Origin of the sequence: Sorangium sp. So ce381 (assembly GCF_051473845.1) — a bacterium.
Classification (GTDB): Bacteria; Myxococcota_A; Polyangia; order Polyangiales; family Polyangiaceae; genus Sorangium; species Sorangium atrum.
Map to the genome: position 1 here is coordinate 11,530,588 of NZ_CP150336.1, position 57,671 is coordinate 11,588,258.

At 70.1% G+C, this 57,671-nt stretch carries 40 protein-coding genes, 1 tRNA gene and 1 pseudogene (1 of these 42 running past the window's edge); 22 read left to right on the top strand and 20 right to left on the bottom strand.

Annotation, left to right across the window (positions count from 1 at the left end):
• The first annotated feature begins 28 nt into the window (after positions 1–28).
• Positions 29–1,195 (top strand): aminotransferase class I/II-fold pyridoxal phosphate-dependent enzyme, encoded by a 1,167-nt coding sequence (locus tag WMF29_RS43300; protein WP_437325897.1) that lies wholly within the window; start codon positions 29–31, stop codon positions 1,193–1,195.
• Entirely contained in the window at positions 1,192–1,890 is a 699-nt protein-coding gene (bioD, locus tag WMF29_RS43305) for a dethiobiotin synthase (RefSeq protein WP_437325898.1), read from the top strand. Before WMF29_RS43300 ends, bioD begins: the two co-directional genes overlap by 4 nt.
• 152 nt (positions 1,891–2,042) lie before the next feature.
• Here the strand turns inward: bioD and WMF29_RS43310 are convergent, their stop codons facing one another.
• Both WMF29_RS43310 and WMF29_RS43315 read right to left on the bottom strand, forming a co-directional pair.
• Positions 2,043–2,699: an ABC transporter ATP-binding protein gene (locus WMF29_RS43310; protein ID WP_437325899.1), complete on the bottom strand. Its 657-nt coding sequence runs from the start codon at positions 2,697–2,699 to the stop codon at positions 2,043–2,045.
• A 24-nt stretch (positions 2,700–2,723) separates the two neighbouring features.
• On the bottom strand, positions 2,724–4,076 hold the full coding sequence (locus tag WMF29_RS43315) for a serine/threonine-protein kinase (RefSeq protein WP_437325900.1): 1,353 nt from the start codon (positions 4,074–4,076) through the stop codon (positions 2,724–2,726).
• Positions 4,077–4,829: 753 nt separating this feature from the next.
• Between WMF29_RS43315 and dnaN the strand changes: the two genes are divergently transcribed.
• The 4 genes from dnaN to clpB all read left to right on the top strand — a co-directional run bounded on the left by dnaN (position 4,830) and on the right by clpB (position 12,961).
• The gene (dnaN, locus tag WMF29_RS43320) at positions 4,830–5,960 is read left to right on the top strand and encodes a DNA polymerase III subunit beta (protein ID WP_272101925.1); all 1,131 of its coding nucleotides are present in this window, start codon (positions 4,830–4,832) and stop codon (positions 5,958–5,960) included.
• Entirely contained in the window at positions 5,957–7,108 is a 1,152-nt protein-coding gene (gene recF, locus WMF29_RS43325) for a DNA replication/repair protein RecF (RefSeq protein WP_437325901.1), read from the top strand. The genes dnaN and recF overlap by 4 nt, the downstream gene beginning before the upstream one ends.
• A gap of 455 nt (positions 7,109–7,563) precedes the next feature.
• On the top strand, positions 7,564–10,062 hold the full coding sequence (gene gyrB, locus WMF29_RS43330; RefSeq protein ID WP_437325902.1) for a DNA topoisomerase (ATP-hydrolyzing) subunit B: 2,499 nt from the start codon (positions 7,564–7,566) through the stop codon (positions 10,060–10,062).
• A 289-nt stretch (positions 10,063–10,351) separates the two neighbouring features.
• On the top strand, positions 10,352–12,961 hold the full coding sequence (gene clpB, locus WMF29_RS43335; protein ID WP_437325903.1) for an ATP-dependent chaperone ClpB: 2,610 nt from the start codon (positions 10,352–10,354) through the stop codon (positions 12,959–12,961).
• A gap of 56 nt (positions 12,962–13,017) precedes the next feature.
• Here the strand turns inward: clpB and WMF29_RS43340 are convergent, their stop codons facing one another.
• The 6 genes from WMF29_RS43340 to WMF29_RS43365 all read right to left on the bottom strand — a co-directional run bounded on the left by WMF29_RS43340 (position 13,018) and on the right by WMF29_RS43365 (position 20,499).
• Complete coding sequence (locus WMF29_RS43340; protein ID WP_272101921.1) at positions 13,018–14,259, bottom strand: CinA family nicotinamide mononucleotide deamidase-related protein; 1,242 nt, start codon at positions 14,257–14,259, stop codon at positions 13,018–13,020.
• Between the two features lie 150 nt (positions 14,260–14,409).
• Positions 14,410–15,285 carry a formylglycine-generating enzyme family protein gene (locus WMF29_RS43345; RefSeq protein WP_437325904.1) on the bottom strand — a complete coding sequence of 292 codons (876 nt, stop codon included), beginning with the start codon at positions 15,283–15,285 and terminating at the stop codon, positions 14,410–14,412.
• A 30-nt stretch (positions 15,286–15,315) separates the two neighbouring features.
• Positions 15,316–16,770, bottom strand: coding sequence for a carboxypeptidase-like regulatory domain-containing protein (locus WMF29_RS43350; RefSeq protein WP_437325905.1), 1,455 nt, complete (start codon positions 16,768–16,770; stop codon positions 15,316–15,318).
• Positions 16,767–17,639 carry a hypothetical protein gene (locus tag WMF29_RS43355; protein ID WP_437325906.1) on the bottom strand — a complete coding sequence of 291 codons (873 nt, stop codon included), beginning with the start codon at positions 17,637–17,639 and terminating at the stop codon, positions 16,767–16,769. Before WMF29_RS43355 ends, WMF29_RS43350 begins: the two co-directional genes overlap by 4 nt.
• Positions 17,636–18,208, bottom strand: coding sequence for a cytochrome c-type biogenesis protein (locus WMF29_RS43360; RefSeq protein ID WP_437325907.1), 573 nt, complete (start codon positions 18,206–18,208; stop codon positions 17,636–17,638). The genes WMF29_RS43355 and WMF29_RS43360 overlap by 4 nt, the downstream gene beginning before the upstream one ends.
• A complete protein-coding gene (locus WMF29_RS43365) occupies positions 18,205–20,499 on the bottom strand; it encodes a heme lyase CcmF/NrfE family subunit (RefSeq protein ID WP_437325908.1) in 2,295 nt (764 codons plus the stop codon). Before WMF29_RS43365 ends, WMF29_RS43360 begins: the two co-directional genes overlap by 4 nt.
• A gap of 193 nt (positions 20,500–20,692) precedes the next feature.
• Here WMF29_RS43365 and WMF29_RS43370 point away from each other — a divergent pair, with 193 nt between their 5' ends.
• The gene (locus tag WMF29_RS43370) at positions 20,693–21,955 is read left to right on the top strand and encodes a LeuA family protein (protein WP_437325909.1); all 1,263 of its coding nucleotides are present in this window, start codon (positions 20,693–20,695) and stop codon (positions 21,953–21,955) included.
• A 100-nt stretch (positions 21,956–22,055) separates the two neighbouring features.
• Positions 22,056–25,031 (top strand): carboxypeptidase regulatory-like domain-containing protein, encoded by a 2,976-nt coding sequence (locus WMF29_RS43375; protein WP_437325910.1) that lies wholly within the window; start codon positions 22,056–22,058, stop codon positions 25,029–25,031.
• A gap of 30 nt (positions 25,032–25,061) precedes the next feature.
• Here the strand turns inward: WMF29_RS43375 and WMF29_RS43380 are convergent, their stop codons facing one another.
• Entirely contained in the window at positions 25,062–25,454 is a 393-nt protein-coding gene (locus tag WMF29_RS43380) for a hypothetical protein (protein ID WP_437325911.1), read from the bottom strand.
• A 217-nt stretch (positions 25,455–25,671) separates the two neighbouring features.
• On the opposite strand from WMF29_RS43380, the gene WMF29_RS43385 reads away from it, so the two are divergent.
• Both WMF29_RS43385 and WMF29_RS43390 read left to right on the top strand, forming a co-directional pair.
• Positions 25,672–26,427 carry an HAD family hydrolase gene (locus tag WMF29_RS43385; protein WP_437325912.1) on the top strand — a complete coding sequence of 252 codons (756 nt, stop codon included), beginning with the start codon at positions 25,672–25,674 and terminating at the stop codon, positions 26,425–26,427.
• Positions 26,424–27,722, top strand: a complete 1,299-nt coding sequence (locus WMF29_RS43390) for a hypothetical protein (RefSeq protein ID WP_437325913.1) — start codon at positions 26,424–26,426, stop codon at positions 27,720–27,722. Before WMF29_RS43385 ends, WMF29_RS43390 begins: the two co-directional genes overlap by 4 nt.
• Positions 27,723–27,743: 21 nt before the next feature.
• Here WMF29_RS43390 and WMF29_RS43395 read toward each other — a convergent pair whose 3' ends face one another.
• Complete coding sequence (locus tag WMF29_RS43395) at positions 27,744–28,190, bottom strand: acyl-CoA thioesterase (RefSeq protein WP_437325914.1); 447 nt, start codon at positions 28,188–28,190, stop codon at positions 27,744–27,746.
• 162 nt (positions 28,191–28,352) lie between these two features.
• On the opposite strand from WMF29_RS43395, the gene hpt reads away from it, so the two are divergent.
• Positions 28,353–28,874 carry a hypoxanthine phosphoribosyltransferase gene (gene hpt, locus WMF29_RS43400; protein ID WP_437325915.1) on the top strand — a complete coding sequence of 174 codons (522 nt, stop codon included), beginning with the start codon at positions 28,353–28,355 and terminating at the stop codon, positions 28,872–28,874.
• Positions 28,871–29,203, top strand: a complete 333-nt coding sequence (locus tag WMF29_RS43405) for a tetratricopeptide repeat protein (RefSeq protein ID WP_437325916.1) — start codon at positions 28,871–28,873, stop codon at positions 29,201–29,203. Before hpt ends, WMF29_RS43405 begins: the two co-directional genes overlap by 4 nt.
• 29 nt (positions 29,204–29,232) lie before the next feature.
• Here the strand turns inward: WMF29_RS43405 and WMF29_RS43410 are convergent, their stop codons facing one another.
• From WMF29_RS43410 to WMF29_RS43420, 3 genes are read right to left on the bottom strand one after another with little or no spacing between them, the layout of a single operon-like run.
• Positions 29,233–30,621, bottom strand: a complete 1,389-nt coding sequence (locus tag WMF29_RS43410; RefSeq protein WP_437325917.1) for a replication-associated recombination protein A — start codon at positions 30,619–30,621, stop codon at positions 29,233–29,235.
• Positions 30,618–31,190 (bottom strand): redoxin domain-containing protein, encoded by a 573-nt coding sequence (locus tag WMF29_RS43415; protein WP_437325918.1) that lies wholly within the window; start codon positions 31,188–31,190, stop codon positions 30,618–30,620. Before WMF29_RS43415 ends, WMF29_RS43410 begins: the two co-directional genes overlap by 4 nt.
• Complete coding sequence (locus WMF29_RS43420; protein WP_437325919.1) at positions 31,187–31,885, bottom strand: YggS family pyridoxal phosphate-dependent enzyme; 699 nt, start codon at positions 31,883–31,885, stop codon at positions 31,187–31,189. The genes WMF29_RS43415 and WMF29_RS43420 overlap by 4 nt, the downstream gene beginning before the upstream one ends.
• 216 nt (positions 31,886–32,101) lie before the next feature.
• Here WMF29_RS43420 and WMF29_RS43425 point away from each other — a divergent pair, with 216 nt between their 5' ends.
• A complete protein-coding gene (locus WMF29_RS43425; protein ID WP_437325920.1) occupies positions 32,102–32,500 on the top strand; it encodes a hypothetical protein in 399 nt (132 codons plus the stop codon).
• A 694-nt stretch (positions 32,501–33,194) separates the two neighbouring features.
• Here WMF29_RS43425 and WMF29_RS43430 read toward each other — a convergent pair.
• Both WMF29_RS43430 and WMF29_RS43435 read right to left on the bottom strand, forming a co-directional pair.
• Entirely contained in the window at positions 33,195–33,698 is a 504-nt protein-coding gene (locus tag WMF29_RS43430) for a cyclic nucleotide-binding domain-containing protein (RefSeq protein ID WP_437325921.1), read from the bottom strand.
• 184 nt (positions 33,699–33,882) lie between these two features.
• Positions 33,883–34,317, bottom strand: coding sequence for a GNAT family N-acetyltransferase (locus WMF29_RS43435; protein WP_012240797.1), 435 nt, complete (start codon positions 34,315–34,317; stop codon positions 33,883–33,885).
• Between the two features lie 176 nt (positions 34,318–34,493).
• On the opposite strand from WMF29_RS43435, the gene rpe reads away from it, so the two are divergent.
• From rpe to WMF29_RS43450, 3 genes are all read left to right on the top strand, one after another.
• The gene (rpe, locus tag WMF29_RS43440) at positions 34,494–35,207 is read left to right on the top strand and encodes a ribulose-phosphate 3-epimerase (RefSeq protein WP_437325922.1); all 714 of its coding nucleotides are present in this window, start codon (positions 34,494–34,496) and stop codon (positions 35,205–35,207) included.
• A complete protein-coding gene (locus WMF29_RS43445) occupies positions 35,204–36,796 on the top strand; it encodes a hypothetical protein (protein WP_437325923.1) in 1,593 nt (530 codons plus the stop codon). Before rpe ends, WMF29_RS43445 begins: the two co-directional genes overlap by 4 nt.
• A 172-nt stretch (positions 36,797–36,968) precedes the next feature.
• Positions 36,969–37,055, top strand: a tRNA-Ser gene (locus WMF29_RS43450).
• Between the two features lie 764 nt (positions 37,056–37,819).
• Here WMF29_RS43450 and WMF29_RS43455 read toward each other — a convergent pair.
• Entirely contained in the window at positions 37,820–38,713 is an 894-nt protein-coding gene (locus WMF29_RS43455) for a hypothetical protein (RefSeq protein ID WP_437325924.1), read from the bottom strand.
• 300 nt (positions 38,714–39,013) lie between these two features.
• Here WMF29_RS43455 and WMF29_RS43460 point away from each other — a divergent pair, with 300 nt between their 5' ends.
• From WMF29_RS43460 to WMF29_RS43470, 3 genes are read left to right on the top strand one after another with little or no spacing between them, the layout of a single operon-like run.
• Positions 39,014–39,319: a hypothetical protein gene (locus WMF29_RS43460; protein WP_437325925.1), complete on the top strand. Its 306-nt coding sequence runs from the start codon at positions 39,014–39,016 to the stop codon at positions 39,317–39,319.
• Positions 39,316–40,557 carry a metallophosphoesterase family protein gene (locus tag WMF29_RS43465; RefSeq protein WP_437325926.1) on the top strand — a complete coding sequence of 414 codons (1,242 nt, stop codon included), beginning with the start codon at positions 39,316–39,318 and terminating at the stop codon, positions 40,555–40,557. The genes WMF29_RS43460 and WMF29_RS43465 overlap by 4 nt, the downstream gene beginning before the upstream one ends.
• Positions 40,554–44,099 (top strand): AAA family ATPase, encoded by a 3,546-nt coding sequence (locus tag WMF29_RS43470; RefSeq protein WP_437325927.1) that lies wholly within the window; start codon positions 40,554–40,556, stop codon positions 44,097–44,099. The genes WMF29_RS43465 and WMF29_RS43470 overlap by 4 nt, the downstream gene beginning before the upstream one ends.
• A gap of 90 nt (positions 44,100–44,189) precedes the next feature.
• Here the strand turns inward: WMF29_RS43470 and WMF29_RS43475 are convergent, their stop codons facing one another.
• The 3 genes from WMF29_RS43475 to WMF29_RS43485 are packed head-to-tail and all read right to left on the bottom strand — an operon-like array spanning position 44,190 to position 49,997.
• Positions 44,190–46,352 (bottom strand): DEAD/DEAH box helicase, encoded by a 2,163-nt coding sequence (locus tag WMF29_RS43475; protein ID WP_437325928.1) that lies wholly within the window; start codon positions 46,350–46,352, stop codon positions 44,190–44,192.
• 37 nt (positions 46,353–46,389) lie between these two features.
• The gene (locus WMF29_RS43480; protein ID WP_437325929.1) at positions 46,390–47,742 is read right to left on the bottom strand and encodes an ATP-binding protein; all 1,353 of its coding nucleotides are present in this window, start codon (positions 47,740–47,742) and stop codon (positions 46,390–46,392) included.
• Positions 47,739–49,997, bottom strand: coding sequence for a TerB N-terminal domain-containing protein (locus WMF29_RS43485; RefSeq protein ID WP_437331229.1), 2,259 nt, complete (start codon positions 49,995–49,997; stop codon positions 47,739–47,741). Before WMF29_RS43485 ends, WMF29_RS43480 begins: the two co-directional genes overlap by 4 nt.
• A 38-nt stretch (positions 49,998–50,035) precedes the next feature.
• On the opposite strand from WMF29_RS43485, the gene WMF29_RS43490 reads away from it, so the two are divergent.
• The gene (locus tag WMF29_RS43490; protein WP_437331261.1) at positions 50,036–50,173 is read left to right on the top strand and encodes a hypothetical protein; all 138 of its coding nucleotides are present in this window, start codon (positions 50,036–50,038) and stop codon (positions 50,171–50,173) included.
• Positions 50,174–51,224: 1,051 nt separating this feature from the next.
• Here the strand turns inward: WMF29_RS43490 and WMF29_RS43495 are convergent.
• A pseudogene (locus tag WMF29_RS43495) lies at positions 51,225–51,368 on the bottom strand (DUF4236 domain-containing protein); the annotation flags it as partial.
• Positions 51,369–52,210: 842 nt separating this feature from the next.
• Here WMF29_RS43495 and WMF29_RS43500 point away from each other — a divergent pair.
• Positions 52,211–56,467: a DEAD/DEAH box helicase family protein gene (locus WMF29_RS43500; RefSeq protein ID WP_437325930.1), complete on the top strand. Its 4,257-nt coding sequence runs from the start codon at positions 52,211–52,213 to the stop codon at positions 56,465–56,467.
• A gap of 433 nt (positions 56,468–56,900) precedes the next feature.
• Positions 56,901–57,671, top strand: the 5' end (the start) of a protein-coding gene (locus tag WMF29_RS43505) for a GH25 family lysozyme (RefSeq protein WP_437325931.1). Its footprint extends 1,734 nt past the window's final position; only the first 771 of its 2,505 coding nucleotides appear in the window; it begins with the start codon at positions 56,901–56,903; its stop codon lies off the right edge, out of view.

Sequence of the window (57,671 nt, forward strand, 5' to 3'; positions counted from 1 at the left end):
TCGGCCCCTGCCGCTGACTGGAGATGGCATGCCCGCACTCATCGATGAAGCTTTCCAGGCCCTCAACCCGATGCCTGGGGGCGTGAACGCCCTTCGCCATCTCCAGGACGAGCTCTCCGAGATGGAGCGTGCCGGCCTGCTGCGCACGCCTCCAGCGGCCCCGGCTCCGGCGCGGATGCTGGTCCTGTGCTCCAACGACTACCTCGGCTACGCCGGGCTCGCCTTGCCTTCCGAGGTCGGAACCGCGAGCGGTGCGGGGGCGTCCCGCCTGGTGAGCGGGACCCACGAGGCCCATCTGATGGCCGAGAGGGAGATCGCCGCCTGGTTGAGCGTGGAGGCGGCGCTGCTGTTCTCCTCCGGGTACGCGGCCAACGTCGGCACCGTCGCCGCGCTGGCCCGGCCGGGAGATGTCGTCGTGTCGGACGCGCTGAACCACGCGTCGCTCATCGACGGATGCCGTCTCTCGGGAGCGACGATCGAGGTCGTGGGCCATGTCGACGTGGAGGCGGTCGAGGGCGCTCTCGTGCGGGCCAGGGGCGCCCGCCGCCGGTGGGTGGTGACCGAATCGCTCTTCAGCATGGATGGCGACACCCCCGACCTCCGCCGCCTCCGTGAGCTCTGCGATCGCCACGATGCCGCGTTGATCGTGGACGAGGCGCACGCCCTGGGTGTCTTCGGACCGCGCGGCGCTGGCCTCTGTGCCGAGGTCGGGGTTCGCCCCGACGTGCTCATCGGCACGCTCGGCAAGTCGCTCGGGCTCCACGGCGCTTTTGTCGCGGGCTCCTCGACGTTGCGAACTTACCTGTGGAACCGCGCCAGGAGCTTCGTTTACTCGACAGGCATCAGCCCCGTGGTGGCGCTCGCTGCGGTGGATCGGGTCCGCCGCGCCGCCGCGGACGACCCGGCTCGGGCGCGCCTGGCGGTGCTCACCCGCCGGCTTCGCTCCGGTCTGCAGGCGCTGGGAGCTGAGCTGCTTCCTGGCTCCGCGGGCCCGATCCTCCCCTGGATTCTGAAGTCGACGGGGGCCGCGGTGGAGATGTCTCGGCGCCTCGCGAGCGAGGGCGTCCTCGTCCAGGCGATCCGGCCACCGACGGTGCCGGCGGGCACGTCGCGGCTCCGTATCGTGGCGAACGCGTCGCTCTCCGAGTCCGACGTCGAGCGTGCCCTCGCAGGGTTCCGGGAGGCGATGCGATGAGGGGGCATCCTGTTTCACGTGAAACAGGACGGATCCGGGTCGCGGTGGTCGGAACCGGAACTGGGGTGGGCAAGACGCACGTGTCGGTCGCGCTGGTCGCAGCGCTGGCAGCTCGCGGTGACAAGGTCTGCGGCTTGAAGCCCATCGAGTCGGGCATCGACGGCACCTCGACGACCGACGCCGAGCAGCTGGCGCTCGTCAGCTCGGTCCAACCCGAGCCAGCACCCTACCGCTTCGCTGAGCCGATCTCCCCTCACCTGGCAGCGCGCCGTTGCGGACGCGCCATCTCGCTGGAGGTCGCCGGCGCGTGGGTCGACAGGCAGCCAGCTCCCCTTGCCATCGTGGAGAGCGCCGGCGCGCTCCTCTCCCCGCTCGGGCCAGGACTGACGAACGCAGACCTCGTGCGCGCACTCTCTCCCGATGCCGTCGTGCTGGTCGGCCTCGACCGGCTGGGCATCCTTCACGAGGTCGCTTGCTGCACGCTCGCCCTCCGTGCGCTCGCACCTGGTCTTCCACCAGCCGTGATCGTGCTGAACCCGCCGGCAGCGCCCGACGCATCGACTGGCACAAACGCCGGGGAGCTCGCCGCGCTCGGCGTTGCTTCCGACGTGGTTGTGATGCCGCGCTCGGCTCCAACCGCACCGGCCTCACTCGCCGCGGCGCAGGTCGCCCTGGCGCGCCTCGCACTGTCCTGACGATACGTCGTCACGTTCGAGGGGTGGCCAGCCCCGAGGTCGTGAGAAATCAAGCCGAGGTACCGGACCCGAGTACATGGTCCTGACTCCGCCGGTCCGACGCGAACCCGCTCGGCGGGTTCGCGGGACTTCCGAAAGATCGGTGCGCGTCGTCAGGAAGCGTCGGTGACGACGCGACCCCGCTCCAGCACCAGACGGGCAGCCGCCCGCTCCCGGAAGACCTCCGGCTCGTGGGACACCACGACCACCGCGGCGCCTCGCTCGACCTCCGCCTCCACGACCGTGAGGAGTCGCGCGACGCCGCCGCGGTCAAGGCCCGTGGTCGGCTCATCCAGCAGCACCAGCGACGGGTGGTGCACCAGCGCTCGCGCGAGCGCGATCCTCTGCCGCTGGCCGCGCGAACACGTGCGGAGCGGCCTTAGCGCAAAGCTCCCGAGCTCGAAGCGCTCCTCGGCATGACGCCACGCCTCGTGCGCGTCGAGCCCATGGAAGCCGGCCGCCAGCTCGACATTCTGCCGACCGGAGAGGTCCGGGTACGCCAGCGACTCGTGAGACAGCCAGCCGATGGTGCCGCGCGCCATCCCGACATCGTCGCCGAGCGGCTCGTAGCTCACAGCGCCCGACGTGGGACGGATCACGGTCCCGAGGATCCCGAGCAGCGTCGACTTGCCCGACCCGTTCGCCCCCTCGATGAGCGTCAATCGCCCTGCCTCGATCGTCGCGTTCACTCCGCGCAACGCCGCCGTCGCTCCGTAGGTCTTCACGACGCCACGGGCCACCACGCGCTCGATCGTACTCACAGCGCTCACCTCGCTCCTGCGCTCGCGTTCCCGTCAGCTCTTGTCGCCGCCTCGAGCGCGACCTTCGCCCTGAACGACCGTGGTGATGTCCTCCGGGAACGCTGGCGGATCAACGACAGTCGCCTCGGAATCGTCGGAGAGCTCCGCTTCCGCTTCGAGCGGGCTCAACGACGGAATCGTCGGTCGATCTTCCGACTCATCGTCTCGAGACTGCCCGTCACCCGTCTCCGCGACCGGCTCGCTCGGTCTGCGCACGGCGCCGCCGTCGGACGACCGCAGCGACCGCGCTCCGTGGAGGACCTGCAGCTCATTGCTGCAATCCGCCGCCTGCGGTTCCCTGCTCGCCGCTGCCGCCGTGCCACGAGCGCCCGCCACGACGACCCTGCCAGGGTCACGCCTCTCCTCGCCCTCTCCAAGCCGAGCGAACATCATCGTGCCGTCGTCGGACTGTTCGTCGACGACATTCTGAACGGCGACGCGCTCCACCACCTGGCGCTTCTGGGACACCGGCACCTGGTTCTTGAACCGCCGCAGCGCTTCCAGGAACTCCCGCGCACTCTGGAATCGTTCATCCCGCGCCTTCGCCAGGGCGCGATCCACAAGGCGGGAGAGGCCGGGCGGAATCGTCGGATCGAGCTCCGTCATCGGCCGGTGCCACAGCGTGAGGATCTGGACGAGCAGCGCGTTGTAGTTGCGGGCCACGAACGGGCGCTGGCCCGTCAGCGCCTCGTACAGGATCACGCCCGCAGCCCACAGATCGAGCCGGCGGTCAAGCTCCGCGTCGCCCCGTGCCTGTTCGGGCGCCATGTAATACGGCGTGCCCATCACCATGCCGGTGCGGGTCAGATCCATCACCACCCCATCCACGCCCGGGGCCTGGGAGATGCCGAAATCGAGCAGCTTGGCCACCGGCAACATGCCGGCGCGCTCCGAGAGGAAGATGTTCTCTGGCTTCAGATCACGGTGGACGACCCCCCGATCATGCGCCGTGACCAGCGCCGAGAGCACCTGAAGCATGATGTCGACGAGCTCGTTCGGCGGAACGACACCGCAGCGCGCGATCCGCTGCGCCAGCGTCTCCCCATGGAGGCGCTCCATGACGAGGTAGGGGCTGCCGTCAGGGAGCCACCCCATATCGTACACTTCACAGATGTTGGGATGACCGATCCGTCCGGCGACACGAGCTTCGTGCTCCAGCCTCGAGATGGCCTCGCGCTTCTGGGTCTCCCGCGGATGCATCACCTTGACGGCGACCAGCCGCCCGATCTGGAGGTGCTCCGCCTCGTACACCGCGCCCATCCCGCCCTCCCCGATGATGGCGGTGACCGCGTACTTGTCGCCGATCACGTGGCCGAGCAGCGAGCGCCCGGAAGAGGTCGGGCTCACGCCGCGGTTCCTCGGCCACGCCGGCGTCCGCGAGCCCGCCTCGGGAGACGACGGAGCGCGCGACGCGAACGCCCGCTGCTCTGGACCCGGCGCCAGCGCGCCACGCACCGATGAGCTCGGTGCAACGCCCGCCGGCCACCTCAGCAACGGCGGCGCCACCCTCGACGGAGGACGCGCTGCTGGCCGAGGGATCGGCTGCAACGGAGCCACGCCAGCGCGAGCGCCCGGGCGCGAGGGCGGCGCATCGCTCGGAGCGACGACCAGCCCGGTCGCCGGACACACGACCACCGCGAGATCGTGGTGGCTACCGCAGTGGATACACCGCACCGAACTCAAGTCCGTACAATTTCAAATACTCCATCCAGGTGCCGCTCGGAACTGCACAGCGATCGGTCAGAGCACGCGGGCAGCGCTCGGTTCCACATCACCCCGCACGTCCCCTGGGGGATCCTTGGGGATAACCCCGCCGGCAACCCTGGGGGCAAAACGGGGGAGATCGGTCATCCGCCAGCTCTCCCCTGTCCACCTACCCCTGAGGACGGTCCATTTACCCCAGGGCGTCCGCTTCTAACTCATTGGATTCGTTGCGCATTCCGAGTTATCCCCGCCCTCCACAGCGCCTACGACGAAGACGATGTCTTTATCTATCTATTTCATGGAAAGAAGAGGCGTTGCGCAAGGTCACGCGAGCGCTCATTTCCGGCGCACCCCCGGGCGATAACCCTGCTAAAGGGAGCGGCTCCGGAGTCGGCTATGGACCTTGTGATCCCCAAGAAAGATCTGCTTCGCCTCGTCGCGCGCTGCCAAGGCGTGGCGGACAAGAAGAGCGCCATGCCCGCGCTCGCCAACGTCCTGCTGGCCGCCGAGGGCAACGCGGTCCGCGTCGCCGCGACCGACCTGTACCTCGGCGTCACCGGCCAGACCCACGCGGACATCAAGACCGGCGGCACCGTCGCGGTCCCGGCCAGGGACCTGCTGGAGCGCGTGAAGGCCATGCCCGATGGCCCGATCCAGATCACCACCACCGAGGGCGCGCACACGTCGCTCAAGGCCGTGGGATCGCCCCGGCGCTATACGCTCCCCGGGCTCCCCGGCTCGGAGTTCCCGCAGCTGCCCGCCCCGGCGCAGGACGCGCCCTCGCTGGAGCTCCCCGTCGAGCAGCTCGCGCTCCTGATCACCCGGACCCACTTCTCGATCTCGACCGACGAGACCCGCGCCCACGTGAACAGCGCCCTGTTCGAGTGGGCCGGCGATCGCGTCAGGATGGTGACCACCGACGGCCATCGCCTCTCCAAGATGGAGGCGACCGTGTCGGGCAGCTCCGCGACGGCCACCATGCTCATCCCGCTCAAGGCGATCACGGAGCTCCGCCGCCTCGCCGAAGAGGCGCGCGCCGAGAAGGAGACCCCGATGGTCGCCATCACCCAGAGCGGGCCGAACGCCTTCTTCAACATCGCCGGGATGCAGTTCTCGGTGAAGCTCGTCGACGCGCAGTTCCCGCCCTACCAGCAGGTCATCCCGTCCGTCACCGAGCGCTCGGTCCGCGCCCCCCGCGTCGCGTTCGCCGAGGCCCTCCGCGCCATCGCGCTCGCCGCCAACGACCGCACCGGCGGCGTCAAGCTGTCGATCGCGCCGGGGACGCTGCGGATCACCAGCGAGAGCCCCGACACCGGCGCCGGCTTCGACGAGGTGGCCGTCGACTACAGCGGACCCGAGGTCACCATCGGCTTCAACGCGAAGTACTTCCTCGACGTGCTCGCCTCGATCGACGACGAGGAGGTCATCCTCGGCATCTCCGGCGAGCTCGACCCCGCCGTGATCCGGCCCGGCAGCGAGTCGAACCAGCAGAGCTACGTCGCCGTCATCATGCCGATGCGGATTTGAGCGCGCCCTCCGACGAGCCCCAGGGGCGCTCCCCGAGCCTCCTCCTCGAGCGGCTCCACATCCGCGAGTTCCGGAACCTCGGTCGCGTCGATGTCGAGCCCGCGCCGCGCATCAACGTGATCGCGGGCAACAACGGGCAGGGAAAGACGAGCCTGCTCGAGGCGATCTACTTCGCCGCGACCTCGAGGAGCTTCCGCACCCACCGGCTGGCCGAGCTGGTCCGCCACGGCGCCCCCATCGCGAGCGCGCGCGCGCGCTTCGTCGAGCGACGGGACGCGCTGCAGCCGCTCGCGCGCGAGCAGACCGCCGCCGTGGAGCACAAGAGGTGCGTCGTGCGGATCGACGGCAACCGGCCCCCGAGCCTGGCGAGCTTCGCGACGCGATCGCCGGTCGTCGCCTTCCACGCGGAGGAGCTCGCGCTGTCCACCGGGCCCGCGAGCGCGCGGCGCACGCTGCTCGATCGCCTGGCGCTCTTCATGGACCCGCAGAGCGCCGACCATCGGGCCCGCTACGCGCAGGCGCTCCGCGCGCGCCACGAGCTGCTCCACCGCGGCGGGGGCGCGCAGGCCCAGGCGAGCCCAGACCTCGACGCGTTCGAGGCGCTCTGCGCTCTCCACGGCGCGGCGCTGACCCGCGCCCGCGAGGCGGCCGTCCAGGCGCTGGCGCCTGAGCTCACGAACGCCTTCGCCCGCATCGCCGCGCCCAACCTGGCGCTGTCCGCGCGGTACGCGCCGGGCGGCAGCGGCGCCGCCGAGCAGGCGCGCGAGGCGCTGCGCGAGCAGCGCCGCCGCGACGCGCACCGGCCGAGCGCGGGCTTCGGTCCCCACCGCGACGACCTGGTGCTCGAGCTCGACGGCCACCCCGCCCGCGTGGTCGCCTCGCAGGGCCAGCACAGGGCCCTCACGCTCGCGCTCAAAGCAGCCGAGACCGCTGCCATTGCTTCCGTCCGGGGCGTAGAACCGATCCTCCTGCTCGACGACGTGTCGAGCGAGCTCGATCCCGACCGGACCGCGGCGCTGTTCATGTTCCTCGGAATGGCGCGCGGACAGGTATTCCTGACGACCACGCGGCGCGATCTCATCGTCACGCCGGGCGTACCGTCCTCGGAGCGGCGCGATTTTCACGTCGAAGGCGGCGCGGTGGGCTGACGTTCGTCGCGGGCGCGCCGGGCTGCCCCGCCGGGCTGCCGGACGCGCGCGGCGCGCGGCGCGCGGCCCGCGCGACGAACGTCAGCCCACCGCGCCGCGACCGCCGTCAAACGCGTTGATCCCGGCCCCGGAGCGCGCGAGTTGGGATGCTCCGGACGCGCCCGCGATGGGCACCGAAAATACGGTGTTACGAGGCTTCCGGACCCGGCGAAACGCTTGCCCGAGCCCCTGATTTCGGCTACATTTCCGCAGTCTTTACGGGGCATCGACGAGCGGTCCGCGCGTGAACGCTCATGGCCCCGGAATCGATCCGGCGCCGCGGCCGCGGCGCCCGGGTCTCACCAGACGAGCTGCCATCGAGCCGGCCCCTCCACTGCAAGAACTCCGGCAATCCGAGCGGCCTCCGCCGCTCTGCGCCCCCGGTGAGAGGCGGCGGGCGCGCCACCAGGACCGAGATGACGGAACCCACCCTGAGCCAGCCGACCGACCTCACCAAGGCGTCGTATGACGCCCACAGCATCACGGCGCTCGAAGGCCTTGAAGCGGTGCGAAAGCGACCCGGCATGTACATCGGCGATGTGCACGACGGATCGGGGCTCCACCACTTGGTCTGGGAGGCCGTCGACAACGCGGTCGACGAGCACCTCGCCGGCGCCTGCACGGAGATCAGGGTCACCGTCCACTTCGACGGCTCGGTGTCGATCGAGGACAACGGCCGCGGGATCCCGGTCGGGATGCACGCCAAGGGCATGAGCGCGGCAGAGGTCGTCATGACCGTCCTCCACGCCGGCGGCAAGTTCGACAACTCCAGCTACAAGGTCTCTGCGGGCTTGCACGGCGTCGGCGTGAGCGCCGTGAACGCCGTCTCCGAGTGGCTCAAGCTCGAGATCAAGCGCGAAGGAAAGCTCTGGTTTCAGGAGTACGCCCGGGGCGTGCCGAAGGCGCCGCTCAAGGCGATCGGCGTGACGGACAAGACGGGGACGAAGCTCACCTTCAAGCCCGATCCGATCGTCTTCAGCACGGTCGAGTTCAGCTTCGACATCCTGGCGAGCCGCCTGCGTGAGCTCGCGTTCCTGAACGCCGGGCTCATCATCCACCTCCACGACCAGCGCCCCGACGGGAGAGCGGAAGTCTACGAGTACAAGGGGGGCATCTCCGAGTTCGTGTCGCTCCTCAACAAGACCAAGGAGCCGATTCACGACGACGTGATCAGCTTCGTGTCGCAGCATGAGGTCGGCGCCACGGGCGACGGCGCGAACGGCCGCGGCAGCTCCGCGGCTCCGCCGGTCGGCGTGGAGGTCGCGCTGCAGTGGAATGGCTCCTATACGGAAGCCATCTTCTGTTACACGAACAACGTCCACAACAAGGACGGCGGCACCCACCTCACCGGGCTCCGCGCCGCGCTCACGAAGACGATCAACAACTACGGGAGCGCGCACAACCTCTTCAAGGAGCTGAAGCAAGGCCTGCAGGGCGAGGACGCCCGCGAGGGCCTGACGTGCGTGCTCAGCATCAAGCACCCTGATCCGTCGTTCGACTCGCAGACGAAATCCAAGCTCGTGTCGAGCGAGGTCAAGGGCATCGTCGAGGCCGCCGTCAGCGACAAGCTCGGGCAGTACTTCGAAGAGAACCCCCAGAGCGCGAAGAAGATCATCGAGAAGGCGGTCGTGGCCGCGAAGGCGCGCGAGGCGGCCCGCAAGGCCCGCGAGGTGATCCGCAAGGGCTCGCTCGACGTGACCTCGCTCTCGGGCAAGCTCGCCGACTGCCAGTCCAAGGACCCGGAGAAGAGCGAGATCTACATCGTCGAGGGCGAGAGCGCCGGCGGCAGCGCCAAGATGGGGCGCGACCGGCACTTCCAGGCGATCCTCCCGCTGAAGGGGAAGATCTTGAACGTCGAGCGCGCGCGGCTCGACCGGATGCTGAGCTCCGCCGAGGTCGGCACGCTGATCACCGCGCTCGGCTGTGGGATCAACGACGCCGGCGGCTTCGAGATCGACAAGCTCCGCTACCAGAAGATCATCCTGATGACGGACGCCGACGTCGACGGCTCCCACATCCGCACGCTGCTGCTGACCTTCTTCTTCCGGCAGATGCCGGAGATCATGGAGAAGGGGTACCTGTTCATCGCGCAGCCGCCGCTCTACCGCGTGCGCAAGGGCAAGCGGGACCTGTACCTGAAGGACCAGGGCGCCCTGGACGAGTTCCTCGTGGGCAACGCCGTGGACGGGCTCGAGATCGTCGCCAGCGGCGCCCAGACGGGCATCGCGGGCCAGCCGCTCTACCGGCTGGCGCAGCGGCTGAAGCGGTTCCGCGCCGTGCTCTCCAACATCGACAAGCGCTGTGACGCGCGGATCGTGGCGGCGCTGCTGCGGTCGAGCGGGCTCGGGCGCGACGATCTGCGCGAGACCAAGAAGGTCGCCGCGGCCGCCGACGAGCTCCGCGCCTACCTGAAGCAGCGCTATCCGGACCTGTTCCCGCTCACGCTGTCGACGCCCCGGGACACGGAGCACGGGACGAGCCGGATCGAGGTCGTGCCGCGCCCGGGCGCGAGCGCGCGAAAGAGCGTCATCGACTGGGATCTGGTGAACTCGCCGGAGTACCAGGAAGCCTGGTCGATCGAGCAGGACCTCCGGTCCATCGGCGCGCCCCCGTACCGGGCGCGCACCTCGAGCGGCGAGGAGACCCTCGAGAACGGCGAGTCGCTCGTCGAGTACATCGAGGAGCGCGGCAAGAAGGGCATCTCGATCAGCCGTTACAAGGGCCTCGGCGAGATGAACGCCGACGAGCTGTGGGAAACGACGATGAACCCGGACGCTCGGACTCTCCTCCAGGTCCGCATCGACGATGCGGTGAAGACGGACGAGCTCTTCACGATCCTCATGGGGGACCAGGTCGAGCCGCGGCGCAACTTCATCGAGCAGAACGCGCTCAACGTGAAGAACCTCGATATCTGAGCCCCACGCCCAGGGCGCGCGGCTCCTGCGCGCCCGGCGCGGCTCCTGCGCCCAGGGGCGCGGCGCCTCGGCCCCTGCGCCCGGGCGTGCATGCGTCAAGCCCCCCGCTCGAGGCGCATGGCCGGGGGGTTGACACGGCGCTGCCGCTGCATCGCTCACCTGCCCTGTTCGCTCGTCATCCCTTCAGCGCCTCTTCGGCGTCCCATCAGCGCCCTTCAGCGTTTTTGGCAAGCCGCTTGCCTGGCCGTCCCCTTGCTAGGCGGGGCACCCGCCTTAGCTTCGAGGGGCCATGAAAATCGAGCGAATGACGACGAAGGCCCAAGAGGCCATACGAGAGGCTGTCGACTTCGGCAGCCGTCGGGGAAACCCCGAGCTCTATCCCGAGCACCTTGTGCGGGCGATCGTCAGCCAGGACGGCGGCGTCGGCGCACCCCTGGTGCAGAAGGCAGGCGCCGATCCGGCAAACGTGCTGCGCCTCCTCGAGGCGAAGATCGATACCTATCCTCGCGTCAGCGGCGGCGCCGAGCCGAACCTGTCGAGGCGCGCGCTCACGGTCCTGCAAAAGGCCGAAGACGAGGCGAAGGCGCTCAAGGACGAGTACATCTCGACAGAGCACGTCCTGCTCGCCGGCATCAAGGCCGACAAGGAGATCCAATCGATCTTCGAACGAGCGGGGCTCTCGTACGACAAGCTCCTCTCGTCGCTCGCGGCCGTGCGCGGCAATCAGCGCGTGACGGACCGGGACCCCGAGGGGAAGTTCCAGGCGCTCGAGAAGTACACACGGGATCTCACGAAGCTCGCTCGACAGGGCAAGATCGATCCGGTGATCGGGAGAGACGAGGAGATCCGGCGCGTCATCCAGGTGCTCTCGCGGCGCACCAAGAACAATCCGGTGCTCATCGGCGAGCCCGGCGTCGGCAAGACGGCGATCGTCGAGGGCATCGCGCAGCGCATCGTCGCGGGCGATGTGCCGGAGTCGCTCAAGGACAAGACCATCGCCGCGCTCGATCTCGCCGCCATGGTCGCAGGCTCGAAGTTCCGCGGGGAGTTCGAGGATCGGCTCAAGGCCGTGCTCAAGGAGATCGAGGGCTCGAACGGCCGCATCATCCTGTTCATCGACGAGCTCCACACGCTGGTGGGCGCCGGCGCGGCCGAGGGCGCCATGGACGCGGCCAACATGCTGAAGCCGGCGCTCGCGCGCGGCGAGCTCCGGTGCATCGGCGCGACCACCCTCGACGAGTACCGCAAGCGGATCGAGAAGGACGCGGCGCTGGAGCGGCGGTTCCAGCAGGTGCTCGTCACGCAGCCCAGCGTCGAGGACACGATCGCCATCCTGCGAGGCCTCAAGGAGAAGTACGAGGTCCACCACGGGATCCGCATCCAGGACGCGGCGCTCGTCGGGGCCGCCGTCCTGTCGAACCGGTACATCACCGAGCGCTTCTTGCCCGACAAGGCGATCGACCTGGTCGACGAGGCGGCGTCGAAGATCCGCATGGAGATCGATAGCCTGCCCACGCCGATCGATCAGGTCGAGCGCGATCTGCTCAAGCTGCAGATGGAGGAACAGGCGCTCAAGCGCGAGAGCGACAAGGCGAGCAAGGTCCGCCTCGAGGAGGTGCGGCGCGAGATCGCCGAGCTCCAGGGGCAGCGCGACGCGATGCGGGCGCAGTGGATGCGCGAGAAGGAGCTCATCTCCGAGCTGCGCCGGCTCAAGCCGCAGATCGAGGAGCTCCGGCTCGAGGAGGAGCGGCTGAAGCGCGCCGGGGACCTCGGGCGCGCCGCGGAGATCCATTACGGCAAGATCCCGGAGATCGAGAAGCAGCTCGAGTCGATCCGCGCGACCCTCTCCCAGGTGCAGTCGAAGCAGAGCTACCTGAAGGAGGAGGTCACCGACGAGGACATCGCCGCGGTCGTCTCGAAATGGACCGGGATCCCCGTCTCCAAGATGCTCGAGAGCGAGATGCAGAAGCTGCTGCGCCTCGAGGAAGAGCTGCGCCGGCGGGTCGTCGGGCAGGAGGACGCGCTCCGCGCGGTGTCGAACGCCATCCGGCGCTCGAGGGCCGGGCTCGGCGACGAGCGCCGGCCGATCGGATCGTTCCTGTTCCTCGGGCCGACCGGCGTCGGCAAGACCGAGCTCGCGCGCGCGCTCGCCGAGATCCTGTTCGACGACGAGAAGGCCATGGTGCGGCTCGATATGAGCGAGTACGGCGAGCGCCACGCGGTGGCCCGCCTGATCGGCGCGCCGCCCGGGTATGTCGGCTACGAGGAGGGCGGCCAGCTCACGGAGCCGGTGCGCCGGCGGCCGTACAGCGTGGTGCTGTTCGACGAGATCGAGAAGGCCCACCCGGACATCTGGAACACGCTCCTCCAGGTGCTCGACGACGGTCGCCTGACCGACGGCCAGGGGCACACGGTCGATTTCAAGAACACGATCATCATCCTGACATCGAACCTCGGGACGCCGGCGGCCGCGGCGATCGAGGAGCGAGCGAACCTGCCGGCGGACGAGAAGGCCGAGCTCGTGAGGAGGGCCGTCATCGAGGAGGTGCGGAAGCATTTCCGCCCGGAGTTCTTGAATCGCCTCGACGATCTCATCGTGTTCCGGCGGCTGGCGCGCGAGCAGATGGAGCAGATCGTCGATATCCAGCTCGATCTGCTGCGAAAGCGCCTGGATCGACGCGGGCTGCTGTTCACCATCTCGTCCGAGGCGAAGGGCTACCTCATCGAGCAGGGGTGGGATCCGCAGTACGGCGCAAGGCCGCTGAAGCGCGCCATCCAGCGGAGCATCGAGGACGAGCTCGCGAAGCGGATCCTCGGCGGCGAGTTCAAGCAGGGAGACACGGTGCGGATCGACCGAGGGGCCGGAGGGCTCACCTTCACGCGCGCAGCGCCGAACTGACGCTCGCCGGCCCGCGCCTGCGTCAGCGCTCGGCCTGCGTCAGCGCTCGGCCTGCGTCAGCGCTCAGGGAGATTGCCGGCGATGCGGCGGAGGAGGTCCAGGACGGCATAGGCTGCGCCGAGCTGGACCTCCTCGCGATCCCCCGAGAACACGCGGTCGCGCACGACGAGGCCGCCAGGGTGCGATACAGCCCAGTAGCAGAGGCCAACCGGCTTGGTCGCGGTGCCGCCCGTCGGGCCGGCGATGCCGGTCACGGAGATGGCGACGTCGACCTCGCAGAGGCGGCGGACGCCCTGCGCCATCTCGGCGGCGACCTCGGCCGACACCGCGCCGTGGCCGCGCAGGGTGTCCTCCGCGACGCCGAGCAGCCGCGTCTTGGCGCTGTTCGCGTAGGTGACCGCGGCGCCGACCAGGTAGTCGCTCGCCGGGTAACTGGTGAGCAGGTGAGAGATCAGACCGCCCGTGCACGACTCCGACACGGCGAGCCGCCAGCCACGGGCGCGCACGGAACGCCCGACCATCTCCGCGAAGGCGTCGCCCCCCTCCCCGTACACGGCGGTGCCGAGCCGCTCTCGGACATCGGCCGTCGCCTTCAAGGCCAGCTCGTGCGCCATCGACTGCGTGGCGGCGCGGGCGTGGACCTTCACGTCGACCTCCGGGTAGTGCACCCGGTAGCCGAGCGTGATGCCGGGGTGGGCCTCCTCCACGCCCTTCAGGAGCTCGCCGAGCGTCGCCTCGGGCAGGCCGTAGGTGCGAAGGCGGACCTGGAAGGTGTTGTTCGGAGCAGCCGGCCGCACGCGCGGCAGCACCTGCTCGGTGAACATGCTCTTCATCTCCCGCGGCACACCCGGGAGGAAGAACACGGTCGACTCGCCGAGGTGGATGCCGAAACCGGGCGCGGTGCCGGATGAGTTCGGAAGGATCTCCGACCCGGCGGGGACCTCGGCCTGCTTCTCGTGGCCCGCGTTCATCACCTTGCCACGGGCCTCGACGCGGCGGCGAATGGCGAGCAGCGTGCTCTCGTCGCGCACGAGGTCGGCGCCCGTCGCGCGCGCCGCGGCCTGCGCGGTGAGGTCGTCCGTCGTGGGGCCGAGGCCGCCGGTGGCGATCACCAGCCGGTGCGCGCTCGCGAGCTGGCGGACCGCGGCGACGATGCGATCGACGTCATCGTCGACCGTGCTGGACTCGCTGACCGTGAAGCCCGCTGCGGTGAGCTCGGCAGCGAGCCAGGCCTCGTTGGTGTTGATGATCTCGCCCCGGGTGAGCTCGGTCCCGATCGAGAGAAGCGCGACAGCCATTGGGACTCGGGACTCTAACTCAATCCGGCGCCGCCGGAGCGCGTTTCCGGATTGTTTTGCGGTCGGAAAGCGAGGTGGTTTTGTCCCCCCACGCGGGTTTGTACCCCCTCCCCACCCCGCCCGCCGCCGAGCCGGACGCCCTTGCGAGCGCTACGGTGGATAGACACACCGGAAGCCGAGATCCGGGGCTCGGGTGGATACCGGGACAAGCCGACGATTCCAGGTGCGAAGCGCGGCCGCGGCCCCATCCGTCCATGATCCGCCGTGAGTTTCCGAGAACTCGCCGTCGAGCGCATCGGGGGCCGCCCACTCGGCAACATTGCCGGCCAGATCGAACACCCGCCCCCCCGGAAGCACGGCGGCGCCGTCGGGGCGCGAGCCGGCGAGCTCGGGGCCCGTCGCGCCCCAGCCGCAGGGGCCCGCTCGCAAGCCAAAGGCGGCGCGCCGGCAGACCGCGCCGGTGTCTCCCCACGGGTACCGCCGGCCCGAGTCGCCCGCCGCGGCAAAGGCGAGCTGATCACGCGAGGGGAGCGCCCCGCCCGCGAAGGCGCAGTACCGAGCCGACTCGGCCAGGGTGACGCCCGTGACGGGGACCCCGGGCTCGCCGCGCAGCGGGAGCGGGGCGCACGCGCCGGCCTCGACGCAAGCCGCGTAGCGCTGCTCGGTGATCTCGAACGCGTCGAGCGAGAACGCCGGGACGAACACCGCGCGCGGGTCGACGATGCCCTGCGCCTCCCAGTCGCTCGGCCCGAGGCGCAGCGTCCCCGCGGCGATGCGGACGGCTGCATTCGGCGCGACGCAGCCGGCGGCGGTCACCGTGAGGCCGGCGCTGCAGCGCCTCGGCGCGCCTGCGCAGCGGCCGGCATCATCGAGGCGCTGGCCTTCGCCGCAGCACCTCGGGCCGAGCGCGACCATCCCCGGCGCGCAGCGCGCCGGCGGCTCCGCGCGACGGAAGGCGAGCGCGACGACGGCGGCGCCAATCAGGAGGGCCGCGACCGCGGCGAGACCGGCCTTCCACCCCGGCATCCGCCCGGCGTCCGGTGCTGCCCGCACCCCTCAGGAGCGCGGCGATCCGGCGGCGTCGGCCTTGAGCGCGCCGGCCGGCTCGCGCGCGCCAGCGGCCTTCCCGCGCGCCGGCCTGGCCTCGATCATGGCCACGATGCGCGCGAGCGCGTCGAGGAGCGCCGCACGGACGCGATCGTACGTCTTCGGACCGACGTCGCCCCGCTTCCGCGCGCGCTCGAGCTCGACGAACTCGTCGAGCAGCGCGTTCCGCGCCTCGAGCAGCTCCCGCCGCTCCTCGTCGTCGGGCCCGCGGTCCTGGTCGCGCCGCCGGACCAGGTTGAACGCGGTCCCGCCGATCACGGTCGCGCCGGCCAGCAGCAGCGCGATCCACCGGCCCACGCCCGGCGTCGGCAGACCGCCGAGCGTGATCTCGATGACCTTCATCCCGCCGTCCGTGCGGGTGCCCTGCATCTCGGTGATCAGGATCTTCTTCCCGTCCCGGTTCTGGGTACGCTGGGCCGCGGGGAAACCGGCGACGTTCAGCGTCATCGACTTGGACGCCTCGGCCATCACCCGCATCTGGGCGATGCGCGGCGGCAGCTCGATGCGGATCGTCTGGCGCTCCTCGTCATGGAGCGGGACCTGCCAGCGGAACTGCCCTTCGTGCCGGCCAGGGCTCACGGTGCCGCGCAGCGCCACGCCGGTGCCCTTGACCTCGTCGAAGCGCATCTCCTCGCCCATGCCTTCGCTCTTGTTGAAGGCCTTGTAGTCGCGCGGGAGCGCGAACGTCTCGTCAGGCAGCCAGGCGACGCGGCCGAGGTTGTAGACCTGGAACAGCTGCTCCACCGCGATCGAGTCTTGCCGGAGCTGGAGGTAGACGATGCCCTGCGTCCCGACCATCAGGCCGCTCACGTTCGGCGTGGCGTCGTAGATGTGGAGCACGGCCCGCTTTCCGGCCTCGGCGCTGAGCCCGAAATGCGGGATCGAGAACGTCGCGCCGTCGCGCGTGATCGAGATGCCGTAGCTCGTGCCGCCGGCGATCGCGAGGTTCTCGAGCCGGACTGTGCCCGCGTCGTCCGTCTCTCGGCTCATGCGCTCGCGCGAGTCGCCCCTCGCCACCGAGCTCTGCAGGATGTCGATATCGACGGAGATGCGAGGGACGGGGTTCCCGTCCGCGTCCTGCACGGTGAGCACGAGGACGCCGGGCGGAAGGCCTGTGTCTTCCTGGACGGTGTCGTCGGGCGCATCGAACAGGCCCGTCAGCTGCTCCGAGGCGCGCCGGGAGGCCGCGTCTGCCGCGGGAGGCTTCCCCACCGGCGGATGGCCCGAAGGCAGCCCCTGCCCCACCTCGGGATGCCCCGGCGGAAGGGCGCCCGCAGCGTCGGGCGCGCCCGCGTCCGCCGCGGGCTGCGCCGACGCGGCCGGCTGCGCCTGCACCGCCTGCGCGGCGGTCAGGCTCAGCGAGGCGATCGCGGCGAGCGCCGTACACCCGGTCCAGCGCATCACGAAGCCCTCCTGCGGTCGTTCTCATCGGCGCTGGCCGCGGCGTCGTCCGTCGCGGCCGGGTCGTCCTGAGGCGCGCCGAGCGCGCGCTTCGTCCCGCACTTCTTGCAAAACACAGCGTCTTCGTCGTTCAGCGTGCCGCACGCCCCGCACGCCACCTGCGTCGCCGCGCGCTCCGCCGTCGCCGCGGCCTCGTCACGCTCGCCGTCCGCCGCCGGCTCCCGATCGCCCTCCGGCTTCTCCAGCGGCCTGGCCTTGGCGCGCCTCCGCTTCGCCGGCCTGGCCTCCGCGGCGGCGCCTTCCGGATCGCTCGCGCCGGCGTCCTCGTCCGGCTCCCCGGGCGCGCCGTCGTCCTGGAACCCGGCGCGCCGGAGGTGCCTCGCCACGAGCGCCGCGACCTGCTCGCGCCGCGGCTGCGCGTCGGCGTCCAGCAGGCGGAGGAGCCGCTTCGCCTCGGCGCGGTACTTCGCGACGAGCTCGGCGTAATCCTCATCGCTGATCTTCCCGACGCTCCGCTCGAACTCGAGGTCCTTGAGCGCGCGCAGGACGGCCTGCTTCTGCTCCTCCTCCGCGCGCGGCGCGCCGATCGCGTACGCGTCGGCGCCGCTCAGCGGCGTCTCCCCGATCAGCACGCGGAGGCTCGCCCAGAAGATGGCGATGACGGCGACGAGCGCGCCGCCCGCGAGCACGAGGATCGCCGCGGGCGGCCCGCCGACGAGCCCCGCGATGCCGGCGCCGACGAGCGCCACGAGCGGCGCCCCGAAGCGGGCGTAGTGAATGATCTGCCGCTCCAGCGGCGAGTCGGTACCCCTGGTCACGGTCTCGTCGGCCGTGGCCGAGGTGGCGCTTTTGGCGGGCTGTTCGGCGCTCATTCGCGGTCTTCGCGGTCCAGGCTCTTGAGCTCCTCGTCGAGCTTGTCGTCGTAATCGTCACGGGCGCCGGGGACAACGCCCTTCGGGGATGGCTGCTGGCCGGCGGCGCCCGCCTCGTCGCTCCGCCGCTTCCATCGGCGCAGCGTCGCGACGACGATGCCCGCGCCGACCACGATGGCGCCGAGCGGGAGGAGGTAGAGCAGCCGCTGGCTCCCCTTGTTGGGCGGCACGGCCAGCGCCTCCGCCCCGTAGCGCTCGGCGTAGGCGGTCTGGATGGCCTCGATCGACAGCCCCGACGCGAGCGCCGCGCGGAGCTGGTCGCGGCGCTCGTGCGCGGTGCCGCACGTGCACGTCCCGAGGGTCTCGCGCGGGCAGCCGCACGTGCAGATCAGGCTCCAGAAGAGCTTGCGCTCGATGTCGTTCGCGATGCCGACGACGCCCGTGCGCTCCATCCCCTCCCCGAGCTGCTGCCCGTGGGCGAACTCCGGCGAGCGAAGCAGGACGACGAGGGCGAGGGCGCCCGCGACGAGGAGGGTGATGCCTTGGATGAGTCTTCGTGTGCGGCTCATTCGAACGCCGGCTGCCTCGATTCGGCAGCGGTCGGGAGCATGGCACCGATCGCGGGCGCCCGCCCGGGATCAACCGACGCGCCGGAGCCTGGGGCGCGGACGTCGCCGTCCGCCGCGCCCGGCGCGAGCAAGACGGGCCGCCCGAGCCCCTCTTGGATGGTGTGCCCGTAGGCCTGCGACGGGCCGCCGGCGAGCAGGAAGGCGAACACGACGGACGCGGTGACGGAGCCCGCCGCCCGCACATAGCCGAACGCGCCGGCCTCCTCGAGCGCGATGTCGGGCCACATCGCGACGAGCGCCCCCAGGATGAGGATGCCCGCGCCGAACCACATGAACGAGATCAGGTTGTTCACGTGGATCTGGAACGAAGCGACCTTCGTCTGGGGGTTCGCCATCCCGATGATCACGTAGAGGTCGTTCTTGACGGTGATGTGCCGCGCGACCTCGGTCGACGGCGCCTCCGGGGACGCCTTGTAGATGAACTTCGCCGGGCTGATCCGGCCGACCGGCGCGCCGTGGCGCTCGACGTCGAGGTCGGCGAAGACCATCCGCTTCTCGCTGTCGACCTCCATGCGCGGGCCGGCGTACGTGAGGCGGTACTCCTCGATCTGCACGGACTCGCCCGGGTGGAGGCTGATCTCCTTGTCGACGCCCCACGCGCGGCCGGCGAACCCGAGGAACATCACCGCGATGCCGACGTGCACGATGTAGCCGCCGTAGCGGCGCCGCGACCTCGCGATCAGGTTGTAGAAGGAGGCGACGAGCGACTCGCCCCCGCGCTTCTGCCGCGCCGCGATGCCGCGGGCGAACTCCTGCACGACCACGGCGACGTTGAACGAGGCGATGGCCACCGTGAAGAACGGGTAGGTCGACGCGAGCTTCGCGAGCGCGTCGCCGAGCTCGCCGGGGTAGATCGGGTCCACGGCGACGAACGGGGCGAAGCCCACCCGCTTCCCGAGCGCCAGGTGGAGCGCCGCCGTGACGACCGTGACCAGCACCGGCCAGCGGAAGCTCTTCCGGAAGAGCTCCGGCGACGTCTTCCGCCACCCGAGCAGCGGCGCGACGCCCATGAGCAGGAAGACCACCAGCGCCACCGGGGGCAGCCACATGTTGTAGAACGTCGGGCCGAGCGTCGACTTCTGGTCGAGCAGCCACTCGCTGATGCGCGGCCACACCGTCGCGACCGCGATGAAGATCATGATGCTGAAGAGGCCCCAGTTGTTGAAGAGGAACGCGGCCTCGCGCGACAGCATCGACTCGAACTGCCCGTCGCTGCGCAGCCGCGGCAGGCGGTAGACGATCAGCGCGGTGCACGTGGCCACGATCACGGCCATGAAGCCGACGAACCAGATGCCGATGCCGGACTGGGCGAAGGAGTGGACGCTCGCGATGAGGCCGGACCGCGTGAGCCAGGTGCCGAAGATGGTGAGGAAGAACGTCCCGCAGATGAGCGAGACGTTCCACACCTTCAGCATGCCGCGGCGCTCCTGGATCATCGTCGAGTGGACGTAAGCGCTCGCGGTGAGCCACGGGAGGAACGCGGCGTTCTCGACCGGATCCCAGGCCCACGGGCCGCCCCAGCCGAGCTCCTCGTAGGCCCACAGCATCCCGAGCACGTTGCCGATGGAGAGGAACAGCCAGGAGAAGAGCATCCACTTGCGCGTCGCCACGATCCACTCGCTGTCGAGCCGGCCCGTGGCGAGCGCGGCGATGGCGAACGCGAACGGGACCGCCGCGCTCGTGAAGCCGATGTAGAGGCTCGGCGGGTGGATGATCATGTAGAAGTTGCGCAGCTGGTAGTTCAGCCCGTTGCCGTCGAGCGGGGCGCCCGCCACGCTCGTCCGGAACGGGTTCACCGCGAAGATCATCAGCGCGGAGAAGAAGATGAGGACGCTCATCAGCGTCGCGATGACGTAGGGCTGGAGCTCCAGATACCGGCGCTGTAGCCAGATGACGCAGGTCCCCGAGAAGAGCGCGGTCAGGAACATCCACCAGAGCAGCGAGCCGTCCTGCCCGCCCCAGAGCGCCGCGATGAGGTACGGCGTGCTCATGGACCTGTCGCTGTACTGCGCGACGTAGGCGATGCGGAAATCGTGGCTGACGAAGGCGTACGCCAGCACGAGCACAGCGAGGCCGACCAGCGCGATCGTGCCGTACGCGCCGAGCCGCGCCGCCTGGAGCAGCCGCGGCCGCCCGCGCGCCGACGCGAGCCCGACGGCGAAGGTGTACGCCGCGGTCACCAGAATGGCGTAAAGGACGCCGGTCCCGAACTCAGGTAGGGATTGCCACATCGTCGTGGCCGCAAGCTTAGGCTTGCCAGGCGCGCAGGGCCAGCGCACCGCAGCGATGCGTGGTGGGTGGTGCGTGGTGCGTGGTGCGCGGTCGAAGACGTTTGCGTCTTCACCTGCGCCGTGCGTCATGTCGAGAGCCCCGGAAGAGCTTCGTTTCAGGCCCGGCGTCGAGCGCGGCGCACTATAATAGTGCATGGCGATCGCTGCCTCCGGTACCCGCCCGACCGAGCTGATCTACGACTGGAACGAGGTGGGGCGCGTCGGGCGGGTCATTCCGGAGAACATCGGCTTCTTCGACGAGACCCTGCGCGACGGCCTGCAGAATCCATCGGTCGCCGACCCGAACATCGAGCGCAAGCTCAAGCTGCTCCACCTGATGGCCAAGATCGGCATCCAGATCGCCGATGTCGGCCTGCCCGGCAGCTCGCAGCGGGCGTTCGAGGACGTGCTCCGGATGTGCAGGGAGGTCGCCGACAACAACCTGCCGCTCCGCGTCGCCTGCGCAGGCCGCACGGTCGTCTCGGACATCACGCCCATGATCGAGATCTCCCAGCGCGCAGGGATCCCTGTGGAGATCTACGCCTTCATCGGATCGAGCCCGATCCGCCAGCTCGCGGAGGCGTGGGACGTCGACCTCATCGCGCAGCGGAGCGCCGCGGCGATCGACGCGGGCGTGAAGGCTGGGCTCCCCGTCGCCTACGTCACGGAAGACACGACGCGCTCGCGCCCCGAGGTGCTGGCGACGCTCTTCAAGGTCGCCATCGATCACGGCGCGACCCGGCTATGCCTGTGCGATACCGTCGGGCACGCGACGCCGGACGGGGTTCGCAACCTCATCAACTTCACGCGGGCCATCGTCGCGGGGGCCGGGGCGTCGGTCGGCATCGACTGGCACGGCCACAACGATCGCGGCCTCGCGCTCGAGAACGCGATCTGGGCGCTCCAGTTCGGCGCGGACCGGGTGCACGGCACCGCCCTCGGGATCGGCGAACGGGTCGGCAACGCCGCGATGGAGCTCATCCTGCTCAACATGAAGCTCCTCGGCCTCCTCGAGCACCAGGACCTCACCCACCTCCTCGAGTACTGCACGACGGCCGCGCAGGCGGTCGGCTGGGAGGTGCCCATCAATTATCCCCTGGTCGGACGGGACGCCTTCCGCACGGCGACCGGCGTGCACGCGGCGGCCATCATCAAGGCGGAGTCGAAGGGCGACGCCTGGATGGCCGACCGGATCTACTCCGGCGTCCCCGCCGGCATGTTCGGGCGAAAGCAGGAGATCTGCGTGGGCTACATGTCCGGGGCCTCCAACGTGAACTACTGGCTCCGGCAGCGGAAGATCGAGCCCTCGAAGGAGCTCGTCGACGCCATCCTGGCGAAGGCCAAGGCCACGGATCACATCCTGTCCGAGGAGGAGATCCAGGCCGTGATCGAGCTGCACCGCGGCCGCCAGGCCTGATCCCGGGACGTCGGCGCGGCGTCGCGCGATCAGGCGACGGCGGCGGGAACGGCGCCTGGACGTTCGGCGTTTTCACGGATCCGGAGTAGAAATCCAGGCCGTGGCCGAGCAGGACAAGCAACCCGCAGCGGAAGCCGACCGGGCCGATCGCCGGTCGCGACTCGATACCGTCCTGGCCGCGCTCGCCGCGCTGGTCTGCTTCTTCGCCGCGACCACGCTGCGCGATCTGGGGCCGCGGTTCCTGCCGGGGGCGCCGATCCCGGCGCCGCCGGTGCCCGCGTGGGTGGAAGGGCGCGCGGCAGAGCTCACCGCCGCCGTGCGCGACGAGCAGGGGCGCCCGCTGAAGGACGCCACCGTGCGCGTCTTCGCGATGCGCGATGACCGCGCCTATTTCGCCGGCGAGCAGAAGACCGATCCCTCGGGCGAGGCTCGCTTCGCCGGGCTGCCGTCCGGGGAGGCCTGGATCATGGCGTACGGCGCGGAGCGGGCCCGGGCCTCGACCCGCGTCGCGCTCGAGCCAGGCCCCCGCGCCGTCGACCTCGTGCTGCGGCCCGCGAAGGTGCTGGACGTGCTGGTCGTCGACGAGGCCGAGCGCCCGATCGACGGCGCCGAGGTGACGGTCGCGACCGCCGATCCCCTCCCCTTCGTGGCGACCACCGCCGAGGGCGGCCGCGCGCGGTTCGATCGGCTCGGGGCGGCGCCCTACGTCGTCCGCGCGTCGGCGCTCGGCTTCGAGGACACCGTGCGGACGGGCATCGTGCCCGGGCCGGCGCCGCTCAGGCTCCGCATGGAGCGGCTCGGCGCCCTCACGGTCCGCGTGGTGGATGCAGAGGGGCAGCCGGCCGAGGGCGCGACCGTGCTCGCCGCCGGCACCGGGCTGTGGCCAGCGCGCAGCACGACGACCGACGCGACGGGCGCCGCGAGGATCGCCGGGCTCCGCGACGGGGTGTACGACCTCAAGGCCCGGCGCGGCGCTGCCGTCAGCGCGACAGCGCTGGCCGTGCCCGTGAGGCGCGGCGAGGGCAAGGAGGTGAAGCTCGTGCTCGGGCCCGGCCGCCACGTGCGGCTCCTCGTGACCGACGGCGACGGCGAGGGCGCGCCGGCCGTGAAGGGCGCCAACGTCGTGCTCGTCGAGCAGGGCCTGTCGGCGTTCCCGCTGCACGGCCGCACGGGCGACGACGGGTCCGTGACGCTCGGGCCCATCGCGCCCGGATACGCGAGCGCCTCGGCCCTGGCGGCCGGCTTCGTGCCGAGGAACGCCGTGCAGGTCGACGCAGGCGCCACCGAGGTCCGCATCCCCCTGCTCCGCGGCGGCGCGCTCGTGGGCGAGGTCGTCGACGACCGCGGCTACCCGGTCCCGGGCGCGACGATCGAGGTCGTGGGCGCCGACGCCGAGGGGATGCCCATCGACGAGACCACCGCGATGTCCGAGTTCAGGGAAGAGCAGTTCGAGCGCGCCCTGCCCGGCCCGGCGCCGCTGATCCCCGCGGGCGAGCTCGGGGTCATGCCGGGCCCCATCCCGGACCTGCCGCATGGCGATGCGGTCCTGCCGGCCGCCTCGGTGCGGTCGGGCGAGCCGTGGGTCACGCGCGCCGACGGCACGTTCCGGGCCGAGCCCGTCACCCCCGGGCGCGTCCACGCCATCGTCCGACACCCGGAGTACGTCGAGACGCCCAGCGAGATCGTGACGCTGCAGCCGGGCGGCGAGGCCCACGTGCGCGTGGTGATGCGCCAGGGCGGCCTGCTCGAGGGCCGCGTCCTCGAGGAGGACCGCAAGCCGGTCGCCGGCGCGCGCGTGGAGCTGGCCGCGACCGCCGGCTCGCTCGAGCGGGTGACGTACTCCGCGGACGACGGCACGTTCGCCTTCGCCGCGGTCCCCGACGAGGTGCTCGTCTCCGTCTCCCGGGCCGAGTCGCCGGGCGACGTCGTGGCGCGGCTCGTCGTCGAGGTCCCGGAGCGCGACCGCAAGGAGATCGAGGTCGTCCTCCCGAAGGTGCGCGAGGCGGTGGCCATCCACGTCACCGACGATCGCGGCTACCCGCTCGATCGCGCGGAGGTGCGCGTGCTCTCGCTCGACGTGGCCGTTCCGCTCCGCAAGACGCTGTTCACGGACGACGACGGCGACGCGCTGCTGCCCGACGCCGCCGGCTTGCCGCTCCGAATCAGCCTTGTGCGCTCCGGCAAGTCCCCGCGCGTCGAGCAGGTCGACGCCGCGCCGAAGGAGCTGCGGCTCGAGATGGGCGCCGCCCTCAAGGCGACCGGCACGGTGACCGGGCGCGGCGGGCGGGAGCGGCTCGAGGGCGCGCGGGTCACGCTGTTCTCGACGACCGGGCCGCGCCGCGCCACGAGCGACGCGGAGGGCGCCTTCACGCTCGCCGACCTCGCGCCGGGCCAGTTCCGCGTGACGGTGAGCCGCGACGGGTACGCGCCGGCGACGCTGCGGGTCACGATCGCCGGCGATCCCGATCGCCCGACGGACCTCGGGCGCATCGACCTGTCCGAGGCGGGAGAGGTCGCCGGCCAGGTCGTCGATCAGCGCGGCGACGCGGTGGCGGGGGCCCGCGTGGCGCGCGACCGCGTGCCGACGTACCTGCCGCTCGGCCCGCTGCCGCCGGGCGTCGTGACCACCGACCGCGACGGGCGGTTCCAGCTCGGCGGGCTGCCCGAGGGCACGGCGGTCATCGAGGCGTACAGCGCGGATCTCGGGCGCGCCGAGTCGCAGCCGGTGCAGGTCCGCGCCGGCAGGACGACCGAGCGCGTGAGGATCGCGCTGCCGGGAGACGGCGCGCGGCAAGACCCGAAGGGCGCAGGGAGCCTGGCGGTGACGCTCGGCGAGGAGCGGAGGACCGTGACCGTGGTCTCGGTGCCCCCGGGGAGCGAGGCCGAGGAAGCCGGCATCGAGCCCGGCGATCGGCTCCTGTCCGTGAACGGCGTCGACGTGCGCTCCATCGAGGAAGCGCGGCGGCGCCTCACCGGGCCGCTATCGGAGGATGTCGTGGTGCTGCTCGCGCGGGACGGCGATCGCGGCGAGGCGCGGTGGCTCACGCGGGTGCGGAGGGAGCGGGTGCGGCGATAGCCGGCCGGGCGCCCGCGGCGCCGGCCGAGCTCAGTTCTTCGCCTTCGTCAGCACGATGGTGCGGCCGTCGCCGATCTCCCAGCGCAGCGTCTGATCCGCGGTGAAGCGGAACGCCGCCTCGTCGAGCCCGCCCTCGGGGCGGAGGAACGCGACGGTCACCTGATCGCCGTCCGCCTTCGTCACCTTGAAGGTGCCGCTGCGCGGGGTCTCCGCGGGCACGGTCACCGTCACCTTGCTGCCGTTGAACTCGAGCGCCGTTCCCTTCACCCATCCGGTCGCCTTGGTGAGCTGATCCACAGGGGCGTTCTCGATGGCATCGCCATACCAGCGCCCCTGCAGACGATCGCGAGGGGTCTTCGAGCAGCCCACCACGGCGGTCGTCGCCATCGCCAGGGCCAGAGCGGTCTTGATGCGGTTCTGCATGGGCCTTCCTTCGGAGCCTCGAGGGGTCCTGATTTGGAAAATCCTACGAAGAGCGGAATGGATAGGCCAACAATGTAGGATATTTCTGCACACTTACGCAGGGTCGCAGGGCTTGGCGAGGGGGTGGGCGCCGCCGCTTCTGGGGAGGGCGAGTTCGCGCTAGGGTTCCGCCCTGAGGAGCCGCGCGGAAGACGCGCGTTTCCGCGGCGCGACGACCTTGAGCACGCTGTTTCACGAGAAGCGCCTCGTCCCTCTCGACCGGACGCGGCTCCTGAGATCCATCGTCGAGCGCGCGGCCGATCGGTCGGAGGGGCCTCCCGTGATCGTCTTCGATCTGGACGGCACCCTCATGGACAACCGGCCGCGGGTGGTCGCGATCCTCCACGAGCTGGCGGAGGAGTGGCGCCGCAAGCACCCGCACGCCGCCGGCCTCCTCGAGCGGGCGTCGCCCGACGGCATCGTGTACGGGTTCCAGGACAACCTGCGGCGGCTCGGCATCGACGACGAGGCGCTCCACCTGCACGCGTTCGATTTCTGGCGGGCCCGCTTCTTCAACGATCCGCACATCCGGCACGACGTCGAGGTGCCGGGCGCGAGCCAGTACGCGCGCGACTGCCACGCGGCGGGGGCGACCCTCGTGTACCTCACCGGCCGCGACCTGCCGAACATGGCGCTCGGCTCGTTCGCGAGCCTGCGCGATCTCGGCTTCCCCATCGGGGTCATCGGCACGGAGCTCGTCGTGAAGCCGAGGTTCGAGATGCCCGACACCGAGTTCAAGCGGAGCGTCGCGCCGCAGCTCTCGCGGCTCGGGCAGGTCATCGCGGTGTTCGACAACGAGGCGGCCAACTGCAACCTGCTCCTGGGCTCCCATCCCCGCTGCACCGCGGTCTTCCTGGACACGCAGTGCGCGCCCGACCCGCCGCCGCTCGACGCGCGCGTGCGCGTCATCCACACGTTCGAGCTGGAGCCGTGATCGCCGGGCGCGCCGCCGCGGCCTTCCTGCTGCTCGCCGCCGCCGGGTGCGAGCCGTCGCGCCACCCGCCCGTCGATCCCGTGGAGGCCGGCGCGAGCCCGAACGCGAGGATCCTCCCCGCGCCGCTCGCGAACGAGACGCCGGACCTGCTCGACGCCTCCGCCGCCGAGGCGACAGCGAAGATCATCGCCGACGACTACGGCAAGCTCATCATGTCCGAGGCGAGCCCTCAGTCGCCGCTGCCGCTCTCGCCCGCAACCCCCCTGCCGGACGACGCGCTCTCGCCCCGCGAGCTCCCCGGCGTCACGCTCGAGGCGGCCTTTCGCTTCCGCGACGTGCCTCAGCCTCCCAAGGCGCCCGAGGTGGCGTCCTCCGGGATCCACGCGGCGCAGAAGCTCACCGAGCTGACGTGGAAGGTCGAGCTCGCGGAGACGGGCCGGATGCGGGTCCAGTTCACGTCGCGGGCGCTCCCGCTGCCCGCGGGCTCCGAGCTCCGCGCGCGCCATGACGTGTACGGCGAGGTGCTGCTCTGGCCGTCCCTGACCCAGTACCGGGTCGTGCCGCCGGGGGCGCTCCGCACGCTCCTCGGCGAGCGGCGCGTCGACGTGACGCCGCTGTCGACGGGCTCGGCGCGCCCCGTCGGCGACGGCAAGCGGCTCGATCTCGACGTCCGCAAGGTCGAGGTGCACGGGAGCCTCGGCGCGCTGTACGTCGAGCTCGGCAGGGTCCCCGAGGCCGGCGACGGGGGGCCGCTGCTCTGCCGAGCGCTGCTGGAGATCCTCGGCGTGGATCCGAAGTCGCCCGAGTGCGTGGCCGGCGAGGTGCCGCTCTACGCGAGTTATGCCTGGCAAGGCGGCGGCGGCGTCGCGTTCGAGGTCACGTCGATCGCCCGGCGAACGGACCTGATCTCGACCGACATGCTCATGCCGCCCCCGAGCGCCGCGTACGCCGCCGCCGGGCTCCCGTCGGCGCAGGGCGGCGTCTTCCTGACGCGCGACGAGCTCGCGGCCATCCGAGAAGAGCCGCTCCAGCTGCCCGCGAGCGTCGACCCGGGCGCGCCCGGCGAAGGGTTCGTCGCGGTCAACCAGACCGACGCGCTGCTCTACCTGCTCGTCGACGGCATCCCCGCGGTCGCCGTGCCCCCGACGAGCGAGCGCTACGTGATCGGGCCCCTGCGCGGGCGCTACGTCGTCCAGTGGCGCACGTTCCTCGGCGAGCGCATCGAGCCGCCGCAGACGGTCGAGATGCCGGCGCGCATCGTGCGCAGCGGGGCCGAGGCGGCGGACGGCGGCTGAAGCGGGGCGGCGTCCCCTGCCCTAGCGATCGGCCGCCGTCTCGGGGCTCGCCAGGAGCTGGACGATGTCGTCCGGGATCCGCGTCAGCGTCAGGTTCGAGCCCAGGCACGCGAGGAGGATGTCGCCGTCGCAGATCACGTCCTCGCCCCGGAGGATCCGGTAGCTGAAGCGCGCGGTGACCCGCTGGACCTCGCGGCAGGTCGTCTCGACCACGAGCTCGTCGCCGAACCGCGCGGCCTGGCGGTACTTGATCCGCAGCTCCGCGACGGCGAGGTGAAGGTCGCGCCGCACCATCTCCTCATAGGAGAGGCCGCGGCGCTTCAGCCAGTCGATGCGGCCGGCCTCCAGGTAGATGACGTAGTTCGCGTGGTGGACGATGCCCATGAGATCCGTCTCGCAGAAGCGGACGGCCAGGGGCGTGCGCGAGGTGAGGTGCGGGGGCGCGTCGGGCAGAGAAGGGAGCGGCATCGCGGGCGGCGCAGAGACTAACCCAGTTTCGACCCGGGCAGCAGCAGAGCGACCGCGCGACATCCTCCGCAGGACATGGGATCGCGGCGCGCGGCGAGCGCGCGGCGACAGAGAGCCCGCCTCGGCGCTGGTGGCGCGGGCGCCGCGATGTTAGCGGGCAGCATGGCGAATGTCCGGACGCTCCTGTCCGCCGAACAGATCGGCGCTCGCGTGCGCGACCTCGGAGCGCAGATCACCCGGGACTACGCGGAGCGCCGGCTCGTGCTCGTCTCCGTGCTCAAGGGGAGCTACGTGTTCACCGCCGACATCGCGCGCCACATCGACCTCCCGGTGCGCATCGAGTTCCTCGGCGTGCGCAGCTACGGCGAGGGCACGGCCTCGACCGGCGTCGTGCAGATCACGCAGGACCTCACCCGCCCGATCGAGGGTGAAGACATCCTCCTGATCGAGGACATCGTGGATACGGGCCTCACGATCTCGCACTTGCTCCAGCTCTTCCGCACGAGGATGCCGAACAGCGTCAAGGTCTGCGCGCTCCTGCACAAGCCGGCGCGCGCGCGGGTCGAGGTGCCGATCGACTACCTGGGCTTCACGATCGAGGACAAATTCGTGGTCGGCTACGGGCTCGACTGGGCCGAGCGCTATCGGAACCTGCCGTTCATCGGGGTTGTGGAGGCGACGTGAGCAAGCGGCTGCTGATGCTCGAGAAGATGACCCGCGACGGGTCGAAGGATCCATTCCACTGGTACGCGCTCGCGCTGGAGTACGCGGGGCAGGGCCGCCACGACGACGCGCTCGCCACGTTCGTCGCGCTCCGGGCGCTGGATCCGGCGTACGTGCCGATGTACCTCATGTGCGGGACGACGCTGGTGAAGGCGGGCCGCCTCGACGAGGGGCGCGCGTGGCTGGCCGACGGCATCGGGGTCGCGCGCAGCAAGGGAGATCAGCACGCGCTGAGCGAGCTCCAGCAGGCGCTCGCCGGCGCGGGCGGCGGCGACGACGACGACGCGTGACGCCCTGACGGCTGGGCCGGCGCCGCGCCTCAGCCGCCCTCGCCCTCCCCCTCGCCCCGGATCCGGCGGAGGCGCTCGCCGATGGTCCGCTCGTAGCCGCGGTCGGTCGGCTCGTAGAACCGGCTGCCCGCGAGCGGCTCGGGGAGGTAGGCCTCGCCCAGCGCGACGCCGCCCGGCTCGTCGTGCGCGTAGCGGTATCCCTCGCCGTAGCCCTCGTCGCGCATCAGCCGCGTGACCGCGTTGCGCAGCGTGAGCGGGACCGGGAGCGCGCCGTGCTCGCGCACGGCGGCCTGCGCCGACTGCCAGGCGGTCTTGCAGGCGTTCGATTTCGGGGCCGTGGCGAGGTAGAGCGCCGCCTGCGTGAGCGGGTAGAGCCCCTCCGGCATCCCCATGCGACGGAACGCGGCGTCGGCGGCGACGGCGATCTCCAGCGCGCGCGGGTCGGCGTTGCCGATGTCCTCGGAGGCGAAGATCATCATCCGGCGCAGCAGGAAGAGCGGGTCGTCGCCGGCCTCGATCATGCGCATCAGCCAGTAGATGGCGGCGTCGGGATCGGAGCCGCGCATCGACTTGATGAAGGCGCTGATGACGTTGTAGTGCTCCTCGCCGGCCTTGTCGTAGAGCAGCGTCTTGTGCTCGCTCGTGCCGGCGATGAGCTCGCGCGTGATCGTGGTGGCGCCCGCGCGCGCCGCCTCGTCCGCGGCGATCTCCAGCGTGGTGAGCGCCCTGCGCGCGTCGCCCTGCGCGAGCGCCGCGATCGCCGAGAGCGCGTCGTCGTCGGCGGCGATCGCGCCGGCGAGCCCGGCGGGCGACTCGAGGGCGCGGCGCAGGAGCTCGACGAGCTCTGACGCGCCGAGGCCCTGGAGCCGGAAGACCTTGCAACGGGAGAGCAGCGGCGCGTTGACCGCGAACGAGGGGTTCTCGGTGGTCGCCCCGATGAGCGTGATCGTCCCGTCCTCGACGTGCGGGAGGAAGGCGTCCTGCTGGGCCTTGTTGAAGCGGTGGATCTCGTCGACGAACAGGATCGTCCGCTTGCCCTCGTAAGACCGCGCGGTGCGCGCCTGGGCGAGGATCTCGCGGAGCTCCGGCACGCCGCCCAGCACGGCGTTGAAGGGGACGAAGCGGGCGTTCGTCGTGTGCGCGACGACGCGCGCCAGCGTGGTCTTTCCGGCGCCCGGAGGGCCCCACAGGATCATGGAGGGGATCCGGTCGGCCGCGATCGCGCGCGCGAGCAGCTTGCCCTCGCCGAGGAGGTGGCCCTGGCCGATCATGTCCTCGAGCGAGCGCGGGCGCATGCGCTCGGCGAGGGGCACCGTGCCCCTGAGCTCGGGCTCCCGCTGCCGGGCGGCGTCGAAGAGCGTCGGCTCGTCGCCCGCGGGCCGCCGTCGCGCGCCGCCGCCGCCCCGGGTCGCGCTCATTCGAAGACCGACCGCGCCCCCGCGGGGCGCTCCGAGAGGAGGACCTCGACGGCGCGGCGCGCGCTCGCCGGATCGTGGCCGACCCAGCGCACGGTGCCCGCGGCGTCGACCACGAACGTGAGGGGGACCTGCGCGACGCCGTAGGTCCCGGTGAGCCGCTGATCGAGGTCTGCGACGATGGGAAACGTCGCGCCGAGCTCGTAGGCGGCGGCCTCCGCGGCGGCCTCCGAGTCGTCGACGTTCACGCCGATCACGGCCACCCCGTCCGCCTTGCGCTCGCGCCAGAGCCGGTCGAGCGCCGGCATGGTCCGGCTGCACGACGCGCACCAGGACGCCCAGAAGTCGATCACGGTGACCCGCGTCCTCCGCGTGCCGGGCACGCCGACGGTGAGCGCCGCCGTGGACTCTGCGTGGAACTCCGGCGCGGCGCTGCCGACGAGCGGGTGGCGCACCGACGCGGGCATCGCGCCCGGCCCGCACCCGAGCGCGAGCAGCGCGCACGTGGCCAGCGTGGCGCCGCCGGCGGGGATGGCCGAGCCGAGGCGCGACGCGGCGGACCTCGCCGTCATCCGCGGGCCCCGAAGATGGCGGTGCCGACGCGGACCCACGTCGCGCCTTCCGCGATGGCTGCCTCGAAATCGTGCGACATGCCCATCGAGAGCTCGGGCAGCACGGCGCGGCCGCCGTGCGCGTCGCGCAGGGCGCGCAGCTGCGCGAAGAACGGCCGGACGTCGTTCGGGTCCTCGAGGAACGGCGCGATGGTCATGAGGCCGATCGGCCGGAGGTGGGCGCACCTGGCGATCGCGCCGAGGAGCGGCGCGAAATCGCCGGGGGCGCAGCCGCCCTTCGAGGCTTCGCCGCCGACGTTCACCTCGAGCAGGACGTCGAGGGTGCGATTGAGCGCGGCCGCGCGCCGATCGAGCTCCACGGCGAGCTCCTCCCGGTCGACCGACTGCACGACGTGCGCCGCGCGCGCGACGAGCTTCGCTTTGTTCCTCTGGAGCTGGCCGATGGCGTGCCACACGAGCCCGTCGAGATCGGCGAGCGCCTCGGCCTTTTCGACGAGCTCCTGCGCGTAGTTCTCGCCGAAATCGCGCTGCCCGGCGGCGTAGGCGGCGCGGATGGCCTCGGCGGACTTCCCCTTGGACACGGCGATGAGCCGGACCTCCTCTGGCCCGCGCCCCGCCCGCGCGACGGCGCTCGCGATCCGGCGCCGCACCTCTTCGAGCCGCGACGCGACGTTCCCCAGGTCTTCCGAAATCACGCCGCACGATACCGCGAGCTGCCGCCGTGGACACCAGGGGGGACGCCCTGCAGCGGACGGGTCCGCGCAGGTCGTGGCGCGGAGGGAAGTGTCGGATCCCTCCGCCCGAGCGGCGTGCCAGAGTGTGCCTGAGCACCGCGTCGACAGCGAAGCGATCGAGGTGCTTTTCGGCTATTTTCACGTGGCATGCTGATTGCCATACTCGGCGCACCCGCCATGCGAAGCCTGCTGTTCCTCACCCTGCTCCTCGCGGTTGGATGCTCGTTCAACCCGCAGCCTGAACCGCCGTTCCAGGATCCCTCTACGACGGCATCGTCGACGACCGGCGCGGCGGTCGGCAGCTCAGGTTCGGGTGGCACGGGCGCCGGCAACACGGCGGCAGGGACCAGCACTGGCAGCGGGGAAGCCGCGGGCGGTGGCGATGGGGGCGCAGCGGGCGGCGCGGGCGCTCAGGGCGGTGCTGGAGCGGGCGAGGGCGGCGCGGGCGGTCAGGGCGGCGCGGGCGGTCAGGGCGGCGCGGGCGGTCAGGGCGGCGCGGGCGGTCAGGGCGGCGCGGGCGGCGAGCCCTGCGGTGTGGGGGGCGCTGGAGGCGCTGGAGCGGTGGAATGCGGCTGAACGAGCACGCGGCCCGGGTGTGACGGCGGCGTCGACCCGGCGGTAAAAGCGAGCGAGAAGCAGCCGACGGATCGCGCTCGACGCAGCAGCGTTCCCGCGGACGAGAGCGCCGCGCAAGCGGGCAGGGAGATGCGCAGGGTGCTATGAGGAGGGAGCTTATGCGCCAGCTTGTCGTCCTTGTGTTCGGGGTCGTCCTCGCGGGCTGTGTCTTCAATCCACAACCGGAGCCTCCCGCTGAGGGGGGCATCGGGTGCGATTGCGACGACCTCGGCGCGACCGGCGCAGGAGGGAGCGTCGCCGCCGGTGATCCAGGACAAGAGGAAGGCGCGGGCGGCGGCGGCTTGCTGCCAGACGCGGCCGGTTCGAGCGGCGCCGGTCCGACCGGGTCCAGTGCGAGCACCGGGTCCGGTGCTAGCACCGGCTCAACCAGCACTGGGGGCGAACCGACCAGCCCAACCGGCAGCGGCGGTGCGGGCGGCGCGGGTGGCAAAACCAACGACGGTGGTGCGGGCGACGCAGGCGGCGAAGCCGGCGCCGGTGGCGAGGCCGGCAGCGGTGGTGCTGGCGGCGCGGGGGGCGCGGGTGGCGAAGCCGGCGCCGGTGGAGCGATCGGTCCAGACGGCGGATGAGGCGAAGGATGGGCCCGGCGCCCGCCGGCAGAGCGCTCGACGTCGTCTGACGCGGCGGCGCCGGCTCAGATCCCCGGCCGCCGTGGCCGCGCGTACTCGTCGAGCATGTTCGCTACCAGCTCGGCGAGCAGGCTGTCCGCCACGCGAAGGCGGCGCGACATCTCGCGCGCGATGTTCAGCACCAGCAGCGTGTACGATTTGAGATCGCGCCGGTAGAGCGTGTCGAGATCGTGCGCGGTGACACGCAGCAAGCGCGACGGTGCGATCGCCCGGACGGTCGCCGAGCGGGGCATCACGTCGAGGATCGACATCTCGCCGAACCAGTCGTTCGGCCCGAGGATCGCGACGCGCGCCTCGACGTCGCGCTTCGACCGCTTGAGCACTTCCATCTCCCCCGAGAGCAGCACGAACATCTCGCGGCCGCTGTCGCCCTCGCGAAAGGCGACGGCGCCCGGCTCCAGATCGAGCAGCTCCAGCGTGTCGGCGAGGCCCTGGAGGACGTGGTCGCCCAGGCCTCCGAACAGCCCGATCTCGCGCAGCTGCGTGATCAGCGCAGGGGGATGGCTCACCTGGATGCACCGAGGGCGCCCGCGGCGACCGTCCTGCCGGCTGACCCGACAACGCCTACCACCACGTCGCGAACATGCCCGCCTTCTCGCATCGCTCCACCTCGCGGTTCCGAGGAGATGTACCCCGTCGAGAGCGTACGCCGCAACACGAGCGTGCTCCGCGCGATCTGCACCAGAGGCCGCACTAGAGGTCCTTGGTGAACACGATCCGCGGACGCCCAGGCCCGGCGTAGTCCTCGACCTCGGCCGCCGACCAGCCGACCGCGGCGTGGAAGCGCACGGAGCCCTCGTTGCCCAGCGTCGTGATCGCCTTGAGCTGCCGGCAGCCCTCGCGGCGGCAGTCCTCCTCGAACGCCGCGTAGAGCATCCTGCCGACGCCGCGGCGGCGATAGTCCGGGTGAATGCCGACGAGGTGCACGTACCCGACCGCCGCGTCCGGGCACCTGAACCCGAGCAGGAAGCCGACGAGCAGCCCGCGATCCTCGACCACGCGCGCGAGCCTGCCGAGCTCGTAGAAGAAGATCGGGTGCGCGAGCGCGCTGGTTGGGCCTGCCCACCACCGATCGATCTCGCCCACGATCCGGTCGTAGTCGGGCTTCGTCAGCGGCCGTGTCTCCATGCATCACCTCACTCGAACGGTTCGGATCCCCTGCCCTCGATCCGCAGCGTCCGCGCACACGACACGAACGCCTCGCGAAGACCCTGCGCAGCCTAGCAGCCGCGCCGGCCTCCCCGTAAGCGCGCTCGTGGGATGCTCGGCTAGCCGCCGCGCGTCACGCCTGCTAGCGCTACCCTGTGCGTCACGAGAAAATCATCGTCGCTCCGTCGATCCTGTCGGCTGACTTCGGTCGTCTCGCCGAGGAAGTACGGGCCGCTGAGGCCGCCGGCGCCGACTGGATCCACGTCGACGTGATGGATGGCCGGTTTGTGCCAAACATCACGATCGGGCCGCTCGTGGTTCGCGCGGTCCGCGCCGCGACGCGTCTTCCCCTCGATGTCCACCTGATGATCGTCGAGCCCGAGCGCTACGTCGCGGAATTCGCGGCCGCCGGCGCCAATCGCATCTCGGTCCACGTCGAGGCGTCGCCTCACCTGCACCGGACGCTCCAGCAGATCAGGGACGCAGGCGCGAGCCCGGGCGTCGTGTTGAACCCCCACACGCCGGAGGAGTCGATCCGGCACGTGATGGCGGATATCGGTCTGGTGCTGGTGATGAGCGTCAACCCCGGGTTCGGCGGCCAGCGGTTCATCCCGGAGGCGCTCACGAAGCTGCGGAGCCTGCGCCAGACGATCGACCAGGCAGGCCTGGACATCGCGCTCGAGGTCGACGGCGGCGTCGCCCCGTCGACCGCCGGGCAGGTCATCGCCGCAGGGGCACGGGCGCTCGTCGCGGGCTCGGCGGTGTTCGGCGCTGTGGCGCCGGGAGAGGATCTGCCGTTCGACGCGCGCGTCGCGCGTTATGCCGAGGCGATCCGCACGCTCCGCGCGCCCGCCGGGGAGCCGTCGTGACCCGGCGCGTCGAGGACGCTGCCGCGGCGGGCCAGGGGCGCTGCGCGATGGGGGCGGCGCGCGCGACATGCGCGGCATGCGCGACGTCGAAGCGCGGCCGCTGGTGCGGCGCGGCGCTCGTGGCGGCGGCGGGGCTTGCGGCGGCGCCGGTGGGGACGGGTGGGCTGGTCGGGTTGGTCGGGGTGGCTGTGCTCGCCGGGTGCGCGCCGGCCGCCGCGCCTGCGGCGGCGCCGCGAGCGCAGGCCTCGGTTGCGGCGCTTCCTGCGGCGTCAGCCGCGCCTGGGCCGGTTGGGGGCGCAAGTCCGGTCGACGAGGGCGGGCTCGACGAGGACGCGGCTCGCCTGACCGACGGCGAGATCGCGCGCGTGCTCGCGCGCGTGGCGAAGGCGCGCGGCCTGCCGGTGCGCCGCGATGTGCGGAGCCGCGTGCTCGCCCGCGGGCAGATCCTGGAGCGGGTCCGCGCGCACGTGGAGCGAGAGATCCCCGAGGGCGTGCTCGATCACCAGCGCGAGGTGCTCGCGGCGCTCGAGCTCATCCCGGCCGATTACGACTTCACCGCCGGGATGTACCGCCTGCTCGAGGGCCGCATCGCGGGCTTCTACGAGCCGGAGGACGCGACGATGTACCTCGTCGACGATCTCACGGAGGCCGAGGCCGAGGAGACGCTGGCGCACGAGCTCGTCCATGCGCTCCAGGACCAGAGCTTCTCGCTGGGGAGGCTGCTCGACTTCAAGCTCGGCGACAGCGATCGCCTGGCGGCCACACACGCGCTCGTCGAGGGCGAGGCGATGAGCGCGATGTTCGACGTGCTGGTCGGCTCGGCGTTCCAGGTCGACGAGTCGATGCTCCGGAAGCTCGTGGCGATGTCGACGGCGCTGTCGTCCGTGGGCGACACGCCGCTCGTGCTGCAGGAGTCGCTGGGCGCCCCGTACACCGACGGCTTCGCGTTCGTGCAGGCGCTGCGCCGGGACGGCGGGTGGGCTTCGGTGGATGCGGTCTGGCGCGCGCTGCCGGAGACCACCGAGCAGCTGCTCCACCCCGAGAAGCTCGCCGCGCGGGAGCCCGCCGTCGCGGTGGCGGTCCCGACGGCCGCGGCGCTCGGCCCGGGGTTCCGCGTCGTCTTCGACGACGTGATGGGCGAGCAGGCGCTGCGCATCGCGTTCGCGGCGTATGCTCACCGCGACGCGGCGATCGGCGCGGCGGCGGGGTGGGGCGGGGATCGGTTCGCGGTGGTGCGGCGGGACGACCCGGAAGACCCGTCGCGGAAGGAGTTCGCGCTCGCGTGGCGGCTGCGGTTCGACAGCGCGGGCGACGCGGCCGAGGCGGGGAAGGTGATCGAGCGGCGCTTCGGGAAGGCGTGCAGGAGGCGGCCGGAGCTCGGGCCGATCGCGTGGACGGCGCGAGGGAGCGACGTGGCGATCGTGGCAGGGCCGTACGCGAGGCGCGGGGGAAGCGGGGGAGGGGAGGTCAGCGCGGCGGGGACGTGCGCGGGGGCGGGGAAGTGGCTGGCGGAGGTGATGAAGGGCGGGGTGGGGGGGCAGGCAGCGGGGACGGCGAGGGCGGGTACAGCGGCGGGGAGGGAGAAGTAAGGGGCGGAGGGCGGTGGGGGCGGTGGGAGATGCCGGTGTGGGCGGAAGGGTCGGGGCCGGGGCTGGAGAGCTCAGGCGCTGCCCGGAGCAGGGCAGGGTAGGGGGCGGGTCTCAGGGCGGCGTTGACAGGGGGCGGTAGAAGAGGCAGAAAAACGAGTCGTTCTGGATGTTTGGAGGAGTGGCCGAGCGGTCGAAGGCAGCGGTTTTGAAAACCGCCGTTGGGGCAACTCAACCAGGGGTTCGAATCCCTTCTCCTCCGCTGAATTCTTGAAGGCTTATTGGTACTTGGCGAGGTCTTCGCGAGGTCGAGAGCGGACAGCCGAGGACACGAGGGACCCCGAGATTTGGCAACCTTTTGGCGCGGCGGCTCGTCACGCACCGGTTCAGGGACGGTACCGGTGCCCGAGGTGCTCCGACCGGACCTCCGCGAGCTCGACGGCGGAACGTAGGCAATGCTCCTGCCCGTCGGTTCCCTCGCATGACGCTCCGGCAACCCGCGCCCGAGCGTTCTTGGGATGAGATCGGCGCTCAGCTTCCCACCTGTCAAGCGACAGAACTTTTACTGACGCTCTACACCACCAGCTTCGACCGGGTTCTACACGCGGGAAATCAGGTAGCGTGGACGTTCTCGCCGAGGTCGTTTTTCCCCTTGCTCGAACCGGCCATCCGAGCCTTGGTGCTAGCAAAGGCTTTCCTTCCACTCGCGTCGTTTGACGCCAACTTGGTGAGCAATGCAGAAAAGCCCGACCGTCATCACTCCGGCGAGGAATGCACCCAGGCGAAGGTTCGACCCTGCGCTTACGGGAGCAGTCGCCGAGGCGGCCGGCACGTCGGTGGAAGCTGATCGAGCGGAGCCATCGCGGGCTGGATGGCATGCGGAGGTGCGGCAGCCCGCTCGAGAACTGCCACGGGCGCGGGCTGTGCCTCCACCTGAACGGGGCCAAGGCGAAGCAGATCTCCTTCAAGCTTGGGAGCTGGAAGACGATGCGCTCGGGTGGGCGCATCGCTGAACCGAGCGGGCCCTCAGCGCGTCAGGCGAACGTCGCGCGAAGTCTCGGTGAGCGTCCAATCCGCTGGTGTAACGAGCAGAAAGCTGGCGAGTTGGTAAGGAAGCACCTGCTCCGGCCAGGAGCGTTCGTGGCGTTCGCGTTCACTGCGCAGCAAAAAACACACATTCATGCCGACGGCCATCCGATTGGCCGTAAAATTCATCAGCTCACGCTCTTCGGCAACTGTCACCCGGCAGCGGTCGATTGGGTATGTGGCCAGATGCCCCGCATGGATGTCCTCGATTGGGCCGTTGCGCCAGGCTACGTTCACGAGAGCGTTTGCGAACACGCGACTCGGGTGCTCGCTTACGACCGCGCGAGCCAGGGCGAGACGCTCGGCGTCCGTAACCTCGACAACTCGCTTCGCGATCTCCGGCAGTGCAAGCGGCCCGAAGGTCAGTTTCCGCTCCGATTTGGACGTCTTCGTCGGCATGGGCAGGTGGCAGACCGCGCGATTGACAAGCTGACCATAGAGCGCTCGATCGGCATTGAATAGATCCACCCAATGAGCAAGAGCAGCGGAGGACTCGATATTGATCCGCGCCATCTCGTCATCCGAGATTCGGCTCATCTCAGGAGAAGTGACTTCGCTCCATAATGGCTTGTTGCGGTCGGCGAGTACGGAGAAGTACGAGCCCCACCGAACACAGACCGCCGCCGCCGCGACGCCTTCCCTGCCGATCTCGGTGCCGGACGGTAGCTTGACCGGATCCGGCTTGGTCATGAGGTAGTCGAGCACCCGCCGGAACATGGGTTGGGTCGGTGACCGGATGATCCTATCCGGACCAACCAGGCCAGCATCGAGCGTCAGCTCGTCGTTAACGCGAACGCGAAGCGGTGCGGCTGGAAGAACCTCGTCAGGGAGCATTCCCGTCTCCTCCTGTCCGCTGCGGCCCGCGCGCATCTACCTTGGCTACACACCTGGTCACCGTGGGCCATTCTGGTGAACCATCGCCTTCGAGATACACGCACGGAGCTGGGTGCGCAAGCGCCCGTCGCGAGATCTATCTCCACCATGGACCCGAGCACGTGTGCCTCGCCGCCTCATGCAGCCCAGCGCGAGCGTGACCTCGCGGCGGTCGCGGCAAGCCTCGCCTCCCCTCGATTTGACCTCGGCATTCGCCCTGAAGGTCGGCATTCTCGGCACCGCATTGTCCGGCGCGCCACGATGGAGCTCATCTCCGGTCTCCACCGCCTCGAGGCGTTCCGTGCCCGCGGTCGGGAGGAGATCCTTGCATGCCTCATCGATGTCACCGACCTCCAGGCCGCGATGGTCGAGATCGACGAGAAGCTGATGCGAACCGAGCCGATCGCGTTCCAACGCTCCGAAGCGGAACTGAGCACGGAGCCTCGACATGCTGACGAAGTCCTGGCTCCCCTCAGGGCGCCACGACGGGGCTTCACGTTCATAGGGAAGACTGCTACCGTCGCGTCATCGCGCGGCAAAGAGCAGCGCGGACCGGGGGCCACATGAAGTTCTTTCACGCAGCGGACATCCACCTCGATAGCCCCCTGCGGGGCCTCGATCGGTACGACGGGGCGCCGGTGGACAAACTTCGTGGTGCGACACGACGTGCACTCGAGAATCTTGTGGCACAGTGCATCGAGGAGAAGGTGGCGTTTCTGCTCATCGCCGGCGATCTCTACGACGGCGACTGGACGGATTACAACACAGGGCTCTTCTTCGCGAAGCAGATGTCGCGCCTGCGCGAAGCGCGCATCCGAGTGTTCATCGTACGTGGCAATCACGATGCTCGGAGCAAGATCCTGCGATTGCCAGATGGCGTGCGTGAGCTGTCGGCGAAGAAGCCGGAGACGATCATGCTTGATGATCTCGGCGTGGCCGTGCACGGCCGGAGCTATGAGAAAGCCGATACCACCGAGGACCTCTCCGTCGCCTATCCCGCGCCGCGGGAAGGGTATTTTAATGTGGGCTTGTTGCATACATGTGCGAGCGGTCGTGAAGGTCATCAATCGTATGCCCCATGTTCGGTGAGTGACCTGGTAGCGAGGAGATACGATTATTGGGCTCTCGGGCATGTGCACGCGCGCGAGGTGCTCCACGAGTCCCCGTGGATCGTGTTCCCCGGGAACCTGCAGGGCAGGCATGCGCGCGAGACGGGGAAGAAGGGGGCGACGCTGGTGACCGTGGACGAGGGGCGGATCGTGGGGGTCGAGCCCCGGACCCTGGACGCGCTGCGCTGGGTGCGGTGCGAGGTGGATGCGCGCATGGCTTCGTCGGTCGATGATGTGATCGAGCTGTGCCGCGAGGCCTTGGCGCGCGAGGCAGACGCGGCGGAGGAGAGGATCGTGGCCGCGCGGATCGAGGTGACGGGGGCGACACGGGCGCATGGGGCGCTCGCGCGTGAGCCCGAGAAGTACCGGAGCGAGGTGCGCAGCGTGGCGAGCGACGCGGGCGAGATCTGGGTCGAGAAGATCAGCTTTCGCACTCGGAACCCGCTCGATGCCGAAGCGAGCCTCGGGGACGAGGCCGTAGGCGGGCTTTACCGGCAGCTCCGCACCATCTGCGAGGACGACGCCGAGATCGACAGGCTGCTGAGCGGGCTCGAGCCCTTGCGCAAAAAGCTTCCGGTGGAGCTAGATCACCTCGAAGGCGGAGGGAAGCTGGATCGGACGGCGCTCCGGCAGCTCGTCCGAGCGCTGCCCGAGACCCTGCTGCCGCTGCTCTTTGCAGGCGAGGACGCGTCGTGAAGATCCTCTCGCTCGATCTCCTTAGGTACGGGCCTTTCACGGGGCTATCGCTGGATTTCTCGGCGAATCCGCGCGCGTTGCACGTGATCTTCGGCTCGAACGCGGTCGGCAAGAGCACGACGCTGCGGGCGGTGCTGGGATTTCTCTTCGAAATGCCCAAGGACACCCAGGACGCGCACGATCGGGACTACAAGAAGCTCCGGGTCGGCGCGCTCCTCGAGGCCGAGGACGGGCGGACCTTACAGCTCGTCCGACGCAAGGGGCTCAAGCAGACATTGCTGGATACCGCCGAGCAGCCGATGGAGGAGAGGCAGCTGCAGGCGTTGCTCGGCGGGGTGACGGAGGAGCAGTACAAGGTGATGTTCGGCCTCTCCCACGAGGCGCTCGTGGACGGCGGTGTGGCGCTGCTCAAGGGAGGCGGCGATCTCGGAGAGAGCTTGTTCGCGGCCGGGCTCGGGGGCACGCGCGTGCATGCGGTGCTGGAGAGGCTCGATGCGGAGGCGGAGGAGATCTTCACGCCCCTCGGGAAGCACAAGAAGAAGCTCAACGCCGCGCTCGAGAGCTACAAGAGCGCGAAGAAGGGAGCCGCAGATCGATCTCAGCCGGCGAAGGAGTGGGAGCAGCTCCAGAAGGACCTCGCTGATGGGCAGGCGCACGCCGCGACCCTGGCCAGGGAGCTCTCCGAGCTTCAGGCGAAGCAACGGCGTCTGTCACGCATGGAGCAGGCGCTGGTGCCCATCGCCGAACGGGACAGGATCCTCGGGATGCTGAAGGAGCATGAGGGCGCGGTGTTCTTGCCCGAGACGGCGCCCGAGGCGCGGCGGAAGGCCGAGAGCACGCTCGCAGAGACGGAGCCGCGCGAGGAGCGGCTCGGCCGCGAGATCGCGGATCTGACCGCGCAGATGGAGCGGTTGCCGGTGCCGGAGGCGCTGCTCGCGCAGGGGGCCTCGATCACGGCGATCCAGGACGGGCTCGGCAACCACAAGAAGGCGGCGGGGGTGGATTTGCCGCGGCTCCGCGGCGAGCTGCGCCAGATCGAAGACACGATCGAGTCGCTCCTGGGGCGGCTCGGGCGGCGCGTGCCCGTGGAGGAGGTGGGAAGCCTCGCCGTCGCGCCGGGCGTGGAGGCGCGTGTCCGCGCGCTCCTCAAGCAGCGCATCGGACTCGAGCGCGACCTCGCCGGGGCGACGAAGGCGCTCACCGAGGCTGAGAACAAGCTCGGGGGCGAGCGAATCAAGCTCGCGGCCCAGCCCGCTCCGGTGGATGTGACGGCGCTCGTGCGCACGCACGAGATCGTGCAGCGGGACGGGGATCTGGAGAAGGTCCTCGGTGAGCTGCGCGGCGAGGCGAAGACGATGGCGGCGCGGCTTGAGGCCGAGCTCTCGGCGCTCGGCGTGACGCACCTCTCGCTCGAGAAGGTGGGCGCGCTGCCGGTGCCACTGCCAGAGACGGTGGAGATGTTTGCTCGCGACTTCGCCGCTCGGGACACCGAGCGGAAGTCGCTCGCTAACTCGCTGGCGGAGCGCAAGAAGCGCTTCGGGGAACTGGAGCGCGAGATCGAGGCGTTGCGGCGCGGCGAGGAGGTGCCCACGGAGGGGGACCTGGCGACGGCGCGGCGCGAGCGTGACGGGCACTGGAAGCGGGTGCGGCAGGCGTGGCTCGGGGAGCCGGCGGAGGAGGGGGCGGCAGGGGCGGGGCTCTCGGCGCGCGAGATTGCGGATCATCACGAGACGAGCGGGCGGCGGGCGGATGAGCTGTCGGACCGGCTCAGGAGAGAGGCAGATCGGGTGGCGAAGTTCGCGACGCTCTCAGCCGATCGCGATCAGGCGGCGCGTGGCATCGAGGAGTCCGTGACCGCGGCGGAGCAGGCGCGGACAGCGGAGGAAGCAGAGCAGGGGCGGTGGCAAGCCGCCTGGACAGCGGCGGGGATCGCGCCGCGCTCGCCGGGCGAGATGCTGGCCTTCCTGGGGCGCTACCAGAAGCTCGTGGAGGAGAAGGCGAGGCTCGAGGAGGTGCGGCGGCGGGAGCAGGCCCAGAGGGAGCGCATCGAGGGGCATCGGGAGGCACTCGCTGCGGCGCTAGAGGCGCTCGGCATGGCAGCTGGGCCGCGGCACGGGTTGCTCGCGCTGGTTGCGCATGCGCGTGAGGTGGCGGAGCGGGAGGGGAAAGCGCAGCGGGAGCGGGAAGCGGTCGCGAAAGAGGTGCGCCGGTGGGAGATCGAACTCGAGGGGCTCTCCGGCGCACTCGCGGGGCGGCAGCGGGAGCAAATGGCGTGGGCCGAGCAGTGGTCGGCGGTGATGCTGGCGCTCGGGGGGTCGGCGGCGACCGGGATCGAGGAAGCCGAGGAGGTGCTGACGTTGCGCGCGGATCTCGCCCAACAAGGGAAGGGAGCCCGGGAGCTGCGGCGGCGCATCGCGGGGATCGAGCGCGATGCGGCCGATTTCAAGGTGCAGGTCGAGGGGCTGGCGCGGCTCACGGCGCCAGATCTTGCGGGCATTCCGCTGGAGCAGGCGGCGGCGGCGCTGCTGGAGCGGTCCAAGGATGGGGAGACGAACCGGCAGCTCAAGCAGGCGCTCGAGAAGGACCTCAAGGAGAAGCAGCAGGACCTGCTCGCCACGCGGGAGAAGCGGCGAGCGGCGGAGCGTGCGCTCAAACAGCTCATGGAGGAAGCCCGGGCCCAGGATGTGTCCGAGCTCGTGGCCGCTGAGGATCGATCGGCCGTAGCGCGGAAGCTCCGGCAGGATCGGGAGATCGTCGAGATGCGGCTCTCAACGATCGGCGGGGGGCTCAGCGTAGAGGCGCTCCTGGAGGAGTGCCGCGGGACGAACGCGGATACGCTTGCGCAGCGTCTGGCGGAGGTGGAGCGGCAGATCGCGGACGTGGATCGGGAGCGGACGCGGGTGAACGAGGAGGTGGGGCAGCTCCGGCAGCGGCTGCTCTCGATGGATGGGAGCGACCTGGCGGCGGAGGAGCTGACGCGGGCGGAGCAGCACCTGGCGTCGATCAGCGCGCTGGTCGACGACTATGCGCGGGCGAAGCTCGCGGCGGATCTGCTACGGCGAGCGATGGAGCAATACCGCGAGAAGAACCAGGGCCCGCTGGTACGGCGGGCGAGCGAGCTGTTTGCGAGGCTATCGCTGGGTACCTTCTCGGGGCTGCGGGGGGATCGCGACGATCAGGATCGGCCCATGCTCCGCTGCGTGCCGAGGGCCGGGGATCCGGTGGAGGTGAGGGCGCTGTCCGATGGGACGCGCGATCAGCTTTTCCTGGCGCTCCGTGTGGCGAGCCTGGAGCAGTATTTCACGAAGAGCGAGCCATTGCCGCTGGTGCTCGACGATGTGCTCATCCATTTCGACGACGCGCGCGCACGCGCCGCGCTCGAGGTCCTCGGGGAGCTGTCGCAGCGGACGCAGATCCTCTTCTTTACCCATCACGCGCGGCTCGTCGAGCTGGCCGAGGCGACGTTGCCGGCGAGCACGCTCTGCCGGCATGACCTCGATGATCTGGTGGCGAAGGCGGCGGTGAACGTCACGGCGCCATGACGCAGCCCGATCCACTCCGCAGCGATCGCGTGGCCCCGCGCCCGCGAATTTGAAACCGCGCGCCCTTCAATGACCACATGTTAGAGTCGCTCAGATCATGCTTCGACGGCTTGCCTCAAGGCAGCGATGCATCCCCTGGACGTCAAGCATGCCGCTCGCGTACGTAGCGCTCAGAAGCTCTTCGGAAAGGTACTCGTCGTACTTCTCTACAGCTTTATTCCTCACCGTTCTTGCCAGCGCAACTGAGTCACCCGGTCCTTCATCAACAATATCGCTCAGCGTCGCCAAGATGCGCTCGGGCGTCGCCCGGGAGATGAGCAGCGCTACGCCGAGCCCGGCCACCTCGAATCCACGGTTCGCCATCATGACGGCCGTAGTGTTCATGACGCGGTCTCCCGCCCACGGAAACAGTACGGCGTCACGACCCCAGGCGATCACTTGCCGTTCGCGCAGGCCGAGCCGGTCGAAGTTGGTCCGTCCCTCCACGAGTAGTTCACTCGCCCTCGGGTCCACGAAGCTTGGGATCTCGAAGGACTCGTACAGTTCCCGCATGCGTTCTCGCACCCGATCGTGGACGAACCCGGCCCCGTCACCGAAGCTCGGGACGCGACCGCCCCCCGCGGCCGCCAGGTCGGCTACCTTGTGCTCGAGGTCGACGCTGAGGATACGCCAGCGACGCCCGCCGAAGATCAGGTACGCACCCTCGACGAGCGGGTTCTTGACCGGCAAGGTGCCGAGCGTGCGCCCTTCGTTCACCAAGCGGAACTCTTCCGGCGTCTGGAACGCGGTGAAGAAGGAGTAGTGGTTCACCACCCGCTCACCTGTGCGGTCGAGCAGCAGCGTCCCGTCGCTGCTCTGGGTTACCACCTCGGCATATCCTAGGCAACGCAGGAGGCTCGCAAACATCGCCCTGGAAATGTCGGCGAACGGTCCGGTCTCGCAGAGCACCCGGTACGCATCCAGCGGCTTGACGCCGCCGTGCTGGGCGATTGTGGAGAGAAGCTGTTGGACCAGCGTCGACAGGTGCAGCTTCCCCCGAACGGGGGGCTCGCACCACTTCTCGAGGAGCAGGGAGACGATCGCGATCGTCTGGACCAGCTGCGCCCGGATCTGCTGGGGTGGCGAGGTCGTGTCCGTGACCTCTTCCTCCCGTACGTAGGCTCGCAGGATGGCCGGCTCGCCCTCCCTCCTCCCCGATCGACCCAGCCGCTGCCGCAGGCTGGCCACCGAGAACGGCGCGCCGAGCTGTGCCACGCTCCTCACACTGCCGATGTCGATGCCCATCTCCAGCGTGCTGGTACAGACCACGTTGACCGGCCCCGGGATCTCCTTCTTGAGACGGGCCTCGACGTCCTCGCGCAACTCCTTCGCCAGACTGCCGTGATGTGCGAAGAATTCGTTCGGCACGCGCTCACGCTCGGACTTGCGGGCGAGCAAATCGGCATATAGCTCTACCTCTCCGCGCCGGTTCGCGAAGATCAGATTGTCCGAGCCGCGCAGCGTCCGGAAGAGCTGGTCAGCGATCGCGTGGACATCCTCCGTCACCTCGTCCTCCGGCGTGCCCTCCGGGCGCCGCGTGAGGAAGCCGCGCACGATCAGCCGCAACTCGCCGCCGCCCGCAGCGGAGGTGATCATCTGCACCTCGTCTGCATGCCATGGACGGAGGAACTCCGCGGCGATCTTCATATCCCCCAGGGTAGCACTGAGGGCCACGCGAGGAACGCGGCGCTTCACGGCGACCTCCATCCGGTGGAGCAGGGATTGAAGCTGTCGGCCCCGCTCCGACCCTACGAAGGAGTGCAGCTCGTCAATCACCGCGTACGAGATCGGCTGGAACAGGCGCGCGATCTGCGACCCGTGGACGACGAAGAGCGCTTCCAGCGACTCGGGCGTGATGAGGAGGATTCCGCCCGGATGCTGGAGAAATCGCCTCTTCCGCTCCGAGGAGACGTCGCCATGCCAGCGATGCACCGGGATGTCGAGGCGCTCGCAGAGCCGCTCGAGGCGCCGGAATTGATCATTGATGAGGGCTTTGAGCGGGCTCACGTACAGCGCCCGCACCCCTGTGCCTTCCCCCTCGAGGATCCGGGTGCAAATCGGAAAGAAGGCCGCTTCCGTCTTGCCGCTTGCCGTCGCTGCCGAGAGAATCACGTCGCGCTCGCCGGAAAAGATGGGCTCGACCGCGAGCTCCTGAAGGTCCCGGAGCTCCTTCCACTGCTCATCCCAGATCCAGCGCTGGATCTTCTCGTGCAATCGACCAAATGCCGGGACGGGCGCACCTGGCTCATACTCAGAGTTTGAAGGTGGCAAGATCGTCATCCTCCTCGCTCCCCGCCCCCGTCGTCTCATTGGTTGAGCTCGTCCGTTCTTCGCCGGGTAGAGGCGCCAGATCGGGGTTTGAGTCCGACGTGATGTCCACCGCACCCACGAGCTCGGTCCAGGACACCCCGCGATTTTGATCGAGGACTGCGAGTAAATTCACGAACGCGGTGATCGTGTTTCGAGGCGTGCGGAAGTACGCGTCTCCGATCCGTTTGGAGCAGTGGTTCATGAAGGCCGCGAGACCATCGTCCGGCAGCACATACTGGGCGGGATCCCCCGACGCATAGACGAGGCGCAGCTTGCCGAGCAGGATGTAGAGGTCTTCGGGCGTGAGGTTCGCGAGGCGCAGGACGGGGCCGGTGAAGTCGACCAGTCCGCTCTTCGTGAACATGTTCTCGGCCAGCCGCGACTGGAGCGCCTGATAACTGTACAGACCCCGTCGCGTGTCGAGCAGGAACTCCGGCGTCCCGCCCAGCACGAAGCCGAGGCCCTCGGCCGTTCCCTGCAGGCAATCGTTCAGGAGGCGGAGTATCTGCTCGTAGTTGGCGCTGCGCGACTTCGTGTTGGCGAGCTTGTAGAGGTTCACGAGCTCGTCTAGGCACACGAACAGGCCCGCGTATCCCGCCTGGCGTACGAAGCGGGCGAGGAGCTTCAGCATGTCGTACCAGTTGGCGTCGTCCACGATGGTGCGGACGCCGAGCGCCGCCTTGGCATCGGTCTTCGTGGAGAACTCTCCTCGGAGCCATCGCACGGCGTCGGACTTGAGCGTCTCGTTGCCCGTGTCATGGCCGCGCCAGTAGGCCGATATCACCTCGGCGAAATCGTAGCCTCCCACGAGCTCTGACAGGGTCTGGAGCCGCTCACGGATGACCAGCTCCGGGCTGACTCCACGCTCTCGTGCCTTTTCCAGCGCCGAGGTGATGAAGCGTTCCACGACACTGGCGAGCGCACCTCCGTCCGGCTTGGAACGCGTCGCCGCGTTCCGCATCAGCTCCGTATAGAGCGAGCGCGCCTGGCCCCCCGTGCCCTGGAGTCTCCGGTCCGGACCGAGGTCCGCGTGGATCGTCACGAGGCGCTTCTCCAGCGCGATGGATCGGACCAGGTGCAGGAAGAATGTCTTTCCGGAGCCGTACTCACCGATGACGAATCGGACCGACGAGCCGTTGTCGCCGATGCGCTCGATGTCGGAGACGAGCGCTTTGACCTCGGCGGCGCGTCCCACCTGGATGTGCTGCTGGCCGCTGCGGGGCACGACCCCGGCGCGCAGCGACTGGAGGATGGCATCGCGCTCCTTGGGTCGGATCCGGACCACGTTGTTCATGCGCAGAGCTCCTTCATCACGTCGGCATCCACTTCAATGAGATCGTCTCCGGACCACGCCGCGCTGCCGCAGAGCTCGAAGGCCGCGTCGTTCACTACCTCGAGCGCGCCGTCCGTAAGCAACCCGAAGCCTGCCGCGAGCGCCTCGACCTCGGCACGCGTCCACTCGGCGCGCTCTGCGAGCTTGCGAACGAAGGCCGAGTGCGCCGCGTTCAGGTTGCGCACCGGAGGCGCCGAGGTCTTCGCCTGCGCATCACCGGCGGCATGATCGCCGTTCGTGCTCACGGTTGTGCTCGGCTGGGCCTGCTCTTCTTCAACGAAGATCGAACCGAGCAGCGCGGCGACCGCCGACGTCTCCGCGAGCTTGGCCTGGACGCTTGCCATGTCGAGCGCGATGCTACCGCCGGACGACCTGGGAGGCGGCGGAACGGGGTAGCCCTTCGAGGTTTCCCCGGCCTGCACGGTCACTGCGTCCATCGCCGGGGAAGCCTTGGCGCCGGCCAGGGCATGGATACGGCGATACACCTCGGATGCCTCGAGGCCGAGGGTGGGGAAGAGCTTGGTCAGCAGTTTGACCTCGCCTGGATCGATGCGCCCGTCGGCGCCGGCCATGGCCACCAGGAAGTCGGCGACGGCGCCTCGCTGCTCGGCGCTGAGCGCGGCGATGCGCTTCTTCACGCCGGCGACCCCAGGCCGCTCGTGCACAAGCCAGCGCACGTGGGCCGACAAGCGCAAGCGCTCCGGAGACGAGAGCTCTGCCATGGCGTCGAGCCGCGCCTCGAGCTGCTTCTCTTCGGCCTCGCTGATCTCCCCATCGGCCGCCGCCAGCGCCACCGCCAGGTGCATGAGCAGCGTGACCGCTCGGTAGTGCGTGGATGCGGCGGTCGGCGCGTCATCACCGATTCGGAACACCACGATCCTTCCCTCCGCGCTCGGGATCTCACCGCCAAAGCGAACGTCCGGCTCGACGCCATACCCTTTCTTCTGCAGTAGCTGCAGTAGCGCCACGATCTCCGCCTTAACGCGCCGCGCACGCAGTAGCTCGGCCGCCGGCACGAGCGCTGTTTGCTTTCCCTCGAGGTGGCCCTCGATCATCCCGACCAGCGCGATGACCTCTTGTCCTTGGTGCGTCGCGAGCAGCTCCGGGGGCAGTAACCCTGCAGCCGTGGCGCTCCCCCGCTGGTCAGGGTTGCGCCCGATCCAGCGGCTGAAGGGGTCGAGATCGCTCGCGCACTGCTCAACGACCTGTCGTAGCTTCTCGGCGGCCTTCCTGCGACCCGTCACATCGGACACGCCCGGCGCCGTGAGACGGAGCGCTCCACCAAAGGAGGCGCTTGCAGGCCTGTAGTGGACGACGAGGTCCTTGTTTCCGGGCTTCTGGATCATGCCCTCCCCGAACGCCTGGTGATAGCGGATTCGGAAGAGCTCCCGGAGCTCTTCTGGGCACCGCCGAACGGGTGTGGTGAGGCGTGCCTCCGGGTCACAGAACACCCATGCCAGAGCCCAGTCCGCCGGCATCGGGCGTCCGTCACGAGCCAGCTGTCCGAGCCCTAGCTTGAGGAGCAGCGGAAAGTCTCCACCCGCGGATGCGGTCGGCGGAGCGCAGCGTTCGTAGACGCGGGCTCTGGCGTCCACCCACATCGCCGCGAGGAACTCGGTGGCATAGCCTCGGAAGGAGTTGCTTCGCGAGTAGATGGTAAGGAGTCGCTCGACCTCGGTGTAGATCGCTTCTCGCTCGCCGTCGGCGAGAGCGCCGCGCTGTGCGTCCGCGAGAGCGCGGCGCTCCAGGCCATAAAAGAACAGGAATACGTACCCGATGTAGGCGTCGGGATCGCGCCTGCCGCCAGCCAGCCATTCGAGGTAAGCCGCCCGCTCTGCGGGTCCGATATTGCTGTACGAGGGCCAGTACTGCATGCCGGCACCGGATCGGTTCGCGTTCGCGCGGTCGACCAGCAGGCGCGGATCGATCAACGCCGGCTCGACGTTCAGCAGCGCACTGACCGGGGGTAGCCTCTCACCCACATAGATCATTCCACCGTTGAGCTCGTAGCCCGCAACCACGGTTGACGCTCCCGGAGCAATCCATGGACCTCGGCCGACGGGTGGTCGCTCGATCGCTACGGACCGTGGCGGCTCGACCGGAGCGGGGCGTTCCGGCGGCTGCGCCGGTGCCGCTACCAGAGCGACGGGCGCCACCAAGCTCACGGCAGGACGCGACCATGGCGCTGGCTGGGATGGCTCTGGGACGGCGCTCATGATCACCGTTCCGCCGTTCGGAACTGATGGAGCGGGTGGTGCAAGCGGAGCCGGCGGTACCGGCGGCGGCGATGGTGCAAACGGAGCTGACAGCACCGGCGGGGGCGATGGTGCAAGCGGAGCCGACGGTACCCGCGGCGGCGATGGTGCAAGCGGAGCCGACGGTGGTGGAGTGACGGGCCCTGGCCAGGATTGCCTCGGTGACGGTGAGGAGAACGGGGAAGGCGAGTATGTCGGGGCGGTGCTCACCCGAGTGGCGGGTAGGTCGCCCGGCGCGGGTTGAGGTGCGGGTCTTCCGACGCTCAACCAGCGTTGCGCCGTGCCGGACAGCGTGTTCAGGGCCTGCGCGGCGCGGAATGCCGACTCCGGCCGGCTGAGCTGGAAGACAAGACGGAGCCCAGTCGGCGACGAGATCGTCAGCTCGCCGTAACGCAGAACAGGGAGCTGATAGTTGTCCTTGAAGCGGAGATCCGGTGATCCGTCCTTGCAGACGAAGCGCCACGTCATCGCGACGACCTCGCCATCGCGCGGCGTAGGTCCATCCTCGATGAATCGGGTCTCTGCTGCCATCGCCGTGAGTTGCTCATACGGCAATGCTGCTACCCGCCCGTTCTCCCAGAGAAGCAATCGGTCTGGAAGGAAGAGGAGTTGTTGTGGGCCCGCCGGAATGGTCCAAGACTCGAGGTTCGTCTCCACCCCGGCGTGGGTCCCGCGCACGCAGCTCGTTGGTGTTCGGCGGAGCAGCGTCGTCGCACCGGCGTTCCGACGCGCATCGCCGGTCGGTGCGGCGTGGTATACGTGCCACACTCCCGCACTGTGGGCGAGCGCCTCGCCGGCCGCCGAAGCGAGAGCAAAGCGCTCCATCGCGGCAGGGTCGTCGACGTCGTAGATCAGTCGCGCAATCCGCTGCTCCTCGCTCCACCTACGCACGGGGAAGCCGGCAACGACGAGGACGAGCGCGATCGCGAAGGTTCCTCCGACGCCTGCGGAGGTCATCACGAGGAGGACGAGGACGAGCCCGCTGATCCAGTACGCCTTGAACCAGTCGAAGGCAGTCGGCCGGGCTTCAATCTCACGAGCTATCTCGTCCGGAGATAGCTGCTGGAGCGAGGCTACGGAAGCTGTCGTGATAAACCCGGACGGCGAGTAGCCACTCGGGATCGGAGTCTGGGGGGGTAGTTGTGCCGGCGCGCTCGAACTATCGCTGGCTTTCTGCCGGTATTGAAAGCCGCCCGGGGACAGCGTTACGTAGGTGCCGCGCGGTCCGAACGCAACACGCGCGCCTCGCACACCCGCAGAGAGGACAACCCCGGGATAGGACACGTTGGCGCGGATGGGTTCCATCCGCAGTACCCGTCGAAAGACGCCCATTCCGCCCTGCCCAGCTATCGCCCCGCTCGCGCGTAACCTCTAACTTGAGTTCGGTGCCTCCAGGTTGGCCGCCTAGTGATGGCGTTGGTGGCCTCGGAGGCGATGGGGCATCGAGACGCATATCAGACTTCTTACAGTCCAAAAAGCAGAAATCCAGCCAGTCCAATGAGGCGGGATGCGACCAGTCAGTACATGTGCGGATGGACATGTGCGAGGTCTTCTTACCTCTAGCAGGCATCAAGCGACAGTAACTTTAGCTCTCCGGCACTCTTGCTGAAGGTACTCTATTGAGCTTGCCTGGAGTTGCATGAGTCGCAGGGGAGGGGAACCTTCAGGGCTTGCTGATTCACCGAAGGTGGCAGGCGGCCGAGCATACTGGCGATGGTCGGGCGGGCCCCTGAGTTATCGAAGTGCCCGAGCTCCCGTTTCTCTTCCTGCCACAGATCTGAAGCTCGAGCGTGTGCACAGCCAGGCGGGAACACTGCCGCTTGGGTGGGCCGGGTGCTGCGAGCGAGATCCAGGAAGCCCGCCGCGTTGTTCGCCGGCCATCTTGCATCCCCAGGTGCCTCACGAACCTGGCCGCGCTCGAACGTTACCGTGACGGTTCCTGCGCCGTCGGATGCGATGAGGCACAGGCTCCCGACCTTGCTTCGTGATGAGCCGACGTCGATCCCCAGCCATGCTCCCTTTCGGAAAGTCACGTCCTGCTTATGTTGTGCTTTCGCCGCGAAGTCACGCCGCGGCCGCGGCCGGGGTCGCCATGAACGAGCTCCTCGGGAAGTAGCACGTGACAGCGACCAGAAGACACCTCTCGCCCGCTCCGAAGTATCATCCCCCGGCCGGTGACTTCCCCGTTCCTCGAGGCCCCCGAATCCGCCTGGGTGGCGAGCAACGCGCTCGCCTTCGCGCTGCGCGACCGCTTCCCGGTCAGCCTCGGCCATACGCTCGTCGTCCCGCGCCGCCTCGTCCCGACCTGGTTCGACGCCACCGCCGAGGAGCGCGTCGCGATCTTCGAGCTGGTCGACACGGTCAAGCGGGACCTCGACGCCGAGCTCCACCCGGACGGCTACAACGTCGGGATCAACGCCGGCGAGGCCGCAGGGCAGACCGTGATGCACCTGCACGTCCACGTGATCCCGCGCTTCCGCGGCGACGTGGACGACCCGCGCGGCGGCGTGCGCCACGTCATCCCGGGCCGGGGGAACTACCTCGCCGGGCGAGCCCCGCCGCTCGCGACCGGCGGCGCCGAGGACCCCTTCTTGCGTCACCTCGCGCCGGTCTTCGCGCGCGCGACCGACATCGCCATCGTCTCGGCCTTCGTCCAGGAGCGCGGCCTCGATGTGCTGGAAAGCCACGTGTTCGCGGCCCTCGCGCGCGGCGCTCGCGTCCGGCTCGTCACCGGCGATTACCTCCACATCACCCAGGCCACGGCGCTCGCCGAGCTGCTCGACTGGGCCGGCGGCAACGCCGCCCTTTCGGGCGCGGAAAGTACCCGGGGCAGCTTCGAGGCGCGCGTGGTCGAGGTCGACACGCTTCCCGGCAAGATCCGCTCGTTCCACCCCAAGTCGTGGCGCTTCGAGGGCCCGGGCTTCGGCGCCGTGTTCGTCGGATCGAGCAACATCTCCCGCGCCGCGCTCGGTCCCGGCATCGAGTGGAATCTCCGCGTCGACCGCCAGCGCGATCCGGACGCCTACCGGGCCGCCGCCGACGCCTTCGAGCGCTGGTGGTCCCGCGCCCGGCCGCTCACGGCCGACTGGGTCGATAGCTACGCCGGACGCGCGCGGCAGGCCACTGTGGGCCTGCCGCCCGGCGAGGAGGACGCCGAGCCCATCGTGCCCGCGCCTCCGCCGCACGCCGTCCAGCGCGAGGCGCTCGCTGCGCTGCACCGCAGCCGCGCCGAGGAGGGGCGGCGCCGCGCGCTCGTGGTGCTCGCCACCGGCCTGGGCAAGACGTACCTCGCCGCGCTCGATGTCGAGGCCTGGGCCGAGCACCACGGCCGCCGTCCGCGCGTCCTCGTGCTCGCCCACCGCGAGGAGCTCCTCGTCCAGGCCGCCCGGACCTTCCGTCGCCTCCTGCGGGGCCGCACCGCGCGCTTCGGCTGGTTCGCCGGGAGCGCCGGTGAGCTGTCCGGCGATGTGGTCTTCGCCTCGGTGCAGAAGCTGTCTCGTCCCGAGCATCTCGCGCGCCTCGTCCCGGGGAGCTTCGACTACGCCATCGTGGACGAGGTCCATCACGGCACCGCGCCGAGCTACCGCGCCATCCTGGACCGGCTCGAGCCGGCCTTCTTGCTCGGCCTGACCGCCACGCCCGAGCGCGCCGACGGCGCGGATGTCGTCGGGCTGTTCGACGATCACGTCGCCTACCGGGCGGACATCGGCGCCGGCATCGAGCGGAAGCTGCTCGTCCCCTTTGCGTATTTCGGCCTCAGGGACGAGACCGATTACCGCGCTGTCACCTTCCAGAACCGGAGGTTCGATCCAGGAGAGCTGGAGAAGGCCATCGACACGGATCGACGCCTCGAGCAGATGTGGCGCGCGTGGCAGGAGCACCCGGGAGAGCGCACGCTCGTGTTCTGCTGCTCGATCCGGCACGCGCACCATGCCTGCGACTTCCTTGCCGCCCGAGGTGTTCGCGTCGTCGCGGTCCATTCCGGTCCAGAATCGGCGCCGCGCGAGGAGGCCCTGGCGGATCTCATCACTGGCGAGCTCGATGCGCTGTGCGCTGTCGATCTCTTCAACGAGGGCATCGATCTGCCGAACGTCGATCGCGTGGTGATGCTCCGTCCCACGGAGTCGCCGGTCGTCTTCTTGCAGCAGCTCGGCCGCGGCCTGCGCGTCGCGGACGGGAAGGCGCGCCTCACCGTGCTCGACTTCGTGGGCAATCACCGCGTCTTCCTCGACCGCGTGCGGACGCTGGTCTCGCTCGGCTCCGAGCCGTCCGATCTGCGCGATTTCCTTGGCGGCATCGGCGCCGCGCGCCTGCCGCCGGGCTGCACGGTGGACCTCGATCTCGAGGCCAAAGATCTCTTGCTCAGCCTGCTTCCTGCCCGCGGAAAGAGCGAGGTGGAGCGCGCGTACCGCGATCTCCGCGACGCGCGCGGCGAGCGCCCGACGGCCGGCGAGCTGTTCCGGATGGGCTACCGGCCTGCCACGCTGCGGCCAGCCCACCAGGGCTGGTTCGATTTCGTGGCTTCCGAAGGCGATCTGAGCACCCCGGAGCTCGAGGTCCTTCGCGCCGCCGGCGCGTGGCTCCGGGAGCTCGAGGTCACCGCGATGAGCAAGTGTTACAAGATGGTCACGCTCGAAGCGCTTCTCGAGACGGGTACCCTCTTCGACGGGATCTCGATCGTCGAGCTCGCGCGCAGGAGCCAATCCATTCTCGCCCGCTCTCCGGAGCTCTCCCGCGATCTCGACGGCGTGGCCGAGCTGGGCGGCGGCCCGAGGTTCTACGAGCCGCGCTTCGTCACCTACTGGAAGGAAAACCCCATCGCCGCGTGGACGGGCGCGCGAGGTCGCCGCTGGTTCGCGCTCGACGGGGACCGCTTCGTCTCGAAGCTCTCCTGTCCTCCAGGCGACGAGGAGGCCTTCGCCGCGATGACGCGGGAGCTCGTCGACTACCGGCTCGCCATGTACCGCGCGCGCCACCGCGAGGACGGCTCCGGCGCGTCGTTCTCGGCCAAGGTGCTGTGGAACAAGCGCGACCCCATCCTCAAGCTGCCCTCGCGCGCAGCCCGCCCTGACCGCCCTTCAGGGGACGTCGACGTCCGCCTTCCGGACGGCGAGGTGTGGCGCTTCCGCTTCATGAAGGAGTTCTGCAACGTCGCGCACCGCGTGGGCTCGCAGCGCAACGAGCTCCCGGATCTGATGCGCGGCTGGTTCGGCCTCGCCGCCGGCCGCCCCGGAACGGCGTTCCACGTGCGCTTCGTCCGCTCGCCCGATGGGCTATGGGTCGAGCCGGAGAGCCCCGAAGGGATCTCCACGGCGCCGCGCGGCGCGCTCATCGCTTTCCCCGATCTACGCGCGGCGGCCGGCGCCGCGGGCGCGCCGACGGAGCTCTCTCCCGAGGCCGAGACGGTGCGGCTCCCGATCGTGGCCGCGCGTGGCGATGGGCTCTTTGCGGTGCGCGCTTCGGGCGACTCGATGGACGGCGGGCAGCGTCCGATCCGCGACGGGGACTGGCTGATCATGAGGTTTGCGCGCGGCGCCTCGTACGGTGCGCTGGACGGCAAGGTGGCGCTGCTTCAGGTACCCGACCGCGATCTGGGGTTTGCCTACCAGATCAAGCGGATCGTGCGCGATCGGTCGCAATGGTGGCTCCGCTCGGACAATCCGGATGGGCCATCGTACGAGGCCACGGTCGAGACAGTGCCTATCGCGCTCCTGGTCGAGGTGGTCCGCCCCGAGGACATCGGCCCGAGCGCCGGCGAGCGCTTCGAGGACGACGAGGCCGCAGCCCGCGCGTTCGGACTGGAGGAGCCGCCGCGGAGCGGCCGTGTCGGCGGTCACCTCTTCTTCTGTCTGGACACGCCCGGAGCGCTGGTCACGCCCGATCGCATTCGATCGCCGGTGCCAACCCAGGAGCGCCGTCCTGGGGAGACGGCCTTCGTGCTCGCGCGGCCGCCCGGCGAGCCCGCCTGGCGATACCTTGGCGTGGCCCGTTACCTCGATGAGGAGGGACTCTGGGCCTGTCCGGGGATCGACCATGCCACGTACCGCGCCCTGGGATCAGGCCGCGCGGTGTCCCGATCGCTCCCGGCGGGGACCCGCGAGCGCGCGCGGGCACTCGTGGAGGAGCTGCTCCGGCGGCCCGGCGCGGGCGCCTTCGTGGAGCGGGACGGCGGGCGGTGCAGGATCGTCGGCCGGGCCGACGGAGGTGGGCTGCGCATCGACGGTGGCCCGGGCGGCTTCGCGGAGCGGACGGTGTCGCTGACCGATCTCGCGTGGGTGATCGTCGCGCGCGACGACGTCAGGAAAAACGGCGGACTGCTGGACGAACAGCGGGTCAATCGGCTGCGCTATCTCGAGGGGACGCCGCGGGCATCGACGCGGTGGATCGACACGGGATGGGCGCTTGTGCTTGCGACGGCCGGCGAAGGGTGATGGCGGCGTGGAGGGCGGGCTCGCAGCGGCTCGTCGCATTCCCTGGCAGCTCGTCGCAACCCGTGCCGATCGCCATGCCCGGTCCGCAATGCCTGACCTTTCTGCAGCGGCTATTGCAGGACTCCTTCCTTTGAGGCGTGCTATCGCGTTGCCCGCCTTCGCCGCGCCAGTAGCTCCTGCATAATAACGACGTGCGGCCAGCCGGTTCGGCCATCGTGCCGCCCCCGCCATCAGCACAGCCGCCATGACCGCACGGACGTACGCTCCGCAAAGGCGACCTTGCTCGACGGACACGCTGCCCCGCGATAGCAATTGAACTACCCCGGGGGATCACGTCACCCGGGCGGCGCGACATGAGCGTAAGGGCGCGCACGCAGGACACGGCTCTTGAACACGAGGCCGCGCTCAGCGTGTGCGGGGGAGGTGAGAGCCTATGTTGAGCGGTGCTGATGTTTCCGTCCACCAGGGGAATATCCAGTGGGACGCGTTCGCCTCACGGCTCGATTTCGTCTTCATCCGGGCGACGTACGGGACGGAGGGGGTCGACAGGAGGTTCGCAACCAACCGGGCCGAGGCCGCGCGCTGCGGGATCCTCCGGGGGTACTATCACTACGCATTGCCGCGCCTCGACCCCGCCGAGCAGGCGCAGAAGCTCTGCAGCGTTGTCGGCGATCTCGAGCCCGGGGAGCTCGACATCGTGCTCGATCTCGAGGAGACGCAGCACGCCGGCAACAACGGCCATGTCTGGACGCCGCAGGACACCCTGGCTCTTCAGGCGTGGACCCGCCGCTTCGTCCAGGAGGTGAAGTCGCGCTACCCGGGCCGCTCGGTCATCCTCTATACCCGCCATGACTTCTGGCACGATTGCCTCGGCGGCAGCTCCGAGTTCGTCGACTGCCCGCTCTGGATCGCGAACTATACCTACGGACTCGACTCGTTGCGGGCGAGGCCCCCGGCCAACCCGAAGGACTGGGCGGACTGGGCGCACAAGAAGCCGCTCAGCGCATGGGACCCCTGGTCCGCGTGGTCGTTCTGGCAGATCACCGCCAGGGCCGTGATGCCGGGCATCCGGACCAACACGGTGGACGCCAACCTGTTCAATGGAACGGTGAGCGAGCTGCGGCGCCTCGCCCGGCTCGAGGCCGGGTCCGTGACGTCCGAGCCGCTGCCCACGGCCGACGCGCTCTGCCAGAAGCTGCTCTCG

What these genes read in the sequence shown, in the direction of transcription:
- WMF29_RS43455 (WP_437325924.1), bottom strand. Translation starts at nt 38,713, where the DNA reads ATGCTCCCTGACGAGGTTCTTCCAGCCGCACCGCTTCGCGTTCGCGTT.
- WMF29_RS43370 (WP_437325909.1), top strand. Translation starts at nt 20,693, where the DNA reads ATGGCGATCGCTGCCTCCGGTACCCGCCCGACCGAGCTGATCTACGAC.
- WMF29_RS43435 (WP_012240797.1), bottom strand. Translation starts at nt 34,317, where the DNA reads ATGGAGACACGGCCGCTGACGAAGCCCGACTACGACCGGATCGTGGGC.
- gyrB (WP_437325902.1), top strand. Translation starts at nt 7,564, where the DNA reads ATGACGGAACCCACCCTGAGCCAGCCGACCGACCTCACCAAGGCGTCG.
- WMF29_RS43485 (WP_437331229.1), bottom strand. Translation starts at nt 49,997, where the DNA reads ATGAGCGCCGTCCCAGAGCCATCCCAGCCAGCGCCATGGTCGCGTCCT.
- bioD (WP_437325898.1), top strand. Translation starts at nt 1,192, where the DNA reads ATGAGGGGGCATCCTGTTTCACGTGAAACAGGACGGATCCGGGTCGCG.
- WMF29_RS43415 (WP_437325918.1), bottom strand. Translation starts at nt 31,190, where the DNA reads ATGACGGCGAGGTCCGCCGCGTCGCGCCTCGGCTCGGCCATCCCCGCC.
- WMF29_RS43340 (WP_272101921.1), bottom strand. Translation starts at nt 14,259, where the DNA reads ATGGCTGTCGCGCTTCTCTCGATCGGGACCGAGCTCACCCGGGGCGAG.
- WMF29_RS43300 (WP_437325897.1), top strand. Translation starts at nt 29, where the DNA reads ATGCCCGCACTCATCGATGAAGCTTTCCAGGCCCTCAACCCGATGCCT.
- WMF29_RS43480 (WP_437325929.1), bottom strand. Translation starts at nt 47,742, where the DNA reads ATGAACAACGTGGTCCGGATCCGACCCAAGGAGCGCGATGCCATCCTC.
- WMF29_RS43395 (WP_437325914.1), bottom strand. Translation starts at nt 28,190, where the DNA reads ATGCCGCTCCCTTCTCTGCCCGACGCGCCCCCGCACCTCACCTCGCGC.
- clpB (WP_437325903.1), top strand. Translation starts at nt 10,352, where the DNA reads ATGAAAATCGAGCGAATGACGACGAAGGCCCAAGAGGCCATACGAGAG.
- WMF29_RS43460 (WP_437325925.1), top strand. Translation starts at nt 39,014, where the DNA reads ATGGAGCTCATCTCCGGTCTCCACCGCCTCGAGGCGTTCCGTGCCCGC.
- WMF29_RS43345 (WP_437325904.1), bottom strand. Translation starts at nt 15,285, where the DNA reads ATGCCGGGGTGGAAGGCCGGTCTCGCCGCGGTCGCGGCCCTCCTGATT.
- WMF29_RS43465 (WP_437325926.1), top strand. Translation starts at nt 39,316, where the DNA reads ATGAAGTTCTTTCACGCAGCGGACATCCACCTCGATAGCCCCCTGCGG.
- WMF29_RS43380 (WP_437325911.1), bottom strand. Translation starts at nt 25,454, where the DNA reads ATGCAGAACCGCATCAAGACCGCTCTGGCCCTGGCGATGGCGACGACC.
- WMF29_RS43425 (WP_437325920.1), top strand. Translation starts at nt 32,102, where the DNA reads ATGCGAAGCCTGCTGTTCCTCACCCTGCTCCTCGCGGTTGGATGCTCG.
- hpt (WP_437325915.1), top strand. Translation starts at nt 28,353, where the DNA reads ATGGCGAATGTCCGGACGCTCCTGTCCGCCGAACAGATCGGCGCTCGC.
- dnaN (WP_272101925.1), top strand. Translation starts at nt 4,830, where the DNA reads ATGGACCTTGTGATCCCCAAGAAAGATCTGCTTCGCCTCGTCGCGCGC.
- WMF29_RS43360 (WP_437325907.1), bottom strand. Translation starts at nt 18,208, where the DNA reads ATGAGCCGCACACGAAGACTCATCCAAGGCATCACCCTCCTCGTCGCG.
- WMF29_RS43355 (WP_437325906.1), bottom strand. Translation starts at nt 17,639, where the DNA reads ATGAGCGCCGAACAGCCCGCCAAAAGCGCCACCTCGGCCACGGCCGAC.
- WMF29_RS43365 (WP_437325908.1), bottom strand. Translation starts at nt 20,499, where the DNA reads ATGTGGCAATCCCTACCTGAGTTCGGGACCGGCGTCCTTTACGCCATT.
- WMF29_RS43410 (WP_437325917.1), bottom strand. Translation starts at nt 30,621, where the DNA reads ATGAGCGCGACCCGGGGCGGCGGCGGCGCGCGACGGCGGCCCGCGGGC.